The 56414-nt window shown below is 70.2% G+C and carries 57 protein-coding genes (2 of these 57 only partly in view); 29 read left to right on the top strand and 28 right to left on the bottom strand.

All coding sequences use genetic code 11. From position 1 onward, the window contains the following. From P5G59_RS17410 to P5G59_RS17390, 5 genes are all read right to left on the bottom strand, one after another. Nucleotides 1-848: the 5' portion of an alpha/beta hydrolase gene (locus P5G59_RS17410; protein WP_301220279.1), read on the bottom strand. The gene continues 148 nt to the left of window position 1, outside the view; 848 of the gene's 996 nt are visible here — the first part of the coding sequence; the start codon lies at nt 846-848; its stop codon lies off the left edge, out of view. A 16-nt stretch (nt 849-864) separates the two neighbouring features. After that, nucleotides 865-2250 (bottom strand): FAD-dependent oxidoreductase, encoded by a 1386-nt coding sequence (locus P5G59_RS17405; protein WP_301220278.1) that lies wholly within the window; start codon nt 2248-2250, stop codon nt 865-867. A gap of 30 nt (nt 2251-2280) precedes the next feature. After that, the gene (locus tag P5G59_RS17400) at nt 2281-3357 is read right to left on the bottom strand and encodes a polyprenyl synthetase family protein (protein ID WP_301220277.1); all 1077 of its coding nucleotides are present in this window, start codon (nt 3355-3357) and stop codon (nt 2281-2283) included. Further along, nucleotides 3357-4388 carry a class I SAM-dependent methyltransferase gene (locus P5G59_RS17395; RefSeq protein ID WP_301220276.1) on the bottom strand — a complete coding sequence of 344 codons (1032 nt, stop codon included), beginning with the start codon at nt 4386-4388 and terminating at the stop codon, nt 3357-3359. The genes P5G59_RS17400 and P5G59_RS17395 overlap by 1 nt, the downstream gene beginning before the upstream one ends. A 95-nt stretch (nt 4389-4483) precedes the next feature. Next, nucleotides 4484-4870 carry a PLDc N-terminal domain-containing protein gene (locus P5G59_RS17390; protein WP_301220275.1) on the bottom strand — a complete coding sequence of 129 codons (387 nt, stop codon included), beginning with the start codon at nt 4868-4870 and terminating at the stop codon, nt 4484-4486. Nucleotides 4871-5010: 140 nt separating this feature from the next. Between P5G59_RS17390 and P5G59_RS17385 the strand changes: the two genes are divergently transcribed. Beyond that, complete coding sequence (locus P5G59_RS17385; RefSeq protein ID WP_301220274.1) at nt 5011-5865, top strand: PPK2 family polyphosphate kinase; 855 nt, start codon at nt 5011-5013, stop codon at nt 5863-5865. Nucleotides 5866-5875: 10 nt separating this feature from the next. Here P5G59_RS17385 and P5G59_RS17380 read toward each other — a convergent pair whose 3' ends face one another. After that, complete coding sequence (locus tag P5G59_RS17380; RefSeq protein WP_301220273.1) at nt 5876-7138, bottom strand: isochorismate synthase; 1263 nt, start codon at nt 7136-7138, stop codon at nt 5876-5878. 152 nt (nt 7139-7290) lie between these two features. Here P5G59_RS17380 and P5G59_RS17375 point away from each other — a divergent pair, with 152 nt between their 5' ends. Both P5G59_RS17375 and P5G59_RS17370 read left to right on the top strand, forming a co-directional pair. Further along, a complete protein-coding gene (locus P5G59_RS17375) occupies nt 7291-7959 on the top strand; it encodes a GntR family transcriptional regulator (protein WP_301220272.1) in 669 nt (222 codons plus the stop codon). Then, nucleotides 7959-8660 (top strand): GntR family transcriptional regulator, encoded by a 702-nt coding sequence (locus P5G59_RS17370; protein ID WP_301220271.1) that lies wholly within the window; start codon nt 7959-7961, stop codon nt 8658-8660. The genes P5G59_RS17375 and P5G59_RS17370 overlap by 1 nt, the downstream gene beginning before the upstream one ends. 35 nt (nt 8661-8695) lie before the next feature. Here the strand turns inward: P5G59_RS17370 and P5G59_RS17365 are convergent, their stop codons facing one another. The 5 genes from P5G59_RS17365 to P5G59_RS17345 all read right to left on the bottom strand — a co-directional run bounded on the left by P5G59_RS17365 (nt 8696) and on the right by P5G59_RS17345 (nt 10194). Beyond that, nucleotides 8696-8995: a Dabb family protein gene (locus P5G59_RS17365; protein WP_301220270.1), complete on the bottom strand. Its 300-nt coding sequence runs from the start codon at nt 8993-8995 to the stop codon at nt 8696-8698. Further along, a complete protein-coding gene (locus P5G59_RS17360) occupies nt 8992-9255 on the bottom strand; it encodes a glutaredoxin family protein (protein WP_301220269.1) in 264 nt (87 codons plus the stop codon). Before P5G59_RS17360 ends, P5G59_RS17365 begins: the two co-directional genes overlap by 4 nt. 91 nt (nt 9256-9346) lie before the next feature. Beyond that, the gene (locus tag P5G59_RS17355; protein ID WP_003792170.1) at nt 9347-9445 is read right to left on the bottom strand and encodes a 30S ribosomal protein bS22; all 99 of its coding nucleotides are present in this window, start codon (nt 9443-9445) and stop codon (nt 9347-9349) included. 70 nt (nt 9446-9515) lie between these two features. Then, nucleotides 9516-9728 carry a helix-turn-helix domain-containing protein gene (locus P5G59_RS17350; RefSeq protein ID WP_115696371.1) on the bottom strand — a complete coding sequence of 71 codons (213 nt, stop codon included), beginning with the start codon at nt 9726-9728 and terminating at the stop codon, nt 9516-9518. A gap of 40 nt (nt 9729-9768) precedes the next feature. After that, entirely contained in the window at nt 9769-10194 is a 426-nt protein-coding gene (locus P5G59_RS17345) for an ArsR/SmtB family transcription factor (RefSeq protein WP_115696372.1), read from the bottom strand. Between the two features lie 83 nt (nt 10195-10277). Here P5G59_RS17345 and P5G59_RS17340 point away from each other — a divergent pair, with 83 nt between their 5' ends. The 3 genes from P5G59_RS17340 to P5G59_RS17330 all read left to right on the top strand — a co-directional run bounded on the left by P5G59_RS17340 (nt 10278) and on the right by P5G59_RS17330 (nt 13449). Beyond that, a complete protein-coding gene (locus P5G59_RS17340; protein ID WP_301220268.1) occupies nt 10278-11714 on the top strand; it encodes a TrkH family potassium uptake protein in 1437 nt (478 codons plus the stop codon). Next, nucleotides 11707-12378: a potassium channel family protein gene (locus tag P5G59_RS17335; RefSeq protein ID WP_301220267.1), complete on the top strand. Its 672-nt coding sequence runs from the start codon at nt 11707-11709 to the stop codon at nt 12376-12378. Before P5G59_RS17340 ends, P5G59_RS17335 begins: the two co-directional genes overlap by 8 nt. A 117-nt stretch (nt 12379-12495) precedes the next feature. Beyond that, on the top strand, nt 12496-13449 hold the full coding sequence (locus P5G59_RS17330; protein WP_301220266.1) for a hypothetical protein: 954 nt from the start codon (nt 12496-12498) through the stop codon (nt 13447-13449). Nucleotides 13450-13475: 26 nt separating this feature from the next. Here the strand turns inward: P5G59_RS17330 and proC are convergent, their stop codons facing one another. After that, the gene (gene proC, locus P5G59_RS17325; RefSeq protein ID WP_301220265.1) at nt 13476-14321 is read right to left on the bottom strand and encodes a pyrroline-5-carboxylate reductase; all 846 of its coding nucleotides are present in this window, start codon (nt 14319-14321) and stop codon (nt 13476-13478) included. A gap of 23 nt (nt 14322-14344) precedes the next feature. Between proC and P5G59_RS17320 the strand changes: the two genes are divergently transcribed. Both P5G59_RS17320 and P5G59_RS17315 read left to right on the top strand, forming a co-directional pair. Next, on the top strand, nt 14345-15307 hold the full coding sequence (locus P5G59_RS17320; protein ID WP_301220264.1) for a cation diffusion facilitator family transporter: 963 nt from the start codon (nt 14345-14347) through the stop codon (nt 15305-15307). Continuing rightward, nucleotides 15304-16005 (top strand): glutamine amidotransferase, encoded by a 702-nt coding sequence (locus tag P5G59_RS17315; RefSeq protein WP_301220263.1) that lies wholly within the window; start codon nt 15304-15306, stop codon nt 16003-16005. Before P5G59_RS17320 ends, P5G59_RS17315 begins: the two co-directional genes overlap by 4 nt. 9 nt (nt 16006-16014) lie before the next feature. On the opposite strand, the gene tadA is transcribed toward P5G59_RS17315, so the two are convergent. Then, nucleotides 16015-16482: a tRNA adenosine(34) deaminase TadA gene (tadA, locus tag P5G59_RS17310; RefSeq protein ID WP_301220262.1), complete on the bottom strand. Its 468-nt coding sequence runs from the start codon at nt 16480-16482 to the stop codon at nt 16015-16017. 50 nt (nt 16483-16532) lie between these two features. Between tadA and upp the strand changes: the two genes are divergently transcribed. Further along, a complete protein-coding gene (upp, locus tag P5G59_RS17305) occupies nt 16533-17165 on the top strand; it encodes a uracil phosphoribosyltransferase (RefSeq protein WP_301220261.1) in 633 nt (210 codons plus the stop codon). 383 nt (nt 17166-17548) lie between these two features. Beyond that, nucleotides 17549-18310: a winged helix-turn-helix domain-containing protein gene (locus P5G59_RS17300; protein WP_301220260.1), complete on the top strand. Its 762-nt coding sequence runs from the start codon at nt 17549-17551 to the stop codon at nt 18308-18310. An 84-nt stretch (nt 18311-18394) separates the two neighbouring features. Here the strand turns inward: P5G59_RS17300 and P5G59_RS17295 are convergent, their stop codons facing one another. The 3 genes from P5G59_RS17295 to P5G59_RS17285 all read right to left on the bottom strand — a co-directional run bounded on the left by P5G59_RS17295 (nt 18395) and on the right by P5G59_RS17285 (nt 21063). Continuing rightward, entirely contained in the window at nt 18395-19219 is an 825-nt protein-coding gene (locus tag P5G59_RS17295; protein ID WP_301220259.1) for an ABC transporter permease, read from the bottom strand. Further along, on the bottom strand, nt 19216-20229 hold the full coding sequence (locus tag P5G59_RS17290; protein WP_301220258.1) for an ATP-binding cassette domain-containing protein: 1014 nt from the start codon (nt 20227-20229) through the stop codon (nt 19216-19218). Before P5G59_RS17290 ends, P5G59_RS17295 begins: the two co-directional genes overlap by 4 nt. A gap of 159 nt (nt 20230-20388) precedes the next feature. Continuing rightward, nucleotides 20389-21063, bottom strand: a complete 675-nt coding sequence (locus P5G59_RS17285; protein ID WP_301220257.1) for a PadR family transcriptional regulator — start codon at nt 21061-21063, stop codon at nt 20389-20391. A 102-nt stretch (nt 21064-21165) separates the two neighbouring features. Here P5G59_RS17285 and P5G59_RS17280 point away from each other — a divergent pair, with 102 nt between their 5' ends. Then, the gene (locus P5G59_RS17280) at nt 21166-21522 is read left to right on the top strand and encodes a hypothetical protein (protein WP_301220256.1); all 357 of its coding nucleotides are present in this window, start codon (nt 21166-21168) and stop codon (nt 21520-21522) included. A 49-nt stretch (nt 21523-21571) separates the two neighbouring features. Here P5G59_RS17280 and P5G59_RS17275 read toward each other — a convergent pair whose 3' ends face one another. Continuing rightward, nucleotides 21572-22531, bottom strand: a complete 960-nt coding sequence (locus P5G59_RS17275; protein WP_301220255.1) for an alpha/beta hydrolase — start codon at nt 22529-22531, stop codon at nt 21572-21574. 465 nt (nt 22532-22996) lie between these two features. On the opposite strand from P5G59_RS17275, the gene P5G59_RS17270 reads away from it, so the two are divergent. After that, nucleotides 22997-23407: a class I SAM-dependent methyltransferase gene (locus P5G59_RS17270; RefSeq protein WP_301220254.1), complete on the top strand. Its 411-nt coding sequence runs from the start codon at nt 22997-22999 to the stop codon at nt 23405-23407. A 1064-nt stretch (nt 23408-24471) separates the two neighbouring features. Here P5G59_RS17270 and P5G59_RS17265 read toward each other — a convergent pair. From P5G59_RS17265 to P5G59_RS17240, 6 genes are all read right to left on the bottom strand, one after another. Beyond that, entirely contained in the window at nt 24472-25059 is a 588-nt protein-coding gene (locus P5G59_RS17265; RefSeq protein WP_301220253.1) for a hypothetical protein, read from the bottom strand. Continuing rightward, nucleotides 25056-30623: an RHS repeat-associated core domain-containing protein gene (locus tag P5G59_RS17260; RefSeq protein ID WP_301220252.1), complete on the bottom strand. Its 5568-nt coding sequence runs from the start codon at nt 30621-30623 to the stop codon at nt 25056-25058. Before P5G59_RS17260 ends, P5G59_RS17265 begins: the two co-directional genes overlap by 4 nt. Next, the gene (locus tag P5G59_RS17255) at nt 30569-31387 is read right to left on the bottom strand and encodes a hypothetical protein (protein WP_301220251.1); all 819 of its coding nucleotides are present in this window, start codon (nt 31385-31387) and stop codon (nt 30569-30571) included. The genes P5G59_RS17260 and P5G59_RS17255 overlap by 55 nt, the downstream gene beginning before the upstream one ends. Then, nucleotides 31387-32010 carry a hypothetical protein gene (locus P5G59_RS17250; protein WP_301220250.1) on the bottom strand — a complete coding sequence of 208 codons (624 nt, stop codon included), beginning with the start codon at nt 32008-32010 and terminating at the stop codon, nt 31387-31389. Before P5G59_RS17250 ends, P5G59_RS17255 begins: the two co-directional genes overlap by 1 nt. A 139-nt stretch (nt 32011-32149) precedes the next feature. Next, nucleotides 32150-32830, bottom strand: a complete 681-nt coding sequence (locus tag P5G59_RS17245) for a response regulator (protein WP_301220249.1) — start codon at nt 32828-32830, stop codon at nt 32150-32152. Further along, the gene (locus tag P5G59_RS17240) at nt 32827-34095 is read right to left on the bottom strand and encodes a sensor histidine kinase (RefSeq protein ID WP_301220248.1); all 1269 of its coding nucleotides are present in this window, start codon (nt 34093-34095) and stop codon (nt 32827-32829) included. Before P5G59_RS17240 ends, P5G59_RS17245 begins: the two co-directional genes overlap by 4 nt. Before the next feature lie 146 nt (nt 34096-34241). Here P5G59_RS17240 and P5G59_RS17235 point away from each other — a divergent pair, with 146 nt between their 5' ends. Continuing rightward, nucleotides 34242-35639 (top strand): cation:dicarboxylate symporter family transporter, encoded by a 1398-nt coding sequence (locus P5G59_RS17235; protein WP_301220247.1) that lies wholly within the window; start codon nt 34242-34244, stop codon nt 35637-35639. A gap of 3 nt (nt 35640-35642) precedes the next feature. On the opposite strand, the gene P5G59_RS17230 is transcribed toward P5G59_RS17235, so the two are convergent. Continuing rightward, complete coding sequence (locus P5G59_RS17230; RefSeq protein WP_301220246.1) at nt 35643-36248, bottom strand: TetR/AcrR family transcriptional regulator; 606 nt, start codon at nt 36246-36248, stop codon at nt 35643-35645. A 99-nt stretch (nt 36249-36347) separates the two neighbouring features. Between P5G59_RS17230 and P5G59_RS17225 the strand changes: the two genes are divergently transcribed. The 4 genes from P5G59_RS17225 to P5G59_RS17210 all read left to right on the top strand — a co-directional run bounded on the left by P5G59_RS17225 (nt 36348) and on the right by P5G59_RS17210 (nt 40666). Next, nucleotides 36348-36809 carry a DUF6069 family protein gene (locus P5G59_RS17225; RefSeq protein WP_301220245.1) on the top strand — a complete coding sequence of 154 codons (462 nt, stop codon included), beginning with the start codon at nt 36348-36350 and terminating at the stop codon, nt 36807-36809. 276 nt (nt 36810-37085) lie between these two features. Further along, on the top strand, nt 37086-37556 hold the full coding sequence (locus tag P5G59_RS17220) for a MarR family winged helix-turn-helix transcriptional regulator (RefSeq protein WP_301220244.1): 471 nt from the start codon (nt 37086-37088) through the stop codon (nt 37554-37556). 125 nt (nt 37557-37681) lie between these two features. Then, a complete protein-coding gene (locus tag P5G59_RS17215; protein WP_301220243.1) occupies nt 37682-39982 on the top strand; it encodes a transglycosylase domain-containing protein in 2301 nt (766 codons plus the stop codon). A gap of 99 nt (nt 39983-40081) precedes the next feature. Beyond that, nucleotides 40082-40666 (top strand): TetR/AcrR family transcriptional regulator, encoded by a 585-nt coding sequence (locus tag P5G59_RS17210; protein WP_175337641.1) that lies wholly within the window; start codon nt 40082-40084, stop codon nt 40664-40666. 3 nt (nt 40667-40669) lie between these two features. Here the strand turns inward: P5G59_RS17210 and P5G59_RS17205 are convergent, their stop codons facing one another. The 4 genes from P5G59_RS17205 to P5G59_RS17190 form a co-directional block, all read right to left on the bottom strand. Further along, the gene (locus tag P5G59_RS17205) at nt 40670-41086 is read right to left on the bottom strand and encodes an SRPBCC family protein (protein ID WP_301220242.1); all 417 of its coding nucleotides are present in this window, start codon (nt 41084-41086) and stop codon (nt 40670-40672) included. A 107-nt stretch (nt 41087-41193) separates the two neighbouring features. Then, a complete protein-coding gene (locus tag P5G59_RS17200; RefSeq protein ID WP_301220241.1) occupies nt 41194-42897 on the bottom strand; it encodes a glycoside hydrolase family 13 protein in 1704 nt (567 codons plus the stop codon). A 9-nt stretch (nt 42898-42906) separates the two neighbouring features. After that, nucleotides 42907-43815, bottom strand: coding sequence for a Gfo/Idh/MocA family protein (locus tag P5G59_RS17195; RefSeq protein WP_301220240.1), 909 nt, complete (start codon nt 43813-43815; stop codon nt 42907-42909). Then, entirely contained in the window at nt 43812-45011 is a 1200-nt protein-coding gene (locus P5G59_RS17190; protein ID WP_301220239.1) for an ROK family transcriptional regulator, read from the bottom strand. The genes P5G59_RS17195 and P5G59_RS17190 overlap by 4 nt, the downstream gene beginning before the upstream one ends. Before the next feature lie 169 nt (nt 45012-45180). On the opposite strand from P5G59_RS17190, the gene P5G59_RS17185 reads away from it, so the two are divergent. The 12 genes from P5G59_RS17185 to P5G59_RS17130 form a co-directional block, all read left to right on the top strand. Further along, on the top strand, nt 45181-45933 hold the full coding sequence (locus P5G59_RS17185; protein WP_301220238.1) for an amino acid ABC transporter ATP-binding protein: 753 nt from the start codon (nt 45181-45183) through the stop codon (nt 45931-45933). 73 nt (nt 45934-46006) lie between these two features. After that, on the top strand, nt 46007-46945 hold the full coding sequence (locus P5G59_RS17180) for a glutamate ABC transporter substrate-binding protein (RefSeq protein ID WP_301220237.1): 939 nt from the start codon (nt 46007-46009) through the stop codon (nt 46943-46945). Between the two features lie 100 nt (nt 46946-47045). Beyond that, nucleotides 47046-47690, top strand: a complete 645-nt coding sequence (locus P5G59_RS17175; protein WP_301220236.1) for an amino acid ABC transporter permease — start codon at nt 47046-47048, stop codon at nt 47688-47690. Continuing rightward, nucleotides 47687-48637 carry an amino acid ABC transporter permease gene (locus P5G59_RS17170; RefSeq protein WP_301220235.1) on the top strand — a complete coding sequence of 317 codons (951 nt, stop codon included), beginning with the start codon at nt 47687-47689 and terminating at the stop codon, nt 48635-48637. Before P5G59_RS17175 ends, P5G59_RS17170 begins: the two co-directional genes overlap by 4 nt. Then, nucleotides 48630-49646: an asparaginase gene (locus P5G59_RS17165; protein WP_301220234.1), complete on the top strand. Its 1017-nt coding sequence runs from the start codon at nt 48630-48632 to the stop codon at nt 49644-49646. Before P5G59_RS17170 ends, P5G59_RS17165 begins: the two co-directional genes overlap by 8 nt. Then, on the top strand, nt 49643-50404 hold the full coding sequence (locus tag P5G59_RS17160; RefSeq protein WP_301220233.1) for a copper homeostasis protein CutC: 762 nt from the start codon (nt 49643-49645) through the stop codon (nt 50402-50404). The genes P5G59_RS17165 and P5G59_RS17160 overlap by 4 nt, the downstream gene beginning before the upstream one ends. Continuing rightward, nucleotides 50401-51303: an ROK family protein gene (locus P5G59_RS17155; protein ID WP_301220232.1), complete on the top strand. Its 903-nt coding sequence runs from the start codon at nt 50401-50403 to the stop codon at nt 51301-51303. Before P5G59_RS17160 ends, P5G59_RS17155 begins: the two co-directional genes overlap by 4 nt. Nucleotides 51304-51429: 126 nt before the next feature. Further along, nucleotides 51430-52881 (top strand): FUSC family protein, encoded by a 1452-nt coding sequence (locus tag P5G59_RS17150; protein WP_301220231.1) that lies wholly within the window; start codon nt 51430-51432, stop codon nt 52879-52881. A gap of 52 nt (nt 52882-52933) precedes the next feature. Then, nucleotides 52934-53389 (top strand): MarR family winged helix-turn-helix transcriptional regulator, encoded by a 456-nt coding sequence (locus P5G59_RS17145; protein ID WP_301220230.1) that lies wholly within the window; start codon nt 52934-52936, stop codon nt 53387-53389. Nucleotides 53390-53409: 20 nt separating this feature from the next. Beyond that, nucleotides 53410-53832, top strand: a complete 423-nt coding sequence (locus P5G59_RS17140; protein ID WP_301220229.1) for an organic hydroperoxide resistance protein — start codon at nt 53410-53412, stop codon at nt 53830-53832. Nucleotides 53833-53835: 3 nt separating this feature from the next. Beyond that, complete coding sequence (locus P5G59_RS17135; protein ID WP_301220228.1) at nt 53836-54813, top strand: zinc-binding dehydrogenase; 978 nt, start codon at nt 53836-53838, stop codon at nt 54811-54813. A gap of 41 nt (nt 54814-54854) precedes the next feature. After that, nucleotides 54855-56414 carry the 5' portion of a S9 family peptidase gene (locus P5G59_RS17130; RefSeq protein WP_301220227.1) on the top strand. 579 nt of this gene lie beyond the right edge of the window, so only the first 1560 of its 2139 coding nucleotides appear in the window; the start codon lies at nt 54855-54857; its stop codon lies off the right edge, out of view.

The following is a 56414-nucleotide window of genomic DNA, read 5'->3' as shown; positions in this document are numbered from 1 at the left end:
GCGATGTCGCGCACGACGAGCACGACGTCGGAGGTGAGCATCGCCGGCGTCCAGTAGGGCAGGATCGTCGACCGCGCCGACAGCAGGGTCAGCACCGGTACGTCGATGTGCAGCCCGGCGGCCACTCGCGCGTGACCGGCGAGCACGGCGGTGAGCCATGCGGGGTGCACGCGGAAGCCGCGCACCGGGCGCCACGCCAGGTCGTAGTCCCACTCGCCGTCCATCGTGCGGGAGACGGTCCGGGTGTAGAAGCCGAGGTCGACGTTCGGCATCGCCGCCTTCGGGTCGAGCCGGGCGTGCAGGTCGATCAGCGGCGCCAGGGCCGCGCGGCCCGCGGAGTGCGCCTGGAACTCCAGCCACGGGCTGTTCAGGATGAGCGCGTGCGCCCGTCCCGGATGCCGGTCGGCCCACAGGCTGAGCGTGAGACCGCCGGTCGAATGCCCGAGCAGGATGAGGCGCCGGCGCGGCTGCTCGCCCTCCCCGTGCTCGATCGCCTCCAGGGCCGCCGCGATGTCCTCGTCGTACACCGCGAGGTCGTCGACGAAGCCGGGCGTCTGGCCGTCGCGGAGGCTGCGGCCGTACTTGCGCAGGTCGAGCGCGTGGAACCGGGCGCCCTGGCCGTGCCAGAAGCGGGCCAGCTCGGTCTGGAAGAAGTAGTCCGACCAGCCGTGCACGTACAGCACGTCGGCGTCCGCCGCCGGCCCCCGGTGCAGGTGCAGCCGCGGCGGCGGTGAGTAGCGGACCAGCGTCGCCACCACGTCGCCCTCGGCGTCCGGGCGCAGCGGAAGCGTGAGCTGCTCGAAGTGCTCCCCGAGGATGTCGGGTCGCCACTCGGGCCGGGGAGCCATGCCCCGAGGCTACCGCCTACTCGGCGGAGGGCCCGCTCGCGACCGTCTCGGAGTTGGACACACGCACCATCTCGTCGCGCGGGACCACCTTGATGCGCGCGCGGCCGCGCTCCGCGCCGAGCGCCTGCTCGTACGCGTCGAGGTTGTGCCAGCCGTCGAGGTTCGTGTACTCCACACCCCGCTCGCGCAGCAGGTTCTCCACAGATTCCTCGGAAGGGTCTGCGGGCGACCACCAGTTGCCCTGATCGTTGATCACATGCTTGATCGTCTCCATGGCATCCGACTTGGTGTGGCCGATGAGCCCGACAGGGCCCCGCTTGATCCACCCGGTCGCGTAGACGCCGTACATGCGCTCGTTGTCGCCCTTGCGCAGCACCTGGCCCTCGTGGTTCGGGATGACGCCGTGCTTCCGGTCGAACGGGATGCCGGGGAGCGGCGAGCCGAAGTAGCCGACCGCACGGTAGAGCGCGTCGATCTCGAGCTCCCGGATCTCGCCGGTGCCGCGCACGCCGCCCTCGCCGTCCGGCTCGGTGCGCTCGTACCGCAGCGCGCGCACGTTCCCGTGCTCGTCGCCGACCACCTCGAGCGGCTTGGCGTAGAAGTGCAGGTGCAGCCGGCGCGAGGCGTTGCCGACCTCGCGCTGCCGCCACTGCTGCAGCACCCGGTCGATCACCATGACCTGCTTGTTGCTGGCGATGGCGGCCTTCGACTGCTCGTCGTAGTCGAAGTCCTCGTCGTACAGGATCATGTCGACGTCGCGCAGTTCGCCGAGCTCGCGCAGCTCCAGCGGCGTGAACTTGACCTGCGCCGGGCCGCGGCGGCCGAAGACGTGCACGTCGGTGACGGGCGAGGCCTTCAGGCCCTCGTAGACGTTGTCGGGGATCTCGGTCGGCAGCAGGTCGTCGGCGTGCTTCGCGAGCATCCGGGAGATGTCGAGGGCGACGTTTCCGTTGCCGATCACGGCCACCGACTTCGCCTCCAGCGGCCAGGTGCGCGGCACGTCGGGGTGGCCGTCGAACCAGCTGACGAAGTCGGCCGCGCCGTACGAGCCGTGCAGCTCGACGCCGGGGATCTCGAGGTCGGCGTCGCGTACGGCGCCCGTGGCGAAGATCACGGCGTTGTAGTGCCGCTTGAGGTCGTCCAGCGTGATGTCGCGGCCGAACTCCACGTTGCCGAAGATGCGGATGTCGCCGCGGTCGAGCACCTCGCGGAGTGCGGTGATGATGCCCTTGATGCGCGGGTGGTCGGGGGCGACGCCGTAGCGCACGAGGCCGTAGGGCGCGGGGAGCTGCTCGAAGAGGTCGATCGACACGTCGAAGCCCCGCTCCGCCTTCAGCAGGATGTCGGCGGCGTAGATGCCCGCCGGGCCGGCGCCGACGATGGCCAGTCGCAGTTTGGTCATGCGTTGATTCCTTCTGGGGTTGCTTGTCGCTCAGCTGGAGCGTTCGACGATGGTGTCCGCGAACCGGACCAGCGCCTTCTTCACCGCGCCGTCCGGCAGGGGTGCGAGCGCCTCGACGGCCTCTCGGGCCCAGCGGTGCGCCTCCTCCAGCGTCTGCCGGGTGACGTCGTGCTCGCGCAGCGCGGCGATGGCCTCCATGGCGGCGGGGGTGACCTCGCCGTCCTCGGCCGAGCCGATGACGTCCCGTTCGAGCCGTTCGAGAAGCGCCGCCGCCTCGGCGTCGCCCGCCGCGCGCTCGCGCAGGCGCAGCACGGGAAGCGTCGCGACGCCGGCACGGAGGTCGTTGCCCGGCGTCTTGCCGGTCTCCGCGACCCCCTGCGACGACAGGTCGATCACGTCGTCGATGAGCTGGAAGGCGACGCCGATCTTCTCGCCGAACACGACGACCGGCTGCTCGTACTCCTCGGGGGCGTTGGAGAAGACGACGCCCATCTGCGCGGCGACGGCGATCAGCGACCCGGTCTTGTCTTCGAGCACGCGGATGTAGTGCTCGATCGGGTCCTCGTCCTCGCGCGGTCCGATGGTCTCGTGCAGCTGGCCGAGGCAGAGCCGCTCGAAGGTGTCCGCCTGGAGCTGGATGGCCCGCTCTCCGAGCGCCGAGACGAGCTTGCTCGCGCGCGCGAACAGCAGGTCTCCGGTCAGGACGGCCACCGAGTTGCCCCAGACGAACTGCGCGCTCGGAACGCCTCGGCGCATCTGCGAGTCGTCCATGACGTCGTCGTGGTAGAGCGAGGCGAGGTGGGTGATCTCGACCGCGGCCGCGGCCTGGATGACGTCGGCGTTGGTGCCGTCACCCAGCTGGGCGGCGAGAAGCGTGAGCATGGGCCGCACCCGCTTGCCGCCCGCCTCGAGCAGGTAGCGGGCGGTGACGTCCGCCAGGTTGTCGGCGAAGTGCATCTCGCGGTGCAGGCCCTCTTCGACCTGCGCCAGGCCGTCGTCGACGGCGGTCGCCAGCTCGCGGTCCTGGCCGCGGAGGAAGATCCGTTCGGTGAAGCCCAGTTGGCCGGTCAGCGACGGTCGCCGAACAGCCGGGACACTTCGTGGCACTACTCCCCCTCGGACGGGACGGCGGATGCGGAATCGGTCGGCTTCGGCTTGGGCTTCTGCGTCGCGGTGGGCTTCGGCTTCGAGGCCGACGCCGGCTTCGGCGCGGCGGCGGGCTTCGGCTGGGTGGCCTTCGGCTGCGCGGGCTTCGCCTGCGCGGCCTTCCCCTGCGTTCCGGGCTTCGCAGAGGGCTTCGGCGCGGCGGCGGGCTTCGGATTGGATGCGGCAGCCGCCTCGGGCTTCGGCTTCGGCTTCGGCGCCGTCCGGGGCTTCGACGCGGCCTTCGGCTTAGCCGCAGGAGCGGCCTTCGGCGCCTCCTCGACGACGGCGCGCTCGGGCTTGAACCCGCGATGAAGCGCCACGATCCCCGCGGTCAGGTTTCGGTACGCGACGCGCTCGAATCCCGCCTCTCGCAGCCAGCCGGCCAGCGCCTGCTGGTCGGGCCAGGCCTGGATCGACTCCATCAGGTACTCGTACGCGGCCGGGTTGGAGCTGGCGACGCGGGCGAGCACCGGCATCCCGTACTTGAGGTAGGCGGCGTACCCGGCGCGGATCGGCGCGAGCGGCGGCTGCGAGAACTCGCACACCACGACCCGGCCGCCCGGGCGCACCACCCGGTAGAACTCGGCGAGCGCCTTCTTCGGATCGACGATGTTGCGCAGCCCGAACGAGACGGTCACCGCGTCGAACGAGTCGTCGTCGAACGGCAGCGCGGTCGCGTCGGCCTGCACGAAGCGCACGAAGGGGTTGTCCGCCTGACGACGGCGGCCCACCTCGATCATGCCCTCGGAGAAGTCGGCGGCGACGACGGAGGCGCCGTTGCGCGCGAGCGAGGCGCTCGAGGTGCCCGTCCCCGCCGCGACGTCGAGGATCGTCTCGCCCGCGCGCGGCGCGACGGCTCGCGTCGTCGCCACACGCCACAGCGCCGCGTTCCCGGCCGACAGGACCGCGTTCGTCCTGTCGTAGCGCGTCGACACCTGGTCGAACATGGCGGCGACCTGGGCGGGCTGCTTGCTGAGGTCGGCCTTACTCACCCCACCAGCTTAGGCTGCGGTCCCGGTCGCCTGCATTCCAGCGGCAGGATGCACGCCGAACGGTCAGGCGGCGCTGCTGCGCGCGAGACACCGGTTCAGTACCGCTCTCCCAGCGCCTTGGCCCTCAGCGCGTTGAACTCGCCCGTGCTGATGACGCCCTGGTCGAGCAGCGTCTGCGCCTGCTGGATGTCGGCCGCCGGTGTGGCCGACGCGGTCGGATGCTGCCCCCAGCTGTCGTCCTCCGGCACGGTGGCCTGGCGCGCCAGGTTGCGCTCCGCCATCCCGCGACCGCGCGCGATGAGGTACACGAGCACTCCGAGCACCGGGAAGAAGACGAGGAAGATCACCCACAGCGCCTTCCACCAGCCGTTCAGGTGGTGGTCCCGGAACAGATCCACCAGCACGGTGAACAGCACCATCAGGAACGCGACGAACGCGAAGATCCAGAAGACGTACAGGAAGACGCTCCAGAACGTGCCCATCTCGGACTCCTCTCGACGCGCACACCGTAATGCCGCGCGACGAGTCGTGGCTAGAACGCATTTCGGCCGGCCCCCGGAGGACTACCATGGGCGCCCCAGGCGCACGCGCGGCGACGACGCGGCGGGACGAGGAGGCGACGGTGTCCGACGACACGTACTGGACGGGCGATCCCTACGAACTGCTGCGTGCGGAGCCCGGTTTCCGTCTCGCCGACCAGCCGACGGACGCGACGCCCGGCTTCAAGGGCGGCAAGGCCGACAGGGAGAAGGCGCTCGCGGACGGCGAGAGCGTCCTGGCCGGCCTGCAGGAGCTGCTGTTCGCGTGCGGCAGGGAGGGTGAGTCGCGCTCGGTGCTGCTCGTGCTCCAGGCGATGGACACCGCGGGCAAAGGCGGCATCGTCTCCCACGTGATCGGCGCGATGAACCCGGGCGGCGTCCACTACGCGGGCTTCGGGAAGCCGACACCGGAGGAGCTCGCGCACGACTTCCTCTGGCGGGTCTGGCGCGAGGTGCCGAAGGCCGGCCAGGTCGGGGTGTTCGACCGCAGCCACTACGAGGACGTCCTGATCGGCCGCGTGCGCAACCTGGCCCCCGCGGACGAGATCGAGCGCCGGTACGGCGCGATCAACGCGTTCGAGCAGGAACTGACCGAGGCCGGGACCACGATCGTCAAGGTCATGCTGCACCTCGGCCGCGACGAGCAGAAGAAGCGGCTCGCCTCCCGCCTGGAGCGCCCGGACAAGCTGTGGAAGTTCAACCCGGCCGACGTGGACGAGCGCCTCCGCTGGGACGGCTACCAGGACGCGTACCAGCTCATGCTGGAGCGCACCTCGACCGAGAACGCGCCGTGGTTCGTCGTCCCCGCCGACCACAAGTCGTACGCGAGGGTCGCGGTCCAGCAGCTCCTCATCGTGGCCCTGCAGCGTCTCGATCTGCGCTGGCCGACGCCGAACTACGACGTCGAGGAGCAGAAGCGACGGCTCGCCGAGTCCTGAAACGCGGCTCTCAGCCGAACGCCTCCACGATCGGCCGGAACTTCATCGTGGTCTCCGCGAGCTCCCGATCCGGGTCGGAGTCCGCGACGATCCCGGCGCCGGCGTAGGCGGTCAGGTCGCCCTCCGGGGTCACCTGGGCGCAGCGGAGGGCGATCGCCCACTCGCCGTCGCCGTCGCCGCCGACCCAGCCGACCGGTCCGGCGTAGCGGCCGCGGTCGAACGGCTCCAGCTCCCGGATGAGCTCCACGGCGTCGCGGCGCGGGGTGCCGGCGACCGCGGCGGTCGGATGCAGCGCGGCGGCGAGGTCGAGCGAACTCGAGCCGTCGCTCAGCATCCCGGCGACGTCGGTGGCCAGGTGCCAGAGGTTCGGGAGCTTCAGGGTGAAGGGCTCCTCGCTGGCCGCCAGGTCCGCGCTGTGCGGGCGGAGCGCATCCATCACGCTCGTGACGGCGAAGCGGTGCTCGCCCTGGTCCTTGGCGCTCGCCGCGAGAGAGGCAGCGGCGGCGGCGTCCTTCGCCGCGTCCGAGCCGCGCGAGATGGTGCCGGCGAGCACGCGCGCGGTGACCGTCCCGTGGTGCACGCGCACCAGCGTCTCCGGCGACGAACCGACGAGCCCGTCGACGGCGAACGTCCAGCAGTCGGGGTAGCCGAGGGCGAGCTCCACCAGGGCGCGGCGGAGGTCGGACTCCAGGGGCAGGTGGCCGCGCAGCTCGCGGGCGAGCACGACCTTGGAGAGGTCCTGCTCCCGGATGTGCTCGACGGCGCGCGCCACGGCGGTGCGGTAGCCGTCGTCGTCGAGCCGGCCCGGCAGGAGGCTCAGCCGGTACTCGTCGCCGAACGGCGTCGGGTGCGGCAGCACGGAGGACGGCGGCTCCCCCGCCCGGCGGATACGCGTGACCCAGCTCCTGCTGCCGCGGCGCCCGATCACGAGCTCCGGGACGATGAGGGTGCTCGTCGCAGTGCTCTCGTCGTCGAAGGCGAACGTGCCGAAGGCCACGAGACCGGTTCCGGGAGTGCGGACGGCGTCGTCGACGACCGCTGCGGCGGCGGTGGCCCGCCAGGCCGCGGAGGCCTGCTGGATGCGGTCGGGGCCGGAGAAGTCGAGCCGGAGCACCTCGCCGACGGCGGCCATGCCCTCGCCTTTGCGCAGCCAGAGCAGCGGGGTGCGGGAGTCGAGGAAGGGGATGAGCTGGCGGACGTCATCGAGTGGAGCGGTCTCGGCCTCCAGGACCGTCACGCCAGTCTCCCGCCGTGCGGTCGGGGCTGTACTCACCGGACCAGCCTACGCCCGCGACGCTGTGCGCCCGGTGCGCGTGGGATGGGCGTCCGCTGCGCGTGCAGATGCCCGGAATTGCAAGCAATGCAGGCTTTCAACACGTGGTATTTCGGGGCCGAACCGCTCACGTTCGGATGTAACATGCCTCTATGCCCGTGCCCGTGACAGAGGCCGCCAGCCCCCGGCGGCTCATCCGAGACGAAGTCTTCCAGCGCCTCCTCGACGCCATCGTCGGCGGGGACCTCCTTCCCGGCGAGCAGCTCTACGACGCCGAGATCGAGCGGTGGGTCGGCGTCTCCCGCACCCCGGTGCGCGAAGCGCTCAACCAGCTCGCCGCGATGGGCCTGGTGGAGATCCTGCCCCAGCGGCGCACCCGCGTCACGCCGATCGACCCGGAGCGGCTGCGCCAGCTGATCGCGACCGTCGGCGTGCTGGTCACCGGCGTCGTCCGCGACGCGACCCCGCTGCTGACCGACGACGACCGCGAGGCGCTGCGCACGGCCGCCGACGGCGACGCCGCGACCGCAGTGCGCACCGCCCTCTCGGCCGACGGCCTCGTGGGCGTCTACGTGCGCCGCCTCGACAACGGCACCATCGCCCGCCTGCTCAAGCGCCACCTGCCCGAGGTGCAGCGCGCGCTCAACGCGGTCAAGTCGGACTCGGCGTTCGACAAGGCCCGCGGCTCGCTCAAGGCGCTGGCCGACGCCGGCGTCGCGGGCAAGGGCGACAAGGCGGCCCGCGCCGCCGCCGACCTGTTCGACAAGACGCTTCCGGCGATCGCCGACGAGTTCGTGTCCACCCAGAAGGAGATGCGCTGATGCCGCTGCCCGTGAGCGACACCGCACCCGTCGAGCGGCGACTGCTGCGCGACGTCGTCTACAGCCGTCTCTACGAGGGCATCCTCGACGGCACCCTGGAGCCTGGCGAGACCCTGCTCGACGAGAAGCTCACCGCCTGGCTCGGCGTCTCCCGCACGCCCATCCGCGAGGCCCTGATGAAGCTCGCCGACCTCGGGCTCGTCGAGATGGCGCCGAACCGGTACACGCGTGTCGCGCCGATCGACCTCAAGGCGATCGACGAGGCCATCTACAGCACCGGCCTCCTGTACGAGAAGGCGGCCAGGACGTTCGTCCCGACCATCGACAACGCCACCATCGCGAGCCTCGACAAGGCGCTCAAAGAGGTGCGCAAGGCGTCGAAGGGCCGTGAACTCCCCGCCCTCGGCCACGCCTTCAACGACTTCTTCCTCGACCTGGTGCGCTCGGGCGGCAATGACGTGCTCACCGCGATGAGCGAGGGCCTCAGTCCCCAGCTGCTGCGCTACGTGTCGGTGTGGCAGACGCCGTTCGGCGTCGACGACCTCCCCGGAGCCCTCGCCGACATCCTCGCCGCGGCGAAGGAGCGCGACGGCGCGAAGGCCGGCGACCTGGTGAAGGCGCTCTACTCCGGGACGCTGACGCAGTTCCTGCAGGACTACCGCCGCCGCGACGTGGACATCGCCCAGAGCCCGGTGCTCTGAGTCCGGTGCTCTGAGCCGGTGGTCAGAGCCGGTGGTCAGACCTCGAAGTCGACCGCTGCGCGTCCGGCCACGACCGAGCGGATGTACCCCGCCACCTCCAGGTGCGCGGGGTGATCCTGATAGATCCGGATGTCGTCCAGGCTGTCGAAGTCGCTGATCAGCACCACGTCGAAGTCGTCACCGGGCGCGACCGTCACGCCGACCTCCGCAGAGCGGAGCTCGGGGATGACGGCGGGCAGCGACTCGAGCCCGCTCTTGATGCGGGCGGCCTGCTCGGCGCGCTCCTGCTCGTCGGTGGTCGCGAGCTTCCACGAGACGACGTGGCGGATGGTCATCGGGCCTCCAGCAGGGCGGTTCGCAGGCGGACGGGATCGACGCGCCAGTAGGTGTGCATGCGTCCATCGACCAGGACGACCGGGATGTCCTCGACGTACTTCTCGTGGAGGTCGGGCTCCTGCAGGATGTCCCGCTCCTCGACGGTCACCGTCGGCGCATCGGCCGGCAGGTCGGCGATCACGGAGCGGACGACCTCCCTCGCGTCATCGCAGAGGTGGCAGCCGGGCTTGCCGATGAGCGTCAGGGACACGGTGGACACGCATCCACTCTAAACGGCACGGCCGGGAGCCTCGACGCACAGCAAGAAGCGCCGGCCCGGGTGGACCGACGCTTGAGCCGCAGACCGGGGTCTACTTCTTGTTGCGACGCTGGTGGCGCGTCTTGCGAAGAAGCTTGCGGTGCTTCTTCTTCGCCATACGCTTGCGACGCTTCTTGATAACGGAACCCACGTAGACCTCACAAAGAATCAGGGGTATGCCGCGGGGCGCGCGGCGACACGAAGAGCAAGTCTACCCGACGTCACGCCGAGTCCGCGACGCCGCCCTCACGGTAGGTGGCCGCATCGAGCAGATGCTCGACCGCCGACTCGGGAACGCGGAACGAACGCCCGAAGCGGATGGCCGGAAGCTCACCCGCGTGGACGAGGCGGTACACGGTCATCCGGGACACGCGCATCATGTCGGCCACCTCGGCGACCGTCAGGAAGCGCACGTCCTTCAGGTCGTGTGCCATCGCTCTGTCCTCCTCTGTGGGGACATCGTACTCGCCGGGGTCAGTCCTTGCGCCACTTCTTCGGCGTCACGCGCTCGGTGGCCGACGAGACGCGGTGGCGGGTGTCCGCCAGCACCTTGCCGACCGAGCTCGCGAACTCCCGCGTCTCCTCCGCCAGGCGCACGGTCAGGGCGACGTCCTCCTCGGATGCCGTGAACGGAATGACCCAGTCCTCCACCGCCTCCAGCGGCCCGGCGTCGAGCCGGTAGTAGCGGTGCTGGCCCTCCTCGCGCACGGACACCAGCCCGGCCTCGCGCAGGACCTTCAGGTGCTTCGACACCGTCGGCTGGCTCAGTTCGAGCGTGGCGACGATCTCGGAGACGGATATCTCGCCGACGGAATGCGTCGCCTCCGTGTTGCGGTCGAGCAGCACGCGGAGGATGTCGCGGCGCGTCGGATCGGCGATCACGTCGAAGATGTCGGCCATGCCCCAAGGCTAGCCATTCGCCAGGCGCAGTACCATGTCCGAAGCCCGCCCCGACCAGACGAGACGACGGGAAGGACCGACAGATGAGCGCCACCCGGGTGGCCCGCGGCCTCCCCGCGACGCCGGTCGGACGCGTCCGAGCGGCGATCAACGCCTTCGCGGCGCGCAGTCCTTCGCGGTTCGCGATCCTCGTGTTCACCCTGCTGATCCTGGTGTTCACGCTGCTGTTCTCGCTGCCGATCTCGTCGGCGAACGGACGCTGGACGCCGCTCGCCGATTCCCTGTTCACGGCGGTCTCCGTCATCTGCGTCACCGGTCTGTCCACGGTCGACATGGCGACGCACTGGTCCGTCTTCGGGCATCTGCTGGTCTACATCGGCGTGCAGGTGGGCGCGGTCGGAGTGCTGACGATGGCATCCATCCTCGGCCTCGTGATCTCGCGCAAGCTCGGGCTGCGGGCGAAGCTCATGGCGGCGAGCGACAGCAACCCGCTCCGGATGCACTCCGGCCCGGTGGCCGAGGGCCAGGCCGTGCGCCTCGGCGAGGTCGGCAAACTCCTGACGACCGTCGCGATCAGCATGGTCGTCATCGAGGGCGGCATCGCCCTGCTGCTGTTCCCCCGGATGCTGATCGCCGGGATCGACGTCGGCACCGCCGCCTGGGAGTCGCTGTACTACTCGGCGATGGCGTTCACGAACACCGGCTTCACGCCGAACGCGGAGGGCATCCAGGCGTTCGCGACGGACTACTGGTTCCTCACGGCGCTGATGATCGGCGTGTTCCTCGGCGCGATCGGGTTCCCGGTCATCTTCGCCATCGCATCCAATCTTCGGCAGAAGCGGCGGCGGTGGGGCATCCACGTCAAGCTGACGGTGCTGACCTCGCTGATCCTGCTGGTCGCGGGCGCGGTGCTCTACATCGTGCTCGAGTACGACAACCCGAAGACCTTCGGGCATCTGGATGCCGGCCACACCGTGTTCCAGTCCTTCTTCCTGTCCACCATGGCGCGGTCAGGAGGCTTCTCGACCATCCCGATCGACGACCTCCACGGGTCGAGCCTGCTCGTGACCGACATGCTGATGTTCATCGGCGGCGGCTCGGCCTCGACCGCGGGCGGCATCAAGGTGACCACCCTCGCCGTCCTCTTCCTGGCCGCATTCGCCGAGGCGCGCGGTGTGGAGTCGATGGATGCGTTCAAGCGCCGCATCCCGATCGACGTGCTGCGGCTGTCCGTGTCGGTGGCGCTGTGGGGCGCGACCATCGTGGCGGTGTCGAGCATCCTCATCCTGCAGATCACGAAGGCGCCGCTCGACCATGTGCTGTTCGACGTCATCTCCGCGTTCGCGACCTGCGGGCTCTCGACCGGCCTGACCGAGCGACTGCCCGACGCCGGCGTCTACGTGATGGCGGCCACGATGTTCTGCGGGCGCGTTGGTACAGTGACTCTCGCCGCCGCGCTGGCGCAGAGCCAGCGGCGACAGCTCTACCACAACCCGGAGGAGAGGCCGCTCGTTGGGTGACCGGATCAAGCACAACGCGCCCGTCCTCGTGATCGGCCTCGGCCGCTTCGGCGCCGCCACCGCGGGCCAGCTCGACCGGCTCGGCCGCGAGGTCCTCGCCATCGACACCGACGCGAACCTCGTGCAGAAGTGGGCCGACCGGGTCACCCACACCGTGCAGGCGGACGCCCGCTCGATCGAGACGCTGCGGCAGATCGGCGCGGAGGACTTCTCCATCGCCGTGGTCGCCGTCGGATCATCGATCGAGGCGAGCGTGCTCATCACCGCCAACCTGGTCGACCTCAAGGTGCCGCAGATCTGGGCGAAGGCGATCTCGAAGTCGCACGGCAAGATCCTGGAGCGCATCGGCGCCAACCACGTGATCTACCCGGAGGCCGAGGCGGGAGAGCGCGCGGCGCACCTGGTGTCGGGACGGATGCTCGACTTCATCGAGTTCGACGACGACTTCGCGCTCGTGAAGATGTACCCGCCGAAGCCGATCCGCGGCCTCCCGCTCGGCCAGTCCGGTGTCCGGTCGAAGCACAACATCACGGTCGTCGGCGTGAAGCCGCCCGGCCGCCCCTTCACCTACGCGACCCCCGAGACCGTCGTCACCGACCACGACCTCATCATCGTCTCCGGCTCCTCCGCCGACATAGAGCGCTTCGCCGCCCTCGAGTCCTGACCATCGCTTCCTCGATTAATCTGTCGCCGGGGCCCTGAGAACCAGATTAACCGAGGAAGCGATGAGGGGGATGTGGATAACGCGGGGCGAGCGCTCCAGTGAGTCCAGGATCGGGGAATGGGTACCGATGACGTCGAGCGGACCGGGTTGGCGAGAGAAGGGTTCACCTTTGCCGAAGCTCTAGGCGCAGGACTGAGCAAACATCGCCTCTATCGGCGCGACCTCCAGCGGCCCTTCCACGGCGTCCGCACCATTGAGATGCCGCTCGACGATCACCGAGCGCTATGCCACGCGTACGCATCTCGCGACCACGCTGGCGATGTGTTCAGCCACTTCAGCGCTGCCATCCTCCATCACCTCCCTCTCCCGAGACGCTTCTGTCCTCGGGGCATCGATGTCGCGGTGTTCGCTCCTCGCAAGCCGTCGCGCGTGCGCGGCGTGATCCCTCACGAGCTTCGCCCAGCGGGCCACCGAGTGGTCGATGTGGAAGGACTCCGCTGCATGTCTGCTCAGGACACCTGGGCACAGCTTTCCGGGTCCATTGGCCTGACCGACCTGATCGCGATGGGCGACTTCCTCCTTACCGGGGATGAACCGTATTCAGGCGTTCGGAGTCCCTGGACGCGCGATGATCTGGCGGCTGCGGCCAAGCGCCATGGCCGCCGCCCAGGGGTCCGCAATCTTCGGTTGGCCCTGGACCGGATCAGACACGGTTCCCTCTCCCCACAAGAATCACGCCTTCGGGTCGAGCTGGTCGACGCGGGCCTGCCTGAACCCCATCTCAACCACAGGATCGTGGAGCGCGATGTCCTTCTGGCCATGGTCGACCTCGCTTACCCCGACCGCCGAGTCGCGATCGAGTATCTGGGCGATCATCACAGAACAGACGACGAGGTCTACCAGGCGGACATCTATCGCCGCGAACGTCTCATGGCCGCAGGCTGGAATGTCGTCTTCGTTACGGCAGCCGACCTCCGTGGCCAGACCCCGCGCGCCGTCCTGTCAGTCCGTCGTGCCCTCGCAACCGCTTCCTCGATGATTCCGCCCGGGACCGGCGTGTCGCCGGATTAAGTGAGGAAGCGATGGGGCGGGCGGCGTCAGCCGGCGGCTAGTTCGCGGGCTCGGGCGAGGGCGGCGTCGGTGGCGCGGGTGAAGAGGGCGGGGAGGTCGGCGTCGGCGAGCACGGCGATCGCGCGCTCGGTGGTGCCGTTTGGGCTGGTGACGCGGCGGCGCAGCTCGGCCGGGTCCTCGTCGGAGGAGACCAGCAGCTCCGAGGCGCCCAGGAACGTGCCGTTCACCAGGGTCGCCGCCTGCTCCGGGGTGAAGCCCTTCTCGACGGCCGCCTGCGTGAGCGCCTCGATCAGGAGGAACACATACGCCGGGCCCGACCCGGAGATCGTGCTGAGCGCATCCAGCTGCGACTCCGGCACCTCGACGACCTCGCCGACGGTCTCGAACAGGGTGCGGACGAGCGCCAGGTCGTCCTCCTCGGTGTGCGAGCCCGCGCTGATCCCGGTGACGGCCTTGCCGACGACGGCAGGCGTGTTCGGCATCGCACGCACGACCGAGATCGTGTCCGGCAGCAGCGACTCCATCGTGGCGGTCGTCACGCCGGCCGCGACGCTCACCACGATGGTCCCCGGCGCGAGCGAGTCCACGATCTCTGCGAGCAGGTCGCGCACCATCGCCGGCTTGACGGCGACGATGACCAGCTGGGCGCCGTCGACGGCGAGCCGGTTCGCGTCCGGCTTCTTCTCGGTCGCGTACGTCGTCACGCCCGGGGTGCCCGAGAGCTCCGCCGCGCGCGCCTCCGACCGGTTGGTCACCCGGATCCCTGCCGCGTGCACGTGCGGCGCGAGCAGGCCGCTCAGGATGGCGCGGCCCATCGAGCCCGCGCCCAGCATGGCGATCGTCGGGAGGTTCACGTTCTGCGCGTCGTCCATGCGGCCATCCTAGGATGAGGGGCATGAGCGCATCAGGTGGAACCAGGGCGATCGTCGCGGCCTTCGCGGCCAACCTCGGCATCGCCCTCACCAAGTTCATCGCGTGGGCGTTCTCCGGCTCCTCGTCGATGCTCGCGGAGGGCGTGCACTCCCTCGCCGACTCCGGCAACCAGCTGCTGCTCCTCCTCGGCGGCCGCCAGTCGCGCAAGAAGGCGGACCGCGAGCACCCGTTCGGGTACGGCCGCGAGCGCTACGTCTACGCCTTCGTCGTCTCCATCATCCTGTTCTCGGTCGGCGGCGTCTTCTCCATCTACGAAGGGGTGGAGAAGCTCACCCACCCGCACCCGCTCGAGAACGCCTGGCTGCCCATCCTCGTGCTCCTCATCGCCATCGGCCTGGAGTCCTTCTCCCTCCGCACCGCGGTGCACGAGTCGCGCCCGCACAAGCACGGGATGTCGTGGCCGCAGTTCATCCGCCGCGCGAAGGCCCCGGAGCTCCCCGTCGTGCTGCTGGAGGACGTCGCGGCCCTCACCGGCCTCGTCTTCGCCCTCCTCGGCGTCGGACTCACCGTCATCACCGGCAACAGCGTGTTCGACGGCATCGGGACGGTGCTGATCGGCCTCCTGCTGGTCGCGGTCGCCATCGTGCTGGGCATCGAGACGAAGAGCCTGCTCGTCGGCGAGGGCGCGAGCGACGCCGACGTCGCGGCCATCGAGCGGGCCGTGACGGCCGGCGACGAGGTCGAGCGCATCATCCACATGAAGACGCTGTACCTCGGCCCGGACGAGCTGATGGTCGCCGCGAAGCTGGCGTTCTCGGGCGAGCACCGCCTGGCGGACGTCGCGGCCGCGATCGACGTCGTCGAGCGCCGCATCCGGGACGCCGTTCCGGCAGCCCGCGTCATCTACATCGAACCGGACGTCTGGATCGACCCCAACGAGGCCGCGCCGGCGACCGACACCATCGTCATCAAAGGACTCGAGTGACCCGCACCGCCGTCATCCTGCAGCACGACCCCAGCATCCACCTCGGCAACATCGGCCCGGTGCTCGTCGAGCACGGGTACGAGCTGCGCGTCGTCGACGTGACCGCGGAGGACGTCTCGGCGATCGACCCGGCGGAGGCCGACCTGGTGGTCGTGCTGGGCGGCGAGATGGGCGCGTACCAGACCGACGAGTTCCCCTTCCTCGAGAAGGAGAAGAGCCTGCTGCGCGCGCGGATCGAGGCCGAGCGCCCGACGCTCGGCGTGTGCCTCGGCGCGCAGCTCATGGCGGGCGCCCTCGGCGAGCGCGTCTACCGCGGTGACACTATGCAGATCGGTTACCGGCGCGTCGAGCCGACCGAGGCGGGCGCCGGGTCGCCGATCCGGCACTTCGACGGCGTCCCGGTGGTGGAGTGGCACGGCGACACGTTCGAGCTGCCGGAGCAGGCGACGCTGCTGGCGTCCTCCAGCGACTACTCCAACGAGGCGTTCGCGATCGGCGACTTCGCGCTGGCGGTGCAGTTCCATCCCGAGGTCACGGACGAGATGCACGAGACCTGGGTGTCGGACGGGTACAACGAGCTGGATGAGCTGGCCATCGACCCGGAGGCGCTCCGGCGCGACCGGGAGGCGTACTCGGCGCGGATGCAGCAGGCCTCGCGGGCCGCATTCTCCGAGTGGCTGGAGAGCCTGCCGCGGTAGCTGCCCGCGCTAGCGCTTCGCGCGGAAGAAGTCGAGCAGAACCTCTCCGCACTCCTCGGCGAGCACCCCGGCGAACACCTCGACGCGGTGGTTGAGCCGTCGGTCGCGCAGCACGTCGTACACCGAGCCGCCCGCGCCGGCCTTCTCGTCCCACGCGCCGAACACCACGGTCGGGACGCGCGCGGCCAGCACGGCTCCGGCGCACATCACACAGGGCTCCAGCGTGACGACGAGCGTGCAGCCCTCCAGGTGCCAGTCGTCACGGGAGGCCGCAGCCTCGCGCAGCGCCAGCACCTCCGCGTGCGCGGTCGGGTCGTGGCGCAGCTCGCGCTCGTTGCGGCCCGTCCCGATGACCGCACCGGACTCGTCCAGGACGAGAGCGGCCACCGGCACGTCGCCCGTGTCGAAGGCGAGCCGTGCGTCCGCGAGGGCGCGACGCATCCACTCTTCGTACGCGTCGGGGACGGCGAGGCTCACGACGGCTCCTCCGGGGGTCGGTGCGGGGATGTTCGGCTAGCCTTGAGCCTATGCGAGTGCACGTTGCGGACCACCCCCTCATCACCCACAAGCTGACGGTGCTCCGCGACAAGACGACGCCGTCGCCGGTGTTCCGGCAGCTGACGGAGGAGCTCGTCACGCTGCTCGCCTACGAGGCGACGCGGGGCGTCCGGGTCGAGCCGGTCGAGATCCAGACCCCCGTCACGACGACCACCGGTGTCGCACTGAGCGAGCCTCGGCCGCTCGTCGTCCCGATCCTGCGCGCGGGCCTCGGGATGCTCGAGGGGATGGTGCGGCTGATGCCGACCGCCGAGGTCGGCTTCCTCGGCATGGTGCGCAACGAGGAGACCCTGGAGCCGACGACGTACGCCGAGCGCCTCCCGATGGACCTCTCCGACCGCCAGTGCTTCGTCCTCGACCCGATGCTGGCCACCGGCGGCTCGCTGGGCGCGGCCATCGACTTCCTGTTCCAGCGCAACGCGGTGGATGTGACCGCGATCTGCCTGCTCGCAGCTCCCGAGGGCCTGGAGGCCCTGGAGAAGGCGACGGAGGGCCGCAATGTGACGATCGTCCTCGGCTCTCTCGACGAGCGGCTGAACGAGAACGGCTACATCGTCCCGGGCCTCGGCGACGCGGGTGACCGGCTCTACGGGACCGTCTGACGCGTCCGCAACATTCCGTAATGATTTGACACGTCGAGTCATCGTCGGTTTTACTGTCCTGCATGACTGACAACTCGCGTACCCTGACCTCCTTCGAGGCCCTTGGGGATGCCGGCATGATGATGGCCGGCCGCGACTCGGTCATGTGTTGCCGAATGTGTCGCTGATCTGACGACCCTTCGCCGAGCAGCCGCCCTCCGACCCATCTGGTCGTGACCGGGCGCACGCTCCCCGGGAGCGCCACACTCACGCTCCCGCGCACCAGGCCCCTCTGACCGGGCCACAACACAAGGCACCCGCGAAATCCCCGCCCTCCGCCGTACCCGCGGAGCACTGGCACACCGGGATCCGGGACAACATCATCACCTAAGGACTCGACTCCCATGTCTCTGGCTACCATCGACACCGCCTTCCCCCGCACCTCCGCCGTCTCCCCCGTCAGCCCGGTCCGCCCGGCCCCCGCGGAGACCGCGACCGCAGCAGCCCCGGCCCCCGCCTCCACCGAGTCGGCGCCCCGCATCCGCGCCGTCCCCGAGGGCACCGAGGCCCGCGGCTTCGTCCTCTACGTCGGCATCGACGAGGCGAAGGCCGCCGCCGCCGGCACCGACCTCGGCCGCATCGTCGAGGCGCTGAAGCGCCTGACCGCCGAGCTCGCGCCCACCGCCGAGACCTACGCCGCCGTCGCCCTGGCCCCGGCCGGTGCCGGCGGACGCGACGTGGATGTGGTGCGCCTCGCCCTGCAGGACCCGGCCGCGATCGCCAAGCACCGCCACGAGGTGACCGTCGACGAGGACGAGGACCGCGCCGCCTCCGGCGTGGTCGTCGACATCTCGCGCAAGCGTCTCGTGCTCGACAACCAGACCGTCGCGCTCACCTACAAGGAGTTCGAGCTGCTGCAGTACCTGGTGCTGCGCGAGGGCCGGACCATCGAGCGCGCCGAGCTGATCAGCTCGCTGTGGAGCGGCGCGGACGAGGACGAGGTGCCGAACGAGCGCACCATCGACGTCCACGTGCGCCGCCTGCGCGCGAAGCTGGGCCGCTACGAGGACATCGTGCGCACCGTCCGCGGCGTCGGCTACCGGTTCGACCGCCACGCCGACGTCTCCATCCGCTACGCCAGCGCCCCCTCCCCCGACCTCTTCTAACCGCCACGCCACGCCAACAGCTCCGGAGTTGTTCGACCGATCCAGGCGGATCAGCGCGAAGAACTCAGGAGCTGTTGGCTGGGATCAGGTGGTGCGCTGGTAGGTGCGGAAGGCGCTCGTCGCCCAGGTCGCCATGACGAGGGCCAGGGCCGCGAGCAGCCCAGCGTGCAGCCAGAGCGACGGCCAGTCGGGGGATGCCGAGAGCGCCTCCCGGCCGACGATCACGGCCCACTCGAACGGGTTGTAGGCGGAGACGTTCTGCACCCACTCAGGTGACAGCTTCGTGTTCATGATGGCGGAGCTGAGGAACATCAGCGGCAGCGTCAGCAGCTGCGAGATCCCGATGAGCGCCGTCTGCTCGCGCGTCAGCAGCGCGATCGCGTTGGAGAGCGAGCAGAACACGGCGGTGAGCAGCACCACGCCGAGCAGGAGCAGCAGGATGCCGGCGACCCCGCCGTCGAAGCGCGCGCCCGCCCAGAACGCGATGCCGAGCACGATGAGCGACTGGCCCACCGCGAGGATGGACTGGTACACCAGCGTCGACACGATCATCGCCGCGCGGTTCGTCGGCGAGGTGAGGAACCGGTCCATCACCCCGCGGTCCATGTCCTGGATGTAGACCGTCCCGGACCACGCGCTGCCGAACAGCGCGAGCATCATCACAACGCCCGGCGTCAGGTACTCCAGGTAGCTCTGGCCGACGCCGAAGCCCGGGATGTCGATCACGGCTTTGAACAGCTGCCCGAAGAGCAGCAGCCAGATGACCGGCTGCACCAGGTTCATCACCAGGAAGGCCGGCATCCGCCAGGCCGCGCGCAGCTGCCGCCCGGTGAGCAGCAGCGTGTGCGTGAGGAAGGTCGGTCCGCCGCGGCGCACCGGGCGGGAGGGGGTGAGGACTGCGGTGGTCATCGTGCGTTCTCCAGGACGAGTTCGGCGGACTCCTGCGCCCGCGTGAAGGTGCGGCCGGTGTGCCGCAGGTAGACGTCGTCAAGGCTCGGCCGGGCGACGGTGGCGGAGGCGACGGCGACGCCGGCGGCCTCGAGGGCGGCGAGCGCCTGCGGCAGCGTGGCGGCGCCGCTGTCGGCACGGCCGCGCAGGGTGCGGCCGTCCCCTCCGACCTCGCGGAGCGCCTCCACCCGCTGCAACGCCGCGAGGCCGGCGAACGGGTCGGCGTCGGATGCGAGCTCGACCACGACGGCGTCGCCGCGCAGTCCGTTCTTGAGCTCCTCCGGCGTCCCACCCGCGACGACGCGGCCGTGGTCGACGATCGCGAGGCGGTCGGCGAGACGGTCCGCCTCGTCCAGGTAGTGCGTGGTGAGCAGCACCGTGAGGTTCTCGCCCGTGGTCATCCGCTCCAGTTCGAGCCACAGCTCGGCGCGCGCCTCCGGGTCGAGCCCGGTGGTGGGCTCGTCGAGGAAGAGCACCTGCGGGCGGTGCATGAGGCCGATCGCGACGTCCAGCTTGCGGGCCATGCCGCCGGAGTACGTCTTCACCTGCCGCCGAGCGTGCCCGGTGAGCCCGAACCGGTCGAGCAGCTCGCGCGAGCGCGCGACGGCCTCTCGGCCGGACATGCCCTGGAGGCGGCCGGCGAGCACGAGGTTCTCGGCACCCGTCCCCATCGGGTCGGACACCGGCTTCTGCGCGACGAAACCGATCGCCCGGCGCACGCGGGAGGGCTGCCGCACGACGTCGATCCCCGCGACGAAGGCCGAGCCCGAGTCGGCGCGGGAGAGGGTCGACAGGATCTTCATGGTCGTCGACTTGCCGGCCCCGTTCGGTCCGAGCAGGCCGAACACGGTCCCGGCCCTCACCTCGAACCCGAGGCCGTCGAGCGCGCGGACGGGAGGCTTGCCTCTCCCGCCGCTGTAGGTCTTCACGAGCTGGTCGGCGACGAGCGCCGGCCCGGATGGCTGTGCCATGGTGGTTCTCCATTTCTTCTGATGAGCAGCCACCGGCACGGGATATCCTTGAAGACAGCCCTCGGTGACTGTTGACGCAGGTTCCTCACGGAACGACTGAAGGTGTGGATGGCCGGAGAGTTGCCGCTCTCCGGCCATCGTTCTGTGCAGGTGCTGCAGCTACGAATCGAACAGCGCGGCCGCCTCCTCTCCGAAGTCGCCGGCGGCGATGCGGTCGCCGATCTCCTCCATGCTGAGGCCCCGGCCGAGCAGCGCGTGCAGCTGCTCCCACCACTCATAGCCGCCGATCGTGCGGTCCCGGATGCGTGCCGCCAGGTCGGCGACGAAGGCCCGCTCGGCGTCCAGCACCGCGATCCGGTACTGCGACTCGACCACGAGCAGCTCGGGGAGGCCGACGATCTCCTCCTGCTCGCGCCGGCGGTCGGCCAGCTCGGCGTCCAGCCGGTCGCGTCGGCTCTCCAGGAGCGCAGCCGCGGTCTGCGGCGGGAGCATCGGCAGCAGCGACAGGCCGGTCTCGATCGCCGGGTACTCCTTCACCGGCAGCTCGACCAGCTCGCGCAGCCACTCCTCGGCCTCGGCCCGTCCGCTCGCGGTGATGGCGTAGACCACCCGCTCCGGCCGGTTGCCCTCGCGCTCGGTCTGGGCGACCTCGATGAAGCCGTGCTTCTCGAGCGACTTGATGACCGCGTACAGCGACCCGAAGTTGAGGCGGATGCTGTCTTCTTTGCCGCGCTCCCGCATCGTCGTCGTCATCTCGTACGGGTACATCGGACGCTCCCAGAGGCACGCGAGCACGGCGAGCGCCAGCGGATTGGACACCGCACGCTTAGCCATGAGCCGCTCCTCTGGATCGAATACTCTGGTCAGAGTATTCGATGGCGAGTGGTCGTGTCCAGCCCTTCCCGCGCCAGCCCGATGAACCGGCAAGATGGACCCATGGATGGGGTGGACCGTGGGGCGCCGAGGTCGGAATGGCGGATGCTGGGCTGGTACGCCATCCCCGCGCTCCCGTTGTTCCTCCTCTACCTGTTCATGGGGGCGCTGCCGTTCCGGATCGCCGCGGACTGGGGCTGGTGGCCGCGTGACTACAACACGGATGTCGGCGAGGCGCAGACCGCCTTCCAGCTCGGTGGTCTCCTCGCACTCGCGGTGCTTGCCCTGGCGATCCCGCTGATCTCGGCCGAGACCCCGAAGGGGATGCGACTGCGCGTGAACGGCACGGCCGCCCTCCTGCTCGTCGTGGCGCTGCCCCTGGTCGCCTGGGGGTTCGGGCTCGCCCTGTGGTTCACCTGACGGGCGCAACGGGTGCGGTCGTCGCCGAGCAAGTCCCGCGTCCCCGGGCTCAGGCGTGGGCGCGGATCCAGGAGGCGACCTGCGGCCCCACGGAGTCGAGGACCGAAAGGTGGGTCGCGCCCGGGACGATCGTGGTGGACAGGAAGCGCTGCGGAGCCGCGTGGGCGAACGCGACGACCTTCGCCGGCGAGAAGACTTCGTCGCGCGCGCCGATCCACAGTCCGACGGGCCGACGGATCCGACTGAGGATGCTGCGGGCGTCGTTCACGTTCTGGCCGATCGCCATCGCCGCGGTATAGCGCGGGATCAGACCGGAGCGCACTTGCGCCGGCGTGTAGGCGAACGCGACCGCGTCCCGGTGACCGTCGACCAGCCCGTTGCTGAGGGTCGCTGCGATCAGCGGCGCCTGGCAGACCGTGGCGAAGTTGGCCGCGTCGGCGACCGACTCCGTACCGGAGTGGAGGCCGAAGTCCGGCGCGACGAGGACGTAGCCGCTCACGCGCGAGCCGAGCGCCGTGACGCTGTTGAGCACGATGCCCGCACCGGCCGAGTGGCCGCCGACGAACACCGGGAGGCCCGGGTGTGCCCGGGCGGCGACGCCGACGTCTGTGGAGACGTCCGCGATCAGCTGTCCCGGCGACGGTGTATCGCCCCGCGGCCCGCCGGAGGCACCGTGGCCGCGGACGTCGAACAGGTACGCCGCGACACCGTTCGCGGCCAGAGCGCGGCCGAAGCCCAGGTACCCGAGCGTGCTGTCGGCTCCCGACCCGTGGAAGAACACCAGCGAAGCGACCGGATGGGCCGGGACGAACGCGAAGTAGGTCAGGCGTGTGCCGTCGGTCGCCCGGACTGTTCCGCTCGGCAGCATCCCGTCGCCACCCGATCCCTTGGAGGACACGTCGAGCCCGCTGGCGGTCACGCGCGGGAAGGAGCAGGGCGCCGCGGTCGCAGCGGCTCCGGCCGCCGTCAGCCCGGCGAGCACCATCGCGGTGACCCCGACCGCGCCCACCAGGCGGCGGGCGGAGAAGGGGGGGCGGCGTCCAGGAGCGCCGCGAGGCGGGAAGGGCGGACAGCACCACCGACGCAAGACCGAGGAGGGCGGGGAGGAGCCCCGCGCCGCCGCCGCCGGCGAGCAGGTGTCCGGCACCCGCGATGAGAGAAGCGGCGGAGGCGGCCCGCACCCACCAGGGCCCGGACCGCCTGGGACCACGCTCCAGGACGACGCCGATCCAGAACGCGACGCCGGCGGCGAGGAGGACAGCGCTCGTGACCGCCAGCCCGGACGGAGCCCACGGCCCGACGTCGGCGGCGCCGACCGCGAGAGCGAGCGCCCCCGCGACGGTGGCGAGAACACGGGAAGCGGAGACGGAGACGGGGAGACCGGAGAACATGACTTCACGCTAGGAACGCGATGGCGAGCGCGGATCAACCCACGAGTGGAGAGCCGGGTGGAGACGGTCGTTAGGCTGTCGCCGTGGGGTTCCTCGCCGCGATCGGGCGCATCAACGCCGCTCACCCGTGGTCGCACAACGACGCCTTCACCGGGGTCGTGCTGAGACACGCTCGAGCCGTGCGTCGTCGCGGCGGTACCACCGCAGTGGATGTCGGGTGCGGGACGGGCGAACTGTTGTCCCGGCTCGCCACTCTCTTGCCTACCACGATCGGCATCGAACCCGACGCACGCACGGCAGCCGTCGCCGCCGAACGGTGCCGGACGCTCCCGTCCGTTCGGGTCGAGCAGCGCGCGTTCGGGGAGGAACCCGAGAGTTCGTGCGACCTGCTCGTCTTCGTCGCCTCCCTGCACCATATGCCGCTGAGGCCGGCGCTGGAGGCAGCTCGTCGCGCACTCCGACCGCGATCTACTCGCTTCTCAAAGTTCGTTTGATTCCTGGCTGCGATCCGGTCGCGGATCAGACGCCCGATCCCGGCCGCGATACCGAGCGTTCCGGCGATACCCATAACAACGGCCTGAACATCCAATAGAGCTACCCCACCAGAATCTGGATTCGCGACAACACAGTTACATCTCCTCGGCGTTGCTCTCGGGTGCCGACCAGTCGCTCGTCTCGAAGTTCTGCCGCCCCAGTCCTCGTGGGAGGCCAACTGCGCGATGGCGGGGCCATTTCAATGCTCCCGTCACCTGCTTCAACATCTTGCCCAGCACGCTCGGAGCCGAACAGGAACCGCTCCCGTTCTGACCGATTCTGCAACTCAGGCCGCCAACCCAAAGAGGATTGAAATTGTGACCATCACTATTCCGAAGGAGCTCACAACCAGAGGCGCCCGCGATCGGTGATTGGCGACCGAAACTCCACCCTCCACCTACGGATATGTTTGGGACTGCAACTACTCCGCACGACCCGACAAGACTCAGGCCTTCTTGCTTGCCAACGCTCACGCCGGCGGTTCCATATAGGTGCACCTCTGGGCCGAAGCCGAAGGTGACAGGCCACGCCGGCGATCGTGGAACTCAGGCCATCCAGCAGATCCCACGTCGTCGACTCTTCAGTTCGCCGTCTTTCCGGATCCAGCAGCCTCACTACCCGAACGCTCCGAGGAATCCGAACGTGGTGACGGCCAGACCAAAGACGATAGACGCGATTCCGCTCATTCGTACTTCCCGCGGGCTCATCCGCCGCCTTTGCTCCAAGAGGGGGCGCCACCTGGTGCCATCCGGGAGCTTCAGGCGTGCAGGCAACACCACACAAATCGCCCCCCACCCGATGGCCACAAGCCCGAATACAACGGCTACCCATTGAACGTGGTCCACGTCAGCTCTGCGGTCGAGAGGGAAATGCCGTGACAGTCGAGCCATAGCAGGTGGGCCCACCGTAGGAACACGGCTCATATTGGGAAATGGTCCACGTCACAGGAACTCTGTGCCTCTGATAACACGTCTGCTGCCTTGATTCGCAAGGAGATGAAGCGCGAAACCGCGCAACCGCACCATCAGCGTGTTCCAGTGTGGTCAGCCACAGCGTGGTAGCGCAGGGAGTTGTAGAGCGACCGGGTAAGCGTACGCGAGGGTAGATACAAGGGCGTCGAAATCACCCTGAGATCGAGCGTTCCCATACCATCGGCCGATCGAATCTGAAGTGTTCCGCGAGCAATGCTCAGGTCGGTTTCTGTGAGGGCTCTGCTTTCGATCGGATCCTCGTGATGAACGGGTAGGAATAGCAGGAGCGAGCCCCGGGTCACAGTGAGCAGCAGGTATGGCAAGGGCTCCCCGGCCACGCTAAGCACGCCTAAGCGTTCACGGAGGTTGCTGAAATCACCGAACGTAACCGAAGCGACCTTCACCACCCAGACCTTGGATTTTACCCTCCTCCTGATCGAACGGATGGCATAACCCACCTCTCTCATATCGCTCCGCCGGATCGCTGAGGCGATCATCAGCAGGATTGCACCGAGGGCTAGGTAGGCCAATAGTTGCCAGAACGCGGCACCACTGCCAAGAACCGCGTGAATGCTGAGCGCAATCACAGTCCCCGCGACTGACGCCCCAGCCAGCAGTCGCCAGACGCTCCATCGTTTCATCCGAACACCTTCTGATCCCACCATCTGGATACACCGTCGTCGAAGTTGCCTGCGAGGGTTCCGACGTCGCTTCCACTTCCCGTTATCGATCCAGCGCCTCTGAGCATTGCACCCGACAGACCCGGGAGGGCTTTGATGCTCCCGGCCGACGCTAGTCCTAGCGAGGAAACGAAGAGGAAGCCGCCGAGCAGGCAGTTGCGCGTGTTCCAATCGGCACCGCACGAGAGAGCTACGCTCCCCGCGTTAACGATCACAGCAGCAGGGACCGTAAGCGGCGAAAGCGCAGGGAAGACCAGGGTAACGAAGTCGATGCCTGCGGCGATATTGCCGAATGTCTGAGCAAGATCCTTCGTCTCATTGACCCATGCTTCATGCTGGGCGGCGCGGATTTTCTCGCTGTTCCCGTTGATGAAGGCGCAGATTGTTGGCGCAACTCCAGGTCCACAAATTTGGCGATTTGCCGTCAGGGAGAGATTTGGGCCGACGAAGTCGGCGCCGTCAGCGTGGCGCTCCTGCACCTTCGTCTGGGTTCCCGGCCCCTTGGGCTTGGGGGTGTCCTTCTTCTTGGGAACGTACGGTGGCGCGGGTGGTGGCATCTTGACGTTGTTGTACGCCTGGACGGGAGGGGCGCCGCAGCCCAACGGGAGCCCGTCACCGGCGCCGCGGCGGGCGCAGAGGTGCCCGTCGGGGTCGAGGTACGTGGCCGGGTTGTCGGAGACGTACTGGTAGCGGGCCAACGTCTTGGGCTGCGTCAGCAGGCCCCGCCAGGTCTCGGGGCTGGTCCAGGACCCGGTGGCCGGGTCGTAGCTGCGGGCGGAGTTGTGCACCAGACCCTGCGTCGGGTCCCCAGCCTGCCCGGTGTAGCTCTGGGGTGCAGACCAACCGGTCGTTTCGAAGACCTGGGTGCCCCAGTCGTCGTAGGACGCCAGCTGGGTGATCGAACCACCGGTGGCGCCGGCGACCGTGGAACCCAGGCCATCCAGGAGATCCCAGGTGGCTGACCCGGTCGCGGTGACATGCTCGGCCAGCTGCCCGATCGCATCCGAGACCAGAGTGCTGGTGCCGTGACTGACGCTGGCGGTCTGGGCGAGGTCGCCGCCGTTGTAGACGTTGCGGGTGGTGTCGGTGCCGTACTTGGTCTGGTCGGTGATGGATGCCTGCCGGCCCAGACCGTCGTAACCGTAACTGGTGGTGCGGCCGTCACGGGTCACCTGGCTGGTCTGCCCCACCGCGTTATAGGCGTACGAGGCGCCCACCCCGGCGACGGACTGCGAGGTGCGGTTGCCCGCGCCGTCGTACCCGTAGGTGGCCACCCCCGCCGAGACTCCCCTGCCGGACTTGTCCGTTGCGGTCTGCGTGACCTGGTTGGCGTTGTTGTACGTCGCGGTCTGGGTGAAGTCGCCGTCGGTGGCGCCTGACCGGGTCCAGCCGGTGCGGTTGCCGGCCGGGTCGTAGGCGTAGGTGTTCTTCTCCTTCTTATCGATGACAGAAGAGGTCAGGCGGTCGAGGTTGTCGTACCCGTAGACCTTCGACGTCTTCCTCACCACACCCGGAGCCGAACCGCTCCCGTACGCGCCACCGGTGATCGTGCGGGTGGCGTCGGTGAGGTTCCCGTCGGGCGCGTACGCGTAGGTGAAACGCAGGCTTCCACCATCCGGGACCGGGTTGGCCGCGGCCGGGAGGGTGCGATCGCCCAGGTAGGCGGCGGTGTGCTTGCACATCCCGTTGCTCCCTGCCGCGGACGCAGACCGGGACGACAGGTACCCGGCGACCGTCTCGCACTGGGCTGCAGCCGCGTCCCCGGACACATACGCCGCAGGCGTGGGCGTCGGGGTCGGGGTCGCAGTGGCCGGAGCGGCTGCTGCCGCCAGGGTGGTGTGGAGCACGTCGGTGACGCGGTTGTCGGGGTCGTAGCCGTAGGTGGTGGTGACCCCGGTGGACCGGGCCAGCTTGGTCAGGTTGCCTGCGGGGTCCCACCCGTACGACAGCGACCCCCACGGGGACGCCTGCGAGGTCACCCGACCGGCCGTGTCGTAGGTGTAGTCCAGGGTCTGCCCGGTGGGCAGGGTCATCGAGGTGGTCTGGCCCGCCTTGTCGTACGCGGTGGTCAGGTGGCCGCCCTGCTGGTCGATCTGCGTGGTCAGGCGGCCGTCCTTGTCGTAGGTGAACCCGGAGACACCCGTCGGGTCGGTCATCGCGATCAACCGCTGCTCGGCGTCGTACTCGTACGAAGCGGCAGCGCCGGCCTGGTCCTGGCGGGTCAGGTCGCCGCGAACGTTGTAGCCGTAGCCGATGGTCGCGCCGGTGCCGGTGGTCGTCTTCGCCGGCCTGCCGGCCGCGGTGTACGCCCACGTGGTGGTGTTCCCGACCGGGTTGACCTCTGACAGGGTGCGGCCGGCCCTATCGGCCGTGTACTTGGTCGCGTGCCCGTTGGGGTCGGTGACGGTGGTCAGGTTGCCGTCCGGGTCGTACCCGTAGGTGGAGACGACGTTCACATCCTGGCCGGGCTTGGCGCCGGCCTTGTATTCCTCCGTGACGGTGGTGAGCTGCCCGGCCGGGTCATGCCCGTAGCGGGTCACGTGTCCGCTCGCGTCCACCAGGGAGGTCTGGTTGCCGTCGGCATCCCACCGGTACGCGGTGACGGCGCCCGTCGGATCGGTCGTGGAGGTGTTGTTGCCTGCCGCGTCGTAGGCGTACTTGGTGGTGTGGCCGTTCGGGTCGGTCACCGCGGTGGTGCGGCCGTCGGCGTCGTACCGGTAGGAGGTGGTGTTGCCGGCGGGATCGGTGCGTGCGGTGAGCTGCTCGAGGGCGTCGTACGCGTAGCCGGTCGTCCTGCCCAGCGGGTCGGTGACGGTGATCACGTTGCCGTCCGGGTCGTACCCGTACCGGGTGGTCTCCCCCAGCGGGGTGGTCTGCGAGACCACTTGCCCGGCCGGGTCGTACGCGTACGTGGTGACGTTGCCCTGCCGGTCGGTGACGCTGGTGAGGTTGCCGTCGATGTCGTAGGCCAAGTCGGTGTGCTTGCCGAGGCCGTCGGTGATCCGCGACACCCGGTCCAGGAGGTCGTAGCCGTACCTGGTGGCCACACCGTCCGGGTCGGTCTGCTTCACCAGACGGCCGACGCTGTCGTAGCTGTACGTCGACTTGCCACCGGTGGGGTCCGTCTGGCTGGTGAGTTGACCGTTGCTGTCGTAGGTGTAGGTCGTCTTCGCACCCGCCGGCGAAGTGGAGGCGGTGAGGTTTCCGACACCGTCGTAGGTGTAGGTCCACTCGCCGCCGTTCGGATCGACTGTCTTGACCGTGCGGTCCTGGTCGTCCGTCGCGTAGGAGGTCGTCCCGCCGAGCGGGTCGGTCTGCTTGGCCAGGGCGTCCTCAGCCGTGTAGTCGTACTTCGTCACGCCACCGGTGGGGGATGTGGTGTCGGTGAGGTGGAACATCGCGTCCCACGAGTACTTGGTCACCCCGCCCAGCGGGTCCGTCAACGATGCGAGGTGATCGTTCGGTTCCCACCCGTAGGAGAAAACTCCCCCGGCCGCGTTCGACACCGTGACCACGCGGTCGCCGGAGTCCCAGGAATAGCGGGTGGTGTGGCCGTTCGGGTCGGTCTGCGACGCCATCCGCCCGGCGGCGTCGTACGCGTACGTGGTCGCATGACCGTTCGCGTCCGTCGCCGTCGTCAGGTGACCCGCCGCGTCGTAGCCGAAGGTGGTGCGGGCGCCGGAGGGCTGGGTCGTCGCGGTGAGGTTCCCCGCGGAATCGAACGTGTTGGCGAGGGTGGTGCCATCCGGCTGGTGCACCGCGACGACATGTCCGGCCGCGTCGTAGTCGTACGCCCAGGTGCGCTCCGCACCCGCCTTGCCGCCGGTGTCGGTCTTGGTCGCCACCAGACCGGTCGGGGTGTAGGTGTACTTGGTCACCACGCCGTCCGGCGCCGTCTGCGTGAGCAGGTTCCCCGCGGCGTCGTAGGTGTAGGCGGTCTTCTGGCCGTTCTCATCGGTCGACCGGGTCACGTTGTTGTCGTCGTCGTACCCGAAGACGGCCGTGGTGCCGTCCGGGTGCTGCACCTTCGTGATCCTCGACTGGTCGTCGTAGGAGTACACGCTCTTGCGGCCCAGGTTGTCGGTGTACGTGGTCTGACCCGGGGTGGAGTAGTCGAGCCGCCGCAGGTTGCCCTGCACGTCCCACTGCTTCACGACGCGGCCCTGCGCGTCGTACTCGTTCTTCAGGTAGAGCGCGCCGGTCGCATCCGTCGCCGCCAGCAGCTGGTGCTTGTCGTCGTAGGTGAACGACTTCGATCGGCCGTCGGGCTTGGTGATGCTGGTGAGGTTGCCCGCCGCGTCGTAGCCGAGGGACCAGTGGTCGCCGCCCGGCCGGGTGAACCCTGTCACGCGTCCCACGGCGTCGGAGTCGACCGTGATGGTCTGGCCGCTCGAGTCGGTGATCGATGTCAGCGGATAGAACTGATTGACATCAGGGTTCGGGGCGCCATAGGTCAGCGTGGTCGTGTGACCCGCGGCGTCCGTGTGCGCGATCAGGTTGCCGATGCCGTCGATGTTCGACGCGTCGAACAGCCACGACTCACCGGAGACGTCCGTCAGCCGCAGCTTTCCGCCGCCAGCCTCGGTCAGCGTCTGGTGGACGCCCGCATCCGCAGTCGTGTAGCCGCCCTTGCCGTCGCCCGTGAACACGAACGAGGCGCCGTCGCCGCGGACCACCATCACCGAGCCGTCGATGAAGCGTTGCGCGCGGACGCCGAGTCCGAACGACCAGCCCGCGCCGATCCGGGTGAGCCGGCCGTCCTGCGAGTTGTAGGTGAAGGTGATGTCGGTGGCGGAGCCGCCCGCGCCGGGAAGGGTGAAGAGCTTCTCGTCCTCGATGAGGTTGCCGGTGGAGAAGGAGAACGGCTCCCCGCCGTAGGTCTGGTGGTTCTGGTGACCGAGCTGCCGCCAGCGGGCGATCTCCGCCTGCGACGGAGGAGACGGCCAGCCGCCGGTCACCGGGTCGGTGCAGTCGAATCCCTGCGACTCCAGGTACACGCCGAGCCCGGTCAGCACACCGTTCGCGATCGACGGCATCCCGTTGTCGATCACAGGACGGTCGTAGTTGTGATCCATGAACAGGGCTTCGAGGTGCGTGAACGCGTTCGGAAGGCCCGCGAACTCGTCTCCCGGGAAGTTGCCGTTGTTGCCCAGGTTCTTCGCCGGCCGCGTCGTGTAGGTCGGCAGGACGCCGACGAGAGAGTTCGAGACGGCGTCGTCGACCGCTCCACCACGGGAGTACACCTGCGACCCGCCATTGCTGGGCGCACCCCACGCCGTGCCCTGGTTCGTGTTGAACCCGATACCCAGGGTGAGGGTCGGGTTCGCGGCGGCGGCGATACCGGCACGGGTCGCACGGCTGATGAACGGCACCGCCGGGTCTTCGCGGGTGAGGACCACGTTGGCCTGGCAGTCCTGCTGCAGCAGCGTCCGCACCCGCTGCGCCAGCTGGACGTTGTAGCCGAGCTCGCTCACCCGCGGGGCCGGTGTGTTCGCGATCCCCTCATCGTTGTCCGGGTCCAGCACGACCGTCGGCCTCGCGGAAGCGGGAACGGGATCCCGATCACGACGAACTGCGAGAGGTGGGTCGACTCCCCGCGCACGACCCCGGCCTTCTCGTCGTAGTACGACGGCAGGACCGCCCACGGGTCACCGGCGGTCTCGCGCGTGTAGATCTGCAGCGTCGCCGGGTTCAGATCGTTCGCCTTCACGCGGTCCGTGTCGGGCTTCAGTTCCAGTGTGACACCAGGGGTCACATCCGACACCACCGGGCCCTTGTCGCCGCCACCGCGGGTCTTGGTCGTCTTCGCCGGAAACTGGGTCACCTGCTTGCCGCGGGCGTCGGTCGCCGTGATCTCCACAGGATCGGACACGGGGGTGCCGCCGGCGGGCTGCTCTGCTTTAGCCGCCCGCAATGCGTTCTTCGGCGCAGCACCGACCGCCACCGTCAAGGCCGAGTCGACCTTGTTGCCGGAGAAGGTCACCGACGCGCCCAACCCGTCTGCGGTGACCGTCGACTCCGTGCCCGGGTCGATCTGTCCCGTCGCGGCGGGATGCGGAGTCTCGGTCTCGGCGCGAACCCGGCGCTCCTGCACCGCCGCGGCCGCCCGCACCTCCGCCAGCGTGGCCGCCGCGGTCCGCCGGGCGAGCTCCTGCGGCGACGCCTGCGCCGGGGTCGCCGTTCCCACCAGCGTCAGGGCCACGACGGCGACCGTCGCGGTGACAGCGGACCGGACACGCGCGCCGGCCGTGCGCGGGGCGAACGTCGCCCGCTTGCTCGATCCCCGCATCAGGCGGCAGCGCCCGCGTCGACGGCGGCCTGGAACAGCCCGCGACGGCGGGCGAGGACCACACCGGTCGCGATCAGGCCCCCGGCGATCGCGACGATCAGCCCGATGGGCAGCCACGACCCCGTCGAGGCCAGGAGGTCTCGAGCCTTGACGCACGCCGCCAGCTGGATCGCATCCGAGACCCCGTCGCCGTCGTAGTCCTCATGACCGGTCGCACACCCGGTTGTTCCGCAGATCACGACCGACGCCCACTTGGGAACGCCGTTGACGTTGACGTCCCTGTTGTCCGTCCAGCAGGTCGCCGACCCACAGGCCAGGATCCGCGCGTAGTCCGGGATGCCGTCCCCCACGGAGTCTTTCGACGGCGATGCGCACGAGACGCTCCCGCACGCCATCACCTCCAGCCAGTCCGGCACGCCGTCCTTGTCGTTGTCCTCGCGCCCTGTCGCGCCGGTCGCCGAACCGGCGACCACGCGCTCGACCGTGTCCGGGAGCCCGTCCGCGTCGGCGTCGCAGGCCGACACGTCCACCGTCGCGGGGCACGGCGCGTACGCGGGCGATGCCGATGCCGGTGTCGCGAGGGACATTCCGGGCGCGAGGAACCCCACCACGACGGCCACCACGAGGATTCGGTAGGCGCGGGCGCGGGGCGTGGGGTGCGATGGGGTCACACCCTCCAAGACGCATAGACCGAGCCGTCTATGACGTCGGGGGCGCGGAGACGTCCGGCCAGTCGTGGTCGGGACAGGAGACGGGCGGCGCTTACCGCCAGCGGTACTCCGTCTCGGGGCGCCCGGGTGCGCCGTACCGGGGTTCGCGGGTGAGGCGGCCGGCGTCGGCCAGGTACTCGAGGTAGCGGCGAGCGGCGACGCGCGACATCCCGAGCTGCGATGCCGCCTCGGCCGCCGACAGCGCGCCGCGCTCTCGCACGGTGTCCCGGATGCGGCCCAGCGTCTCCGGCGAGAGACCCTTCGGCAGCTGGGGCGCCGTCGCCGGGCGGCGGGCTCCGAGCAGCGCATCGATCTCGTCCTGCGTGGGGGCACCCGCCGCCTCCAGGGCGCGACGCCGGTACTCGCGGAACTGCTCGAGACGGTCGGCGAAGACCGCGAACGAGAACGGCTTGACCAGATACTGCACGACGCCGAGCGCGGCCATCTGGTGCACGACCTCTGCATCCCGCACGGCCGTGATGGCGATGACGTCGACGTCCGACCCGCGGGCGCGCAGGCGGCGCAGCACCTCCAGGCCGCTGGCGTCGGGCATGGTCATGTCGAGCAGCACCAGGTCGACGGGCTCGGCGGGCGGGCTCTCGAGCAGTGCCGTGAGCGCGGCGTGGGCACCGGCGCACTCGCCGACCACACGGAAGCCCTCGATGCGTTCGACGTAGCGGCGGTGCAGTTCGAGGGTGAGCGCCTCGTCGTCCACGATGAGGACGCCGATCACGGCGTCTCCCTTCCCGGCAGTTCGGCACGGAACCGGGTGGGCTCGGCGTCGAGGCGCAGAGTGCCGCCCGCCGCCTCCACGATCGCCTTGACGAGCGGGAGTCCCACGCCGCGGCCGGTTTCGTCCGCCGGCTTGGTGGAGAAGCCCGGCTCGAAGATGCGCTCACGCGTGCCCTGTGGGATGCCGTCGCCGCTGTCGGCGACCTCCACCACGACGCCGCCGGCGTCGCCGGGCGCCAGCGTGAATCGCACCCAGCGCGGTTCCGGCCCGGCGGCCGCCGCGTCGAGCGCGTTGTCGATCAGGTTGCCGACCACCGAGACGGCGTCCACCGCGCTGAGCGTCGTCCGTGGCGTCTCGGGGTCGAGCACGGCCTCCCACTCCACCCCGCGCTCAGCGGCCTGCGCCGCCTTGCCCAGCAGGAGCGCGCCGACGGTCGGATCGCCGGCCCGGGCGGCGGTGACCTGATCGACCAGCGCCTGGCTCTGCCGGGAGGTCTCCGTCAGCAGCTCGACGGCTTCGTCCGTGCGGCCGAGCTCGATCAGGGCGACGGCGGTGTGCATCCGGTTGCCGTGCTCGTGGTTCTGGGCGCGCAGCGCCTCCCCGAGCGTGCGGACCGACTCGTACGACGAGACCGCGTCGCGCACCTCGCGGGCGGGGAGGTCGCCCGTGACGCGCCGCGTGAGCCGTCGCACCACCAGCGCACCCACGACCCCGGCGGCCGTGACGGCCAGCGCGATCCCGATCGCGTACGGGAGCCGAGGCAGGAGGGTGCTGCCGATGCTCTCGACCGTGACGCCTGTCGAGACCCAGCCGACCACCCGGCCTCCGTCGAGCACGGGCACGATCGTCCGGACCGAGGGACCGAGCGTCCCGGTGAACTCCTCGGTGCGGGCGACGGGAGTGCCCGGGATGGTGCCGAGGTAGTGCCTGCCGATCTGACCGGGGTCGCGGTGGGTCACCCGGATTCCGTCGGCCGTCATGATCGTGATGAAGTCGACGCCGGCGCTCCGGGTGATGCGTTCCGTGACCGGCTGCAGCTCGGCGGTCGCCGCGCTCGGCCCCGACGTCAGCGCCGACCGCACCTCCGGGAGGTCGGCGAGCGTCTCCGAGACGGAGCGCGTCACACGTTCCGCCTCGACCCTGGCCGAGCGCTGGGCGTCGAGCACGAGCAGCACGGCTGTCAGCACGCCGGCGACGAGCACGACGGCGACCAGCACCGCGAACACCCGCGACGCCGCGCTGCGCATCACTCCCCGTCGAGCCATAGTCCTCCCAGCGTGCCAGAGAATCCCGGATGCGATCGCGACCAATACGACCGCAACCCCGACGGGAGCGCTCACCGCGGCCATGCTTGTGCGACCGCCCGCCGAAACCGGCGGGGACGAACAGCGACGTTCTCCTGGAGGCGACCATGTCACTCTCGACCCGCACCACATCCTTCCTGCTGCCCGGCTGGGGCAGCCGGCGCAAGCGGCGCCCCGACAAGCACGCCTGGCTCTACCTGTCGGTCATCGCCGCGGTCGTGCTGGGCGCGATCGTCGGCCTGGTCTGGCCGGAGGTCGGCGTGGCGCTCAAGCCGCTCGGCGAAGGGTTCGTGGCGCTCATCCACATGATGATCGCGCCGATCATCTTCTGCACGATCGTCGTCGGCGTCGGCTCCATCGCGAAGGCGGCCACCGTCGGCAAGGTCGGCGGGCTCGCGCTGGTCTACTTCCTGGTGATGTCGACCGTCGCGCTGGCGATCGGGCTCGTCGTGGGCAACCTCATCCACCCGGGCGAGGGCCTCAACATGACGGGTGCCACCTACAAGGCCACCGCCGAGGCGACCTCGACGTCGGAGTTCGTGCTCGGCATCATCCCGACGTCGTTCTTCTCCGCCTTCACCGGGGGCAGCGTGCTGCAGGTGCTGTTCATCGCGCTGCTCGTCGGCTTCGCCGTGCAGAAGATGGGGAGGACCGGCGAAGGCATCATGAACGCGGTGAAGCATCTGCAGTCGCTCGTGTTCCGCATCCTCGGCATGATCCTGTGGCTGGCGCCGGTCGGCGCCTTCGGCGCGATCGCAGCGGTCGTCGGCAACACCGGCATCGGCGCGATCTGGAGCCTGGGCCTGCTCATGGTCGCCTTCTACATCACCTGCTTCGTGTTCATCGCCGGTGTGCTCGGCCTGCTGCTCTACGCGGTCGCGCGAGTGAACATCTTCCGCCTCATCGGCTACCTCGGCCGCGAGTACCTGCTCATCGTCGGCACCTCCTCGTCGGAGTCGGCCCTCCCCCGCCTGATGGCGAAGCTGGAGCACCTCGGCGTCTCGAAGCCCGTGGTGGGCATCACCGTTCCCACCGGCTACTCGTTCAACCTCGACGGGACGGCGATCTACCTGACCATGGCGTCCCTGTTCATCGCCACCGGGATGGGGCAGCCGATGTCGATCCCGGAGCAGATCGGGCTCCTCGTCTTCATGATCATCGCGTCCAAGGGCGCGGCCGGTGTCACCGGAGCGGGCCTCGCGACGCTGGCCGGCGGCCTGCAGGCGTACCGGCCCGACCTCGTCAACGGCGTCGGCGTCATCGTCGGCATCGACCGCTTCATGTCGGAGGGCCGCGCGGTCACCAACTTCACCGGCAACGCCGTCGCGGCCGTGCTCATCGGGACCTGGACGCGCCAGTTCGATGCCGACCGTGCCCGCCGGGTGCTGCGCGGCGAGCTCGCCTTCGACGAGACCACGCTGAGCGCCGACACACACGGCGACGACGCCCCCGCTTCGGCGCCTGCCGCCGCCCAGGACGAGCTGCCGGCCGTGCCGACGCGCTAGGGATCAGAGCGGACGGTCAGGGACGGGCCGGCCGAGCGCGGGCAGGATCACGAAGTCGATCAGCTCACGCACGGCCGGCTCGTCCAGGTACTGCTTGCGCAGTACGACGCTGCCGAATGCCGCCGTCGGGACGATGCCGGCGATCAGCCCCACCGGCACGGCCGGAGACACGACGCCGCGTTCGATCCACCGCTCGATGATCGCGATCAACGCGCGGACCGGCGGCTGGCCGACGTCGCGGTACGCCGCTTCGTACAGGTTGGAGTCGGTGCCGATCGCCGTCAGGAGACTGGCGAGGATGCGACCGGCGCGGCCGTCGCCCCCGGCGAAGTGCATCGCCACCGCGACAAGGTCGTCGCGAAGAGAGCCGGTGTCGGGCATTTCCAGCTGCACCTGCGAGGCACGGACCGCCGCCACGACGAGGTCGACCTTCGTCTCCCAGCGGCGATAGATGGCGGACTTGCCGCAGTGCGCGCGCTCTGCCACGGCGGCGATCGTCGTCCCGCCGTAGCCGGCATCCATCAGCAGGTCCTGCGTTGCCTCAAGGATCCGACCCTCGAGCTCTTCGACGCGAGGGCGGCCGGACGGCCGGGCGACAGGGGAGGCCATGGCCCCATTGTACATTTCGGGAACAGGCAGTACCGTAAGTGCAATTACGGTACCGACCGGAACCGTATCCGTTCTCTCGCCGGATCTGAGGAGCACATCATGGTTTCCACCGCCGCCCCCACGGTCGCCCGCGTCCACCCGGCGCGCGCGGCCGTCGTCCTGGTCATCGCCACCATCGTCGCGATCGCACTCAATGCCCTGATCGCGGCGGCGGCCGTCGCCTTCGGGGCCTCTGCCTCGTACGGGCCGCTCACCGCCCCGGCCTACGCCTCGATGACGATCCTCGGGATCGCCGCCGGCTGGGCGGGCTGGCGTCTGATCTCGCGACGCTCGGCACACCCACGCCGGGCGCTGGCCATCACCGTCCCCGTCGCGCTCGCCCTGTCGTTCGCGCCCGACCTCCTCCTCGGGATCTTCCGCTTCATCCCGGGCACGACGACCGCCGCGGTGATCGCGCTCGCCCTCATGCACGTGGTCACCGCGGCCGTTGCCGTGCCGGCTTACGCCGTCGCCTCGCCACGACTCGAGGCCCCGGCTTCGGCTCCTCGAAAGTACGCATAGCGAATTCGCAGGAAAAATAACGGATTGGTAACTAGCGGTCGTTACCTCTTCGTTATACAGTTCAAGAGCAATGGTTGTTTGCTGTGGCAGCCATCGCGGAATGTGATTGCAGGACACTCTTGGTGCAAGGGAGAGGGCCGGCCGCTAGCCTCTGCGGCCGGCCCTCGATCTTTTCTCCCGGCGGTCACCCACATCCGGCCAGTGGTGGCACGGATGCTTCTCCCTGCTCATGATGAGAAGATGCGAATGCATCGAGCTTGTTAGAGGAGGACGGTCATGGCGGAGAACGCGGCGACGGAAGTGACGTCGCCCACGCGGGCCCGCATCAGCGCAGTGGCGGCCTGGGAGTCGCTGTTCCGGGCCCAGGTCGCGGTCATGAGGACGCTGGCGGCCGAGTTCCCGACGCGGGACATCTCCTTCAACGAGTACGACGTGCTGTTCAACCTCTCCCGCCAGCCCGACCGCTCGCTGCGGCTGCGCGAACTCAACAAGCACGTCCTGCTCACGCAACCGAGCGTCAGCCGGCTCGTGGACCGGCTCGTGGCGCAGGGGCTCGTGGCCAAGTGCCCGGAGCCGTCCGACGCGCGCGGCACGGTGATCCGGCTCACCGACACGGGGTTCGAGATGTTCCGGCAGGTCGCGGTCGATCACATGAAGACGATCACCGAGCGTGTCGGAGGCCGGCTCACGCCCGACGAACTGGAGACCCTCGCGCGGCTGTGCGAGAAGCTGCGCGACGACGTCTGAACGTGCCCACAGGCCCTCAGGCGTTCGCTCTCTCCACAACCTGAGTGTCGGCCTCGCGGATCGCTCGCCGGCGACGCGTAACATTGCCGCCACGGACGAATGGTCGTGAACGAGGGAGAAGACGCGTGAGATGGGGATGGGCGCCTGCGCTTGCCGGATTCGTGGCACTGAGCGGTGTGGCCGGCGTGCTCGCGGCTGCGGCGGTGACACCCGCCGTCGCACTGACGGGGAGTGCGGCCGACTCGACCATCAGCGTCTTCGACGGCCTGCCCGAGTACATCAAGGTGGAGCCGCTCGCGCAGGCCTCCACGATGTACGCGCTCAGCAACGGCCAGCAAGTCCCGATCGCCACCTTCTACTCGCAGAACCGCGTCGAGGTGGGCTGGGATGCGATCTCGCAGAACCTCAAAGACGCCGCGATCGCGACGGAGGACCCGCGGTTCTACGAGCACGGCGGCGTCGACGTCTCCGGGACGCTGCGCGGCGCGGTGCTGACGGCGCTGCACAAGTCGGTGCAGGGCGGATCGTCCATCACCCAGCAGTACGTGAAGAACATCCTCGTCCAGCGGTGTGAGAACAAGCAGCCCGACCCGACGGCGACCGACGCGGTGCAGAAGAAGCAGCTGGCGGTCTATGAAGCGTGCTACGACGACGCGACCAAGGTCGACCCCTCCCGCAAGCTCAAGGAGATGCGCTACGCGATCGGGCTCGAGAAGGAGTACTCGAAGAACGAGATCCTTCAGAGCTACCTGAACATCGCGCTGTTCGGCGGCCGCGTGTACGGCGTCCAGTCGGCGGCGGAGTACTACTTCGGGGTCGCGGCGAAGGATGTGAATCTGCAGCAGGCGGCGACCCTGATCGCCATCCTCAACAACCCGGACAACCTGCGGATCGACCGACCCGACAGCAAGGAGAACGGCGCGGCCAACGGGTACAAAGAGACCCTCGACCGGCGCAACTACGTGCTCGACCGGATGCTCACCAACGGCAAGATCACCAAGGAGGAGCACGACGCCGCGCGCGCCACGAAGGTGGAGCCGAAGATCACGCCGACGCAGAACGGCTGCATGACGGCCCAGCAGTACAACGCCGCGTTCTTCTGCGACTACGTCGAGCGCACCATCGAGCAGAGCTCGATCTTCGGCAAGACCGAGGACGACCGGACCAACTACCTCACCCGTGGCGGCCTCAAGATCTACACCACGCTCAACCTGGACCTCCAGAACCAGGCGCAGCAGGCGATCAGTGCCTACATCCCGCCGACCAGCCCGCGGCTCGACCTCGGGTCCTCGAACGTCTCCGTCGAGGTCGGGACCGGCCGCGTCGTGACCATGGTGCAGAACCGGCAATACGACAACACCGCGGCCCCGGCTCCCGGCACGACGGCCGTCAACTACAACACCGACTACGACTACGGCGGCTCGGAGGGCTTCCAGACCGGATCCGCCTACAAGGTGTTCGACCTGCTCGAGTGGCTGCAGGAGGGGCACTCGCTCTACCAGTCGGTTAACGGGACGCAGCACGTCTTCCCGCAGAACCAGTTCCACGCGAGCGATCCGTGCAACGACATCGGCGGCGCACCGTGGAACGTCTCCAACGACGAAGGCGAGTCCGTCACCTCCACAACGGTGATGAACGCGACGGCACAGTCCATCAACACGATCTTCGCGAAGATGGCGACCCAGCTCGACCTCTGCGGCATCAAGCAGCGCGCCCAGGACCTCCTGGTGCACGGAGCCGACGAGGCTCAGAACCCGTTCATGTCGAACCCCTCCGCCGTGCTCGGCACCAACTACATCGCCCCGCTGACGATGGCGACCGCCTACGCCGGGCTCGCCAACAACGGCGTCGCCTGCAGCCCGATCGCCATCGACAAGATCGTCGACGCGAACGGTGCGGAGCACGCCGTCCCGAAGTCCACCTGCTCCGCCACGCCGATCGACCCCCAGATCGCGGCGGCGGCGATCTACGCGCTTCAGGGTGTGTTGCGGGGCGGCGGCACGGCGGCTTCCGCCAACCCGGGCGACGGCGTGCCGATCTTCGGCAAGACCGGAACGACGGACAACTCGCTCGAGAACTGGCTGGTGACCTCCACCACGAAGGTCGCTCAGGCGACGTGGGTGGGCAACGTGCAGGGTCAGGTGGCACTGCGGAGCCAGAGCTTCCAGGGCATCGGCGGCGGCAACGTCAAGTTCGCCATCGCCAAGCGCATCCTGACCGCATTGAACGCGGCATATGGAGGCGCGGCCTTCCCGTCGCCGAACGCCAAGTACACGACGGCCCCCACGCCGCCCAAGCAGACCGGGCCGACGTCGCCCACCGCGCCGGCGCCTGGCACCGGTGGCGGCACGGGCCAGGGCGGCCAGGGCGGCGGACCGGGCCAGGGCGGCAATCAGGGAGGTCCGGCGAAGCCAGGGAAGCCGTGACCCCGGCCGCCGATCCGGACGGACCGGGCTCGGAATCGTCGGGTCCCTGCGCCACAGGTGTCTAGCCATCTGGCGCGATATTCGGACTAATGTTATGGCGTGGGACGAACGCCAGATCCGAACCGGAAGCCCGAGCTGCTCGGCCGCATCATGGACCATGTGGCGACCGAGCCGCTCTCCCGTATGACCTTCCGCAGCCTCGCCAGCGCGCTCGGGGTCAGCACCTACTCCTTCGTCTACCACTTCGGTTCCCGGCAGGAGATGATCGACGCCATCCTCGAGGAGGGCGTGCGCCAGCAGAGCGAGTCGCTCGTCGGCGTCGACGTGACCGCCTTCGACCGCGACCAGTTCCGCGACTGGTACAAGGAGGCGTTCCGCCACTCCCTGCGCGAGAACAACCGCACCGCCCTCCGCCTCCAGTTCGAGGCCGGCGCGCTCGAACCCATCGACCCCGACATCGGCAAGCGCATCACCACCGCATTCACCGGGTGGCGCGACACCGTGAAGTCGTGGCTCAAGAAGCAGGGCGTCGAAACCCGCCGCGCCGGCGTGCTCGCGCACTGGCTGGTCGACTCGGCCGCAGGCCTGCACTTCGGCTACCTGATGAGCGGCGACCGCACCGCGACGGTGCACGCGTTCGACGTCTTCCTCGACGCCTTCCTGCGCGAGGCCTTCGGCGACTGACGGCTACCGAGCCGCCGCCTCCCGCTCCGCCACCGTCTTCACCCCGCGGAGCATCTGCGCCCAGTTGGCCTGCGAATGCTCCGCCGCCTCGCGCGTCGGGTTGTTGTCCTGATCCAGCGTCACCCGCGTGCCACCGTCGATCTCGTCGAGCTCGAACCGGAGCGAGTGGTAGTTCTCCGGCACATCCGGCAGGCCGCTCAACGGGCTGAAGTGGGTCAGGACGATCCGCCACGGCTCCTGCAGATCCTCGAGTTCGACGATCCGGCCATGATCCTCGAACGTCCTGCCCTCGTACTCGCCGCTCCACGTGATCGCGGACCCGAGCCTCCACTCGGACTCGACCCGTGCCCCGAACAGGATCTCCGGCCGCGACCCGTTGCTCGTGAGCACGTCCCAGACGATCCGCCGCGGCGCAGCCACGTCCACTTCCGCTCGCGCTACGAAATTGCCCATGGTCCCTCCCGTCCGTGCCGCCCATCACACACCCGCAGGCGGCGGCGCACAAGGAGCCGGTCGAGCCGGTCGGCTCAGCCGCGCGCGAAGACCACGGCCTCCCACGGTCGCAGCACGCCGTCCGCGACGCCTGTCGCGGCACCGAGGTTGGTGAGCACGGGCTCGGCGCCTGCCCAGCCGGTCAGCTCCGCCGGGTCGAACGACGCAGGCGAGCCGGTCAGGTTCGCCAGTACGAGCAGAGACGCACCGTCGAGCGAACGCGTGTACGCGAACACCTGCGGGTGGTCGGCGAGCACGAGCCGGTAGTCGCCGCGGGCGACGACGTCCGACCGGTGCCGCAGGTCGATCAGCGCCCGGTAATGCGCGAACACGGAGTCGGGATCCGCGACCTCGGCGTCGGCGTTGATGGTCGCGGCGTTCGGGTTGGCCGCGATCCACGGGATGCCGCTGGTGAAGCCCGCATTCGGGCCGGCGGTCCACTGCATCGGCGTCCTGGCGTTGTCGCGGCTGGTCCGGCGCAGCGCCGAAAGCACCTCCTCCGCCGGCTCACCGAGGATGTCGACCGCCTCGGCGTAGTGGTTGAGCGACTCGATGTCGCGGAAGTCCCCGATCGTCTCGAACGGCACATTCGTCATCCCGAGCTCCTCGCCCTGGTAGACGTACGGCGTCCCGCGCATCAGGTGCAGGACGGTGCCGAGCGCCTTCGCGGACGCCACCCGGTGCTCGCCGTCGTCGCCGAACCGGCTGACCACCCGCGGCTGATCGTGGTTGTTCCAGTAGAGGCTGTTCCAGCCGACGCCGGCGAGGCCCTCCTGCCACGAGCTCAGGTTGCGCTTCAGGTCGAGCACGCTCGCGGGCCGGTGGTCCCACTTGCCGCCGGGGCCGTGGTCGAGGTCGACGTGCTCGAACTGGAACACCATGTCGACCTCGGCGTTGGCCGGGTCGGTGAACCGCCGCGCCTCCGCGATGGTCACCCCGGGCATCTCCCCCACCGTCAGGTAGCGGTCGCCGCGGCCGGTGAACACCCGCTGGTGCATCTCGTGCAGGAACTCGTGGATGCGCGGGCCATCGACGAAGTAGGGGGACGCGTCGCCGAACAGGCCCCCCTCCGGGACCTCGCCGTCCGGCAGGTCGGTGACCTTGGAGATGAAGTTGATGACGTCCATCCGGAAGCCGTCGACACCGCGGTCGAGCCACCAGTTCATCATCTCGTAGACGGCCGCGCGCACCTCCGGGTTCTCCCAGTTGAGGTCCGGCTGCTTGCGGGAGAACAGGTGGAGGTAGTACTCGCCGGTCTGCGGGTCGAGCTGCCACGCGGGGCCGGAGAAGAAGGAGCCCCAGTTGTTGGGTTCGGCGCCCTGCTCGCCGGGGCGGTGGCCCTCGCGGGCCGGACGCCACCAGTACCAGTCGCGCTTCGGGTTGTCGGTGGAGGAGGCCGACTCGATGAACCAGGGGTGCTCGTCGGAGGTGTGGTTCACCACGAGGTCCATGACGAGCTTCATGCCGCGCGCGTGCAGGCCCTCCAGCAGCTCGTCGAAGTCCTCGAAGGTGCCGAACAGCGGGTCGATCGCGCGGTAGTCGCTGATGTCGTAGCCGTTGTCGTCGTGCGGCGAGGCGTAGATCGGCGAGAGCCAGACCACGTCGACGCCGAGGGTCTTCAGGTAGTCGAGGTGCTGGATGATGCCCCGCAGGTCGCCGATGCCGTCGCCGTCGCTGTCCGCGAAGCTCCGCGGATACACCTGGTACACGACCGCCGACTGCCACCACTTGTCGTTCACGGGGCCACCCTACCCGCCGAGCTCGACGCGCCGTCCCGTCCGCGCGGACTCTCGTGCGGCGAGGGCCACCCGGAGCGCATCGACCGCCGCCGCGACGGGGGCGCGCTCGGGCGGGACGCCGCCGTCGACGCAGGAGAGGAAGTAGCGGGCCTGCTCGGCGAAGGCGTCCCCTGCGTCCGGCTGCGCCGCATCCATTCCGGCATCGCCCACCACCTCGAGACCGGTGGTGAACGGCTGCCCCTCCGGAAGGTCGGAGACGCTGAGCACCTGAGCGACACCGCCGCCGGCGTACTCGACGGTGGTCGCCGTCGGCACTCCGAAACCCGCACCGCCGGCCGGGACACTGGTCACCGCGACCGCGCGGCCCAGGTACGCGTTCGCCTGATCGAGGTCGTGGATGGCAAAGTCGACGAGCATCCCGCCCGACCGCTCCTCGTCGTCCAGCCAGTCGTAGCCGACCGGTCTCGCCGACACCCGGGACGCCCGCACGAGCCGAGGCCGCCCGACCGAGCCGGCGGCGACGCGCGACGCGAGCGCGGCGTAGCCGGGGAAGAACCGGACGACGTGCGCCACCATGAGCGCGCCCGGCGCCCGGGCGGCGACCTCGGCCACCCGCTGCGCGTCGGCAAGGGTCAGCGCGATCGGCTTCTCGAGCAGGACGCTGCGGCCGGCTTCCAGTGCCCGGATCGCGAGCTCCGCGTGCGAGGGCGTCGGCGTGCAGACGGAGACGATCGTGACCGCCGGGTCTGAGAGCGCCTCGGCGAGGTCGGTGGCCCAGCGGGCGGCGGGCGCGGCGGGGAGCTCCGGCCGGGTCCGCGGCGACACCGCCCAGAGCACCGGCACACCGTTGGCAGCCCAAGCCTGCGAGTGGGCGCGGCCCATCCGGCCCGCTCCGACGACGGCGACCCCGTGGCTCATCGCACGACGAGGTCGACGGCGGCCGGGTCGAAGACGGAGTCGAGGATGAGCCGGCCGGCGCCGCGGATGCCCGCGTGCTCCTTCGCGACGCTCACCGCGATGTCGAGCTGGTCGGTGATCATCGGCAGGCAGTCCGAGTAGATCGCCGAGCGCACGCCGGCGACGAAGGCGTCCGCCTCGCCGAGGATGCCGCCGAGCACCAGACGCTGCGGGTTGAAGAAGTTCATGATGGTGGCGAGCACGCCACCGGTGCGGAGGCCCGCCTCGCGCAGCTCCTGCGTGGCGCGCGGGTGGGCGTCGCGGGCGAGGGCCAGCACGTCGCGCGTGTCGGTCACGTCCACCCCGGAGGCGCGCAGCGACTGCACGATGGCAGCGCCGCCGGCGACGGCGTCCAGGCACCCGATCCGCCCGCACGAGCACAGCACGGCGGGGGCGCCGGGGACGGTGACGTGGCTGATGTCGCCGGCCATGCCGTGGTGGCCGTGGTAGACGCCGCCGAAGGCGACGATGCCGCAGCCGATGCTCGAACCGGCCTTGACGAAGACGAGTTCGCCGACGTCGGCGCCGAGGCTGTCGTACTCGCCGAGGGCCATGAGGTTGGCGTCGTTGTCGGCGGCGGCGGGCAGACCGGTGATGCGGCTCAGCTCGGCCGCCACATCCACCCCGTTCCAGCCCGGCATGCGCGAGGGCGACACCATGCGGCCGGTGTTCGAGTCGACCGGACCGGGCAGCCCGACGCCGAAGCCGCGGAGCGTCTGCCCCGGCTGGGCGTGCTCGGCGGTCAGCTCGGCGGCGACCTCGGCGATCCAGCGGAGGATCGCGGCGGGGCCGGCGGAGATGTCGGTCTGCTCCGTGCGTGAGGCGATGAGGTGTCCGCCGAGGTCGATGAGCCCGAAGGTCGCGTGGTGCGAGCCCAGGTCGGCGGCGCAGACGACGCCGGTGGACGCATCCACCTCGAGGGCGCGCGGGCGGCGCCCGCCCTGCGAGACGCCGGCGCCGGCCTCGCGCAGGTAGCCGGCGGCGATCAGGGAGTCGACGCGCTGCGAGACGGTGGAGGGCGAGAGCCCCGTGCTGCGGGCGATGTCGGCGCGCGATCGGGAGCGGCCGGACCGCACCAGGTCCAGGATGCCGCCGGGCGTTCCATGCCCGGCGTGCGTGGGCGCGACCTCCATCGTGCTCGGCCCTGTCGTACTCACCACTGCCGCGTCCCCTCGACTCGCGGAGGTCGGGTGTGCCTCCGCTGCGTTGAAGAATACTGTACCGACTTCGTTCGATTTCGCATTAACTAATTTTGATATTGCGATAAACGGCAGACACTTAGTACGCTCATCGAAACCTGCCCGAAGACGATGCGAGGAACCTCCGATGACAGCAGTGGACGCCCGGCCGATGGTGAGCCTGCGCGCGGTCGACAAGCACTTCGGCGACCTCCACGTGCTCCAGAACATCGACCTGGATGTCGCCGAGCGCGAGGTCGTGGTGGTGGTCGGGCCGTCCGGCTCCGGCAAGTCGACGCTCTGCCGCTCGATCAACCGGCTCGAGACGATCGACTCCGGCGAGATCCGCGTCGACGGCGAGCTGCTGCCGGAGGAGGGCGCCCCGCTCGCCAAGCTGCGCGCCGAGGTCGGGATGGTGTTCCAGTCCTTCAACCTGTTCGCGCACCGCACCATCCTCGACAACGTCACGCTCGCGCCACTCAAGGTGCGCAAGCTCGGCAAGGATGCCGCCCGGGCACAGGCGATGGAGCTGCTGGAGCGCGTCGGCATCGCCGACAAGGCGCACAGCCACCCCGCGCAGCTCTCCGGCGGCCAGCAGCAGCGCGCCGCCATCGCGCGGGCGCTCGCCATGCAGCCCAAGGTGATGCTGTTCGACGAGCCCACCAGCGCCCTCGACCCCGAGATGGTCGGCGAGGTGCTGGATGTCATGACCTCGCTCGCCAAGGAGGGCATGACCATGATCGTGGTCACCCACGAGATGGGCTTCGCCCGCCGAGCCGCCGATCGCGTGGTCTTCATGGACCGCGGCCAGATCGTCGAGCAGGCCCCGCCCGCACAGTTCTTCGACTCGCCTGCCACCGCGCGGGCGCAGTCGTTCCTGGCCTCCGTGCTCTCGCACTGAAACCCGCACGCACGAGGCCGCGCACCACCTGCTCCACATCACACCCCCCTCCAATCAGAAAGGGATGCATCCCATGACCCGCAGCATCCGCAAGAAGGGCGTCTTCGCCGGCGTCGTGCTCGCGGCCGTGACGCTCGCCGTCACCGCCTGCTCCGGCAACACGGCGCTGCCCGGCAGCGACGCCAGCTCCACCGCGTCCGGAGACTCCGTGCTCGCCGGCGCGCCGGTCGCGAAGGCCGACCTGATCCTCTCCGGCTCGACCATGGAGAAGATCAAGAAGCGCGGCAAGCTCATCGTCGCCGAGGCGCTCGACGCCCCGCTGCTCTCGCAGCAGGACCCGACCGACCCCAGCAAGGTGACCGGCTTCGACGCGGAGCTGGCCAAGCTGCTCGCCACCTACATCATCGGCAAGCCGAATGTGGAGATCGTCCCGCCGGCGTCGGAGACCCGCGAGGCGATGCTGCAGAACGACACGGTGGACGTCGTCTTCAACACGTACACGATCACCGAGGAGCGCGCCAAGCAGGTCGACTTCGCCGGCCCGTACTTCGAGTCGGGCCTCGCTGTCGCCGTGAAGAGCGACAACAAGGACATCAAGAGCTACAAGGACCTCGACGGCAAGAACGTGATCGTCGGCGCCAACACGCCGGCCGTCACCGAGGTGCCGAAGATCGCCCCGAAGGCGACCGTCACTGCGTTCGGCACCGACCCGGCCGCCGTGCAGGCGCTCATCCAGGGCCGCGGCGACGCGTACGTCCAGGACTACACGCTGCTGGCCAGCGACGCCGCCAGCGAGAAGCAGATCAAGGTGGTCGGGCAGCCCTTCACGAAGGAGCCCTACGGCATCGGCCTGAAGCACGGCGACGACGACTTCAAGAAGTTCGTCAACGAGTGGCTGAAGACCATCCAGAAGGACGGCCAGTGGGGCAAGGCGTGGAAGACCACGCTCGGCACCGTGACCGACTCCTCCGTTCCGACGCCGCCCGAGATCGGCTCGGTCCCCGGCTCCTGACAGACCGGCCGGATGCGCGTGTGAGGCAGCCCCCCGTGCCCGCGCGCATCCGGCCACCCCATCCGGCCACCCCTGACCGCCACCGCTGGACGAGAGAACGATGAACCCCCTGATCGACAACCTGGGACCGCTGCTCCAGGCACTCGGCACCACGCTGCTGATGGCCGTGGTGGCCGGCGTCGGCTCCATCATCCTCGGCGTGCTGGTCACCATCGCCCGGGTGAGCCCGATCCCGGTGCTCCGCGCCGCCGCGTTCCTCTACGTCCAGTTCTTCATCAACGTCCCGCTGCTGGCGCTCCTGCTCCTCGCGGTCTTCGCGCTCCCGGATGCCGGGCTGCTGCTGCCGCTGACCCCGACCGCGATCATCGTGCTCACCGTCTACGAGGCTGCGTACGTGGCCGAAGCCGTGCGCTCCGGCGTCAACACCGTCCCGGTCGGGCAGGTGGAGGCGTCCCGCGCCCTGGGCCTCACCCTCTGGCAGTCGCTTCGGTACGTCGTCGTGCCGCAGGCGCTGCGGGCCGTCGTCCAGCCGATCGGCAATGTGATGATCGCGCTCGCGATGAACACGGCCCTCGCCGCGGCCGTCGGCGTGGTCGAGCTCACCGCCGAGGTCAACAAGATCAACCTCGTCGCGGCGCAGCCCATCCTGATCTTCTCCAGCGCAGGACTCCTCTACATGGCCATCGCCCTTGCCATCGGCCTCGCCGCCGGCTGGGTGGAGCGGAAGGTGGCGATCGCCCGATGACCGTGCAGCTCATCCCGGACCGGCCGGCGCCGATGCGCGCCAAGCGCGCGAAGCGCCGCTACGACGCCGCCTTCATCTACGACGTGCCCGGCCCGCGCGGCCGGCGCAACATCCTGATCGGGTCGATCGTCAGCGTCGCGATCTTCGCGGCCGTCGTGGGCCTCGGACTCTGGCAGTTCGCCGCCCACGGTCAGCTCGACCCTGCGCGCTGGGCCCCGTTCACCGAGTGGGCGATCTGGCAGTACCTGCTCGTCGGCCTGCTCGGGACGCTGGAAGCGGCCGCGATCGTGGCGGTGCTGGGCGCCGCGCTCGGCGTGCTGCTCGCCCTCGGGCGGGTCAGCCACGTGAAGTGGGTGCGTTTCCTCTGCGGGCTCTACATCGAGATCGCCCGCACCGTCCCGGTGCTGCTGGTCATCTACCTGATGCTGTTCGGCCTGCCGCAGATCGGGATCAACCTGCCGACGCTGTGGAAGCTCGTCGTGCCGCTGACGATCGCCAACGCGGCCGTCTTCGCCGAGATCGTCCGCGCCGGCATCCTGAGCCTCCCGCGCGGCCAGCGCGAGGCGGCGCTCAGCCTCGGGATGCGCCCGGCGCAGGCGATGACGTACGTGGTGCTCCCGCAGGCGGTGCGGAACGTGACGCCGTCGCTCGTAACCCAGTTCGTCAGCCTCCTGAAGGACACCTCGCTCGGCTACATCGTCGCGTTCACCGAGCTGCTGTACCGCGGCCAGGTGCTCGCCTCGTACCTGCACCTGCTCATCCCGACCTACGTCGCCGTCACGGTGATCTACCTGATCGTCAACGGCAGCCTCTCGGCCTTCGCCTCTCGCCTGCAGCGCGGGTCGCGCCGCCGCACGACGGCCCCGCCGACCCTCCCCTCCCTTCCCGCCGTCGCGGCCGCAGCGCACGCGGACGACGCCGACACCACGAAAGCCGACCATGCCTGACGCCGTCACCGTGACCGTTCCGACCGCCGGAGCCGCCGTCCCGCTCGCCGAGCTGGCGGTGGTGCGCCGCTCCGGGCTGATCGAGAGCCGGCACTTCGGCAGCCTGGTCGCGCTCGACCCGTCGGGGGCGACCCTGCTCGAGCTCGGCGACGCGGACGCCGTCGTGCTGCCCCGCAGCACCGTGAAGCCGCTGCAGGCGCTCGGCTGCCTGACCGCCGGTGCGCCGCTCGAAGGGCCGGAGCTCGCGATCGCCGCGGGCAGCCACACCGGCGAGGACGAGCACGTGCACGTGGTGCGGTCCTTGCTGGAACGCGCCGGCCTCGGCGACGACGCCCTCGGCTGCCCGGTCGACCGGCCGGAGGACGAGGCGACCTTCGAGCGGATGCTGCGCGACGGCGAGGGCCGCGCGCGCGTGCGGATGAACTGCTCCGGCAAGCACGCCGCGATGCTGCTCGCCGCGGCGACCAACGGCTGGCCGACCGAGGGCTACCTGGACCCTGGCCACCCCCTCCAGCGGCACCTCCGCGACGTCATGGCCGAGGTCACCGGCGTGCCGGTCGGCCATGACGCGATCGACGGCTGCGGTGCACCGCTCTTCGGCACGACCGTGCGCGGGATCGCGCGCGCCTTCGGCCGGCTGGTGCAGGCCGAGCCCGGAACGCCCGAGCGCACCGTCGCGGACGCCATGCGCGAGCACCCCTACTACGTCGGCGGTTCCGGCCACCAGAACACGACCCTCATGGAGACGGTCCCCGGGGCTCTCGCCAAGGGCGGCGCGGAGGGCGTCATCGGCGTCGCGGCGGCCGACGGCACCGCGGTCGCGATGAAGATCGTGGACGGCAGCCCGCGCGCGACCACGCTGATCGCCCTCCGCGTGCTGGAGACGCTCGGCGCCCCCATCGCGGACGCACGCGCGCTGGTCGACCTCCCGGTGCTCGGCGGCGGCCGCCCGGTGGGCTCGATCGAGCTCGGCGCCGACCTGACCGCCGCGCTCGGACGCCTCGCGTGACCGCCGTCGAGATCTGCCTCGACGACCTCGCCGGGGTACGGATCGCCGAGCAGGAGGGCGCCGACCGGGTCGAGCTGTGCGCAGCGCTCGCGGAGGGCGGCATCACGCCGTCGATCGGGACGGTCGCGGCGGCGCTCCGGATGGCGAGCAGCATCGGCATCCAGGTGCTCGTGCGGCAGCGGCCCGGCGACTTCGTGTACGACGAGGACGAGCTGCAGGCGATGGTCGACGACATCCACTCGATGCGGGCCCTGCCCAACCCCGCGGGCGTCCAGCTCGGCTTCGTGATCGGTGCACTGCGTGCCGACGGACGGATCAACGTGGATGCGACCCGCCGCCTGGTCGCGGCGTGCGGCGACGCGCCGGTGACGTTCCACAAGGCGTTCGACCAGCTGGCGGACCACGCGGAAGGGCTGGAGCAGCTCGCCTCGCTCGGCGTCGCGCGGGTGCTCACGTCCGCGGGCGCCCCGACCGTGCTGGAGGCCGCAGACGATCTCGCGCGGCTGGTCGAGCTCGCGGGCGATCGCATCGGGATCCTGGCGGGCGGCGGCGTGCGCCCCGCGAATGTGGTGGAGGTGCTGGAGCGCACCGGTGTGCGCGAGGTGCACCTGCGCGCGCAGCACGCGGTGCCGTCGGCGGCCGCGGCGGCCGGGACGCCCACCGCCTACGACCCGGGGACGCGCGAGGTGACCTCCGCGGAGGTCGTGCGCTCGGTCGTCTCCGCTGTGCGCGGCACGGCGGAAGGGCGCGACGCATGAGCGGCCTCCCTGTCGTCCTCGCCGTCGACCTCGGCGGGACCGGGATGAAGGGCGCCGTCGTGGCAGAGGACGGAGCAACCGTCGCCGAGTCGACGCTGGCGACGCCGTCGGACGGCATCCTGACCGCCCTCGTGGCGATGCTGGCGGAGCTGCGCCGGACCGCCGCCGACGCCGGCCACGAGGTGGTGGGCGCGGGGGTCGCGACACCGGGCATGCTCGACGAGCAGCGCGGGCTGGTGCACTACGCGTCGAATCTCGGCTGGCGCGACGTCCCACTGCTCGACATCCTGCGCTCGGAGCTGAAGCTGCCCGTCGCCGTCGGACACGACGTCCGCGCAGCGGGGCTCGCCGAGCGCAGCACGGGAGCCGCCCGCGGCTTCGGCGACTTCGCCCTCGTGCCGATCGGCACCGGCGTGGCCGCCGCCCTCGTCTCGTCCGGCGGCGCCGTCACCGGCGCGACCGGCGCCGCCGGCGAGTTCGGGCACATCCCGGTCGTCCCGGGCGGCGAGCCGTGCACCTGCGGTCAGCGCGGCTGCCTCGAGGTGTACATGTCCGGCGCCGGGGTCGCGCGGCGGTACCGCGCCGCCGGCGGCGAAGCGCTGAGCACGCGCAGGATCGTGGACCGGCTGGGCCACGACCCTCTCGCCGACCGCATCTGGTCGGAGGCGCTGGACGTGCTCGCTCAGGGCCTCAACATCCTGACCCTGCTGCTCGACCCCGGGCTGATCGTGCTCGGCGGCGGCGTCTCGCACGCGGGCGACGCGCTGTTCGGCCCGCTCGGCGACCGGATGTCGGACGGCCTCGCCTGGCGCGAGCGCCCGCCGGTCGTGCAGAGCGCGCTCGGCGGCGACGCCGGCCGCGCGGGCGCAGCCCTGCTCGCCTTCGCCGCCGCCCGCTGACGCGCCCGCGCGCGCATCCATGGGGCGCAACACGCCGTATACCCGCGCGCAAAACGGCGTGTTGCGTCCCATGGAAAAACGCCCGGGCCGCGGCTGTGAACGATGGGACGGTGAGAGGATGACGCGGTGAGTGTGCGCATCGGGCTGGCCGCGCTGGTCGTCACCGCCGCGGCGGCGGGGGCCTGCGCGACGATGTGGTTCATCGGTCTCGCGGTCGGCGCGGGCGGCTCCGCCTGCGTGCTGGCGACGGTGGTGGCGCTGTCCCTCGGGCGCCGGACGTTCGCGACGAGGGCAGACTTCGCGCGCTCCGCCGCGCTCCTCCCGGTGATCGGCCTCGCGGCCGGTGCGGTCGGCTGGCTGCTCATGACTGTTCCCCCGCTCGGCGCGGCGCTCTTCGTGGCCGGGATGAGCATCCCGATCTGGATGCGCCGCTTCGGCCCGCGCGTCGCCCGCCTCGGCGCCTTGATCGCCCTCCCTCTGACCGCCGTGCTCGTCGCACCCGTGCCGGCCTCCCCCGGCGTCCCGGCCTGGCTGACGGCGGTCCTCGTGCTGATGGCCGGTGTGGTGGCGGCGCTCTGGGTCGCCGTCGCCCGCGAGCTGCTGCGGCTCATCCCGGGCGAGGCGCAGCTGCAGGAGGCCGCACCTCCGCCCGAGCCGCGACAGCAGGCCGCGCCGAAGCCGGGCACTCGCCGCCTGCCCGCCAGCACGCGGATGGCCATCCAGATGGCGGTCGCCCTGTCCTCGGCGTTCGTGGTCGGCTGGGCCGTGTTCCCCGACCACGTCGTGTGGGTCGTGCTGACGGCGTTCCTGGTCTGCTCCGGCAACCGCGGCCGCGCCGACGTGCTGCACAAGAGCGCTCTGAGGGTGCTCGGTGCGCTCGGCGGCACGATCGGCGCCGTCGCGATCGTCGCCGTGCTGCCCGACGCCTCCGGTCCCGGTGCGGTCGTCGCGATCTTCCTCGCGCTGTTCGCCGGCACCTGGCTGCGGACCGTGAGCTACGCGTACTGGGCGGTCGCGGTGACGCTCGCGCTGTCGCTGCTGCAGGAGCTGACCGGGGCGGCGACGATCGCCGGGGAGGCCGGGATGCTCGCCGAGCGGCTCGTCGCCATCGTCGTCGGCGCGGTGCTGGGCATCGCGGCGAGCTGGTTCGTGCTGCCGGTCAAGAGCGTCGACGTGCTGCGCAGGCGACTCGCCGACGTGCTCACGACCCTCGGCTCGGTGCTCTCGCCGGTCGACCCGGACGCGGCCCCCGGCGAGCGCGCACGCCGGATCGCGGCCTTCCGCGCCTCCGTCGCCCGCGTCGAGCAGCTCGCGCCCGCGCATCGCGCCGCTCGGGTGATCGCGGGCCGCCGGGTGCGTGCGATCGACTGCATCGAGGCGGCGGCTGCGCTCCCGGACGCGCTGGACGCCCGGCTCGCCGACCGCGCCTCCGGCACCGGGGCACGCGACGGCGAGCGCCTGCGCGGCGCCATCGCCACCGCGCGCCGCAGCCTCGCCGCCCCGCCGGACCTCGCCCGGGTGCACGACGCCTTCGGCACCCTCGCCGTCACGCTCCGCGGCGGCGACACCGCACCCTGACAGGCACCTGCATTAAATTGTGCACAACCTAATTGTGTGCAACCATATCCACATGCCCGTGACCGATGAGATGGTGTGCTTCTCCCTGTACGCCGCGACGCGCGCCACCACGCAGGCCTACCGCACGCTCCTGGAGCCGTGGGGCCTGACCTACCCGCAGTACCTCGTCCTCGTCACCCTGTGGGTGGAGGGCGAGCAGACCGTCGGGTCGCTCGGCGAGCACCTGCAGCTCGACTCCGGCACACTGTCGCCGCTGCTGCGCAGGATGGAGCAGGCGGGCCTGGTCACACGCAGGCGCCGCCCCGGCGACGAGCGCGTCGTGACCGTCGCCGTCGGCGAGCGCGGCCTGGAGCTGCGCCCGCAGCTGGCGCACATCCCGCAGCGCATCGCCGCGGGCACCGGCCTGCCCGACGAGAAGGCCGCAGCGGCCCTCATCGACACGCTGCACCGGCTGACCGAGACCATGCACGCCGCCGCGGCGCAGCAGCCGGTCGCCGCAACCGAATGAACCACCCACGAAAGGCAACGATGAACGCCCTCTACACCGCAGAAGCCCTCTCCACCGGAGCCGGGCGCGACGGCCGTGTCGCGACCAGCGACGGCACCTTCGCACTCGACCTCGCCGTGCCGAAGGAGATGGGCGGCTCGGGCGCCGGCACCAACCCGGAGCAGCTGTTCGCCGCCGGGTACGCCGCGTGCTTCCACTCCGCGCTGCAGGCGGTCGCCCGCGGCAAGAAGGTGAAGCTGGAGGACTCGTCCGTCGGCGGCCGCGTGCAGATCGGCCCGAACGGCGAGGGCGGCTACCAGCTCTCCGTGCTGCTCGAGGTCGTCCTGCCCGGGCTCGAGCACGAGCTGGCTCACGAGCTGGCGGATGCCGCTCACCTCGTCTGCCCCTACTCGAACGCCACCCGTGGCAACATCGACGTCACGATCACGGTCTCGGAGGACTGAGCGATGAAGGCACTGATCCACCACGCGTTCGGCGACCCGGCCGAGGTGCTGGCCGTCGAGGAGCGCCCGCTTCCCGAGCCCGGCCCCGGCGAGGTCCGCGTCCGGATGCTGCTCTCCCCCATCCACAACCACGACCTGTGGACGGTGCGCGGCACCTACGGCTTCAAGCCGGAACTGCCGGCGCAGGCCGGCACCGAGGCGCTCGGCGTCGTGGACGCGCTCGGCGAGGGCGTCGACCAGCTCGCCGTCGGCCAGCGCGTCGTCACCGGCGGCACCTTCGGTGTCTGGGCCGAGTACTTCGTCGCCCGCGCCGGCGCCCTCATCCCGGTGCCGGACGGGCTCCCCGACGAGGCGGCCGCCCAGCTCGTCTCGATGCCGTTCAGCGCGATCAGCTTGATCGACTCGCTCGGTCTGAGCGAGGGCGACTGGATGATCCAGAACGCCGCGAACGGAGCCGTCGGCCGCATGGTCGCCCAGCTCGGGTCCGCCCGCGGCCTCAACGTCGTCGGCCTGGTGCGCCGCGCCGCCGGCGTCGAGGAGCTGCGCGCTCAGGGCATCGAGCGCATCGTCGCGACCGACGACCCGGCGTGGCGCGACCGCGTGGCCGAGATCACCGGCGGTGCGCCGATCCGCGTGGGCGTCGACTCCGTCGGCGGGTCCGCCGCGGGCGACGTGCTCGGGACCCTCGCCGAGAACGGCACGCTCGTCGTCTTCGGGTCCATGGGGTCGCCGAAGCTGGAGCTCTCCGCCGGCGACGTCATCTTCAAACAGGCCACCGTCAAGGGGTTCTGGGGCAGCGTCGTCAGCCGCGAGATGCCGGCCGACCAGCGCGGCCGGCTCTTCCAGGAGCTGTTCGCCCGCATCCAGGACGGCACTCTGACCCTGCCCGTGGCGAGCACCCACGAGCTCGGCGACATCTCCGCCGCGGTCGCCGCCAGCGACACCCCCGGCCGCGTCGGCAAGGTGCTGCTGCGCCCGTGACCGCAGGCGGCGGGGTGGGCGTCGCCCGATAGCCTTGGGCTATGCTCACCCCGCCGGTCACGCCGAAGAAGCCCGTCGAACGCATCCACCACGGCGACGTCTACGTCGACGACTACGAGTGGCTGCGCGACAAGGACGACCAGGCCGTCATCGCGCATCTGCACGAGGAGAACGCCTACACGAACGCCCGCACCGAGCACCTCGCGGTGCTCCGTGAGCAGATCTTCGACGAGATCAAGGCCCGCACCCGCGAGACGGACATGAGCGTCCCGGTGCGCGAGGGCGACTGGTGGTACTACACCCGCACGGTCGAGGGGAAGCAGTACGGCATCCACTGCCGCGCGCCGATCGCCTCCGCCGACGACTGGGTGCCGCCGACCCTCGACGAGGAGGCCCAGCGCAACGGCCTCCCCGGCGAGCAGGTGCTCCTCGACGACAACGCTGAGGCGGAGGGGCACGACTTCTACGCGCTCGGCAGCTTCGACGTGAGCGCCGACGGCACGCGGCTGCTGTGGGCGGTCGACACCGAGGGCGACGAGCGGTACACGCTCCGCATCCGCTCGCTCGTCGACGACGGCGTCGAATTCCCCGACGAGATCGAGGGGACCTCCGGCGGCGCGCTGTTCGACCAGACCGGCGCCTACGTCTTCTACGCGACGGTCGACGACTCCTGGCGGCCGGACACGATCTGGCGGCACCGCGTCGGCGACGGCCCCGAAGTGGAGGACGTCCAGGTCTTCCACGAGCCGGACGAGCGGTACTGGATCGGCGTCGGCCTCACCCGCAGCCGCCGCTTCCTCGTCATCGAGGCCGGATCGAACATCACCAGCGAGGCCTGGCTGCTCCGCTCCGACGACCCGACCGGCGAGTTCTCGGTGGTCTGGCCGCGGAAGGAGGGCGTCGAGTACGACGTCGAGCACGCCGTCGTCGGCGGCCACGACCGCCTGCTGATCGTGCACAACGACGACGCCGTCAACTTCGAGCTGGTGAGCGTCTCGGCGGAGGACCCGCAGGGCCCGCGCAAGATCCTGCTCCCGCACGACCCGGCCGTACGGCTGGAGGGCGTGGATGCGTTCCGCGACTTCGTCAGCGTCGAGTACCGCCGCGACGGCATGACCCGCGTCGCGGTCGCCTGCGTGCCGGACCCGGCGAGCGACCGCCCCGCCGACGACACCCCGCACGAGCTGCACTTCGACGAGGAGCTCTTCACCGTCGGCGTCGGCGGCAATCCTGAGTGGACGCAGCCCTTCCTCCGCCTCGGCTACGGCAGCTTCGTGACGCCGTCGACCGTGTACGACTACGACGTGCGCACCGGCGAGCTGGCGCTCCGCAAGCAGCAGCCGGTGCTCGGCGGGTTCGACCCGTCGCTGTTCGAGCAGCGGCGGGAGTGGGCGACCGCGGCCGACGGCGCGCGCATCCCGATCTCGCTGGTGTACCGCCGCGACCTGGTCACGCCGGGCGAGCCCGCACCGCTCGTGCTCTACGGCTACGGGTCGTACGAGGCCAGCATGGACCCGTCGTTCGGCATCCCGCGCCTCAGCCTGCTCGACCGCGGCGTCGTGTTCGCGATCGCGCACGTGCGCGGCGGCGGGGAGCTCGGC

Origin of the sequence: Leifsonia virtsii (assembly GCF_030433675.1) — a bacterium.
In the GTDB taxonomy this organism is placed as follows: Bacteria; Actinomycetota; Actinomycetes; order Actinomycetales; family Microbacteriaceae; genus Leifsonia; species Leifsonia virtsii.
This window is presented reverse-complemented; position numbering and strand designations above follow the sequence as displayed.

Coding starts and splice junctions, on each gene's coding strand:
- P5G59_RS17350 (WP_115696371.1), bottom strand. CDS start 9,728: ATGGCACACGACCTGAAGGACGTGCGCTTCCTGACGGTCGCCGAGGTG.
- P5G59_RS17230 (WP_301220246.1), bottom strand. CDS start 36,248: ATGGCCTCCCCTGTCGCCCGGCCGTCCGGCCGCCCTCGCGTCGAAGAG.
- P5G59_RS17135 (WP_301220228.1), top strand. CDS start 53,836: ATGAAGGCACTGATCCACCACGCGTTCGGCGACCCGGCCGAGGTGCTG.
- proC (WP_301220265.1), bottom strand. CDS start 14,321: ATGGACGACGCGCAGAACGTGAACCTCCCGACGATCGCCATGCTGGGC.
- P5G59_RS17290 (WP_301220258.1), bottom strand. CDS start 20,229: ATGGCACAGCCATCCGGGCCGGCGCTCGTCGCCGACCAGCTCGTGAAG.
- P5G59_RS17240 (WP_301220248.1), bottom strand. CDS start 34,095: ATGGCTCGACGGGGAGTGATGCGCAGCGCGGCGTCGCGGGTGTTCGCG.
- P5G59_RS17320 (WP_301220264.1), top strand. CDS start 14,345: ATGAGCGCATCAGGTGGAACCAGGGCGATCGTCGCGGCCTTCGCGGCC.
- P5G59_RS17170 (WP_301220235.1), top strand. CDS start 47,687: ATGACCGTGCAGCTCATCCCGGACCGGCCGGCGCCGATGCGCGCCAAG.
- P5G59_RS17255 (WP_301220251.1), bottom strand. CDS start 31,387: ATGCGGGGATCGAGCAAGCGGGCGACGTTCGCCCCGCGCACGGCCGGC.
- P5G59_RS17345 (WP_115696372.1), bottom strand. CDS start 10,194: ATGGCCGACATCTTCGACGTGATCGCCGATCCGACGCGCCGCGACATC.
- P5G59_RS17340 (WP_301220268.1), top strand. CDS start 10,278: ATGAGCGCCACCCGGGTGGCCCGCGGCCTCCCCGCGACGCCGGTCGGA.
- P5G59_RS17375 (WP_301220272.1), top strand. CDS start 7,291: ATGCCCGTGCCCGTGACAGAGGCCGCCAGCCCCCGGCGGCTCATCCGA.
- P5G59_RS17280 (WP_301220256.1), top strand. CDS start 21,166: ATGGATGGGGTGGACCGTGGGGCGCCGAGGTCGGAATGGCGGATGCTG.
- P5G59_RS17180 (WP_301220237.1), top strand. CDS start 46,007: ATGACCCGCAGCATCCGCAAGAAGGGCGTCTTCGCCGGCGTCGTGCTC.
- P5G59_RS17145 (WP_301220230.1), top strand. CDS start 52,934: ATGCCCGTGACCGATGAGATGGTGTGCTTCTCCCTGTACGCCGCGACG.
- P5G59_RS17195 (WP_301220240.1), bottom strand. CDS start 43,815: ATGAGCCACGGGGTCGCCGTCGTCGGAGCGGGCCGGATGGGCCGCGCC.
- P5G59_RS17235 (WP_301220247.1), top strand. CDS start 34,242: ATGTCACTCTCGACCCGCACCACATCCTTCCTGCTGCCCGGCTGGGGC.
- P5G59_RS17140 (WP_301220229.1), top strand. CDS start 53,410: ATGAACGCCCTCTACACCGCAGAAGCCCTCTCCACCGGAGCCGGGCGC.
- P5G59_RS17295 (WP_301220259.1), bottom strand. CDS start 19,219: ATGACCACCGCAGTCCTCACCCCCTCCCGCCCGGTGCGCCGCGGCGGA.
- P5G59_RS17175 (WP_301220236.1), top strand. CDS start 47,046: ATGAACCCCCTGATCGACAACCTGGGACCGCTGCTCCAGGCACTCGGC.
- P5G59_RS17265 (WP_301220253.1), bottom strand. CDS start 25,059: ATGAAACGATGGAGCGTCTGGCGACTGCTGGCTGGGGCGTCAGTCGCG.
- P5G59_RS17365 (WP_301220270.1), bottom strand. CDS start 8,995: ATGACCATCCGCCACGTCGTCTCGTGGAAGCTCGCGACCACCGACGAG.
- P5G59_RS17285 (WP_301220257.1), bottom strand. CDS start 21,063: ATGGCTAAGCGTGCGGTGTCCAATCCGCTGGCGCTCGCCGTGCTCGCG.
- P5G59_RS17225 (WP_301220245.1), top strand. CDS start 36,348: ATGGTTTCCACCGCCGCCCCCACGGTCGCCCGCGTCCACCCGGCGCGC.
- P5G59_RS17185 (WP_301220238.1), top strand. CDS start 45,181: ATGACAGCAGTGGACGCCCGGCCGATGGTGAGCCTGCGCGCGGTCGAC.
- P5G59_RS17370 (WP_301220271.1), top strand. CDS start 7,959: ATGCCGCTGCCCGTGAGCGACACCGCACCCGTCGAGCGGCGACTGCTG.
- upp (WP_301220261.1), top strand. CDS start 16,533: ATGCGAGTGCACGTTGCGGACCACCCCCTCATCACCCACAAGCTGACG.
- P5G59_RS17300 (WP_301220260.1), top strand. CDS start 17,549: ATGTCTCTGGCTACCATCGACACCGCCTTCCCCCGCACCTCCGCCGTC.
- P5G59_RS17165 (WP_301220234.1), top strand. CDS start 48,630: ATGCCTGACGCCGTCACCGTGACCGTTCCGACCGCCGGAGCCGCCGTC.
- P5G59_RS17220 (WP_301220244.1), top strand. CDS start 37,086: ATGGCGGAGAACGCGGCGACGGAAGTGACGTCGCCCACGCGGGCCCGC.
- P5G59_RS17390 (WP_301220275.1), bottom strand. CDS start 4,870: ATGGGCACGTTCTGGAGCGTCTTCCTGTACGTCTTCTGGATCTTCGCG.
- P5G59_RS17330 (WP_301220266.1), top strand. CDS start 12,496: ATGGGTACCGATGACGTCGAGCGGACCGGGTTGGCGAGAGAAGGGTTC.
- P5G59_RS17405 (WP_301220278.1), bottom strand. CDS start 2,250: ATGACCAAACTGCGACTGGCCATCGTCGGCGCCGGCCCGGCGGGCATC.
- P5G59_RS17155 (WP_301220232.1), top strand. CDS start 50,401: ATGAGCGGCCTCCCTGTCGTCCTCGCCGTCGACCTCGGCGGGACCGGG.